The sequence below is a fragment of the Streptomyces sp. NPDC015345 genome (genome assembly GCF_043078805.1).
In the GTDB taxonomy this organism is placed as follows: domain Bacteria; phylum Actinomycetota; class Actinomycetes; order Streptomycetales; family Streptomycetaceae; genus Streptomyces.
On record NZ_JBIBTX010000005.1, the window covers coordinates 454,170 to 511,840 of the forward strand.

General features: G+C 70.0%; 48 protein-coding genes and 2 tRNA genes (2 of these 50 cut by a window edge). 27 read left to right on the plus strand and 23 right to left on the minus strand.

Going from position 1 to position 57,671, the window contains the following annotated elements; all coding sequences use genetic code 11:
* The 13 genes from ACF062_RS23280 to ACF062_RS23340 form a co-directional block, all read left to right on the plus strand.
* Positions 1-4,307: the 3' portion of an amino acid adenylation domain-containing protein gene (locus tag ACF062_RS23280; RefSeq protein ID WP_392140856.1), read on the plus strand. The gene continues 3,139 nt to the left of window position 1, outside the view; the window shows 4,307 of its 7,446 coding nt (coding positions 3,140-7,446); the start codon falls outside the window, past its left edge; the stop codon is at positions 4,305-4,307.
* Between the two features lie 74 nt (positions 4,308-4,381).
* The gene (locus ACF062_RS23285) at positions 4,382-4,588 is read left to right on the plus strand and encodes an MbtH family protein (RefSeq protein WP_223775699.1); all 207 of its coding nucleotides are present in this window, start codon (positions 4,382-4,384) and stop codon (positions 4,586-4,588) included.
* A 1-nt stretch (position 4,589) separates the two neighbouring features.
* The gene (locus tag ACF062_RS23290; RefSeq protein ID WP_223775698.1) at positions 4,590-5,561 is read left to right on the plus strand and encodes an ATP-binding cassette domain-containing protein; all 972 of its coding nucleotides are present in this window, start codon (positions 4,590-4,592) and stop codon (positions 5,559-5,561) included.
* Positions 5,558-6,499 (plus strand): ABC transporter permease, encoded by a 942-nt coding sequence (locus ACF062_RS23295; RefSeq protein WP_392140859.1) that lies wholly within the window; start codon positions 5,558-5,560, stop codon positions 6,497-6,499. The genes ACF062_RS23290 and ACF062_RS23295 overlap by 4 nt, the downstream gene beginning before the upstream one ends.
* 108 nt (positions 6,500-6,607) lie before the next feature.
* Positions 6,608-6,859, plus strand: coding sequence for an acyl carrier protein (locus ACF062_RS23300; protein ID WP_392140861.1), 252 nt, complete (start codon positions 6,608-6,610; stop codon positions 6,857-6,859).
* A 54-nt stretch (positions 6,860-6,913) separates the two neighbouring features.
* Entirely contained in the window at positions 6,914-8,188 is a 1,275-nt protein-coding gene (locus ACF062_RS23305; RefSeq protein WP_392140863.1) for a beta-ketoacyl-[acyl-carrier-protein] synthase family protein, read from the plus strand.
* Positions 8,185-9,309: a beta-ketoacyl synthase N-terminal-like domain-containing protein gene (locus ACF062_RS23310; RefSeq protein WP_392140865.1), complete on the plus strand. Its 1,125-nt coding sequence runs from the start codon at positions 8,185-8,187 to the stop codon at positions 9,307-9,309. Before ACF062_RS23305 ends, ACF062_RS23310 begins: the two co-directional genes overlap by 4 nt.
* On the plus strand, positions 9,306-10,034 hold the full coding sequence (fabG, locus tag ACF062_RS23315) for a 3-oxoacyl-[acyl-carrier-protein] reductase (protein ID WP_356576631.1): 729 nt from the start codon (positions 9,306-9,308) through the stop codon (positions 10,032-10,034). Before ACF062_RS23310 ends, fabG begins: the two co-directional genes overlap by 4 nt.
* 11 nt (positions 10,035-10,045) lie before the next feature.
* The gene (locus ACF062_RS23320) at positions 10,046-11,737 is read left to right on the plus strand and encodes a phytoene desaturase family protein (protein WP_392140867.1); all 1,692 of its coding nucleotides are present in this window, start codon (positions 10,046-10,048) and stop codon (positions 11,735-11,737) included.
* Positions 11,738-11,815: 78 nt separating this feature from the next.
* A complete protein-coding gene (sbnB, locus tag ACF062_RS23325; RefSeq protein ID WP_320590466.1) occupies positions 11,816-12,847 on the plus strand; it encodes a 2,3-diaminopropionate biosynthesis protein SbnB in 1,032 nt (343 codons plus the stop codon).
* A gap of 87 nt (positions 12,848-12,934) precedes the next feature.
* Positions 12,935-13,417, plus strand: a complete 483-nt coding sequence (locus ACF062_RS23330) for a MaoC family dehydratase (RefSeq protein ID WP_392140869.1) — start codon at positions 12,935-12,937, stop codon at positions 13,415-13,417.
* 103 nt (positions 13,418-13,520) lie between these two features.
* Entirely contained in the window at positions 13,521-14,843 is a 1,323-nt protein-coding gene (locus tag ACF062_RS23335; protein ID WP_392140870.1) for a sensor histidine kinase, read from the plus strand.
* Positions 14,807-15,451, plus strand: a complete 645-nt coding sequence (locus ACF062_RS23340; protein ID WP_223775688.1) for a response regulator transcription factor — start codon at positions 14,807-14,809, stop codon at positions 15,449-15,451. The genes ACF062_RS23335 and ACF062_RS23340 overlap by 37 nt, the downstream gene beginning before the upstream one ends.
* Positions 15,452-15,542: 91 nt before the next feature.
* Here the strand turns inward: ACF062_RS23340 and ACF062_RS23345 are convergent.
* A tRNA-Ala gene (locus ACF062_RS23345) sits at positions 15,543-15,615 on the minus strand.
* A 182-nt stretch (positions 15,616-15,797) separates the two neighbouring features.
* On the opposite strand from ACF062_RS23345, the gene ACF062_RS23350 reads away from it, so the two are divergent.
* Together ACF062_RS23350 and ACF062_RS23355 are read left to right on the plus strand one after the other, a co-directional pair.
* A complete protein-coding gene (locus tag ACF062_RS23350) occupies positions 15,798-16,346 on the plus strand; it encodes a DNA-binding protein (protein ID WP_359639155.1) in 549 nt (182 codons plus the stop codon).
* Positions 16,347-16,395: 49 nt separating this feature from the next.
* Positions 16,396-17,844, plus strand: a complete 1,449-nt coding sequence (locus ACF062_RS23355) for a protein kinase (RefSeq protein WP_392140872.1) — start codon at positions 16,396-16,398, stop codon at positions 17,842-17,844.
* Positions 17,845-17,895: 51 nt separating this feature from the next.
* Here ACF062_RS23355 and ACF062_RS23360 read toward each other — a convergent pair whose 3' ends face one another.
* Together ACF062_RS23360 and ACF062_RS23365 are read right to left on the minus strand one after the other, a co-directional pair.
* The gene (locus ACF062_RS23360; RefSeq protein ID WP_392140874.1) at positions 17,896-19,386 is read right to left on the minus strand and encodes a hypothetical protein; all 1,491 of its coding nucleotides are present in this window, start codon (positions 19,384-19,386) and stop codon (positions 17,896-17,898) included.
* Between the two features lie 352 nt (positions 19,387-19,738).
* Positions 19,739-19,867, minus strand: coding sequence for a DLW-39 family protein (locus ACF062_RS23365; protein ID WP_003999697.1), 129 nt, complete (start codon positions 19,865-19,867; stop codon positions 19,739-19,741).
* Between the two features lie 314 nt (positions 19,868-20,181).
* On the opposite strand from ACF062_RS23365, the gene ACF062_RS23370 reads away from it, so the two are divergent.
* A complete protein-coding gene (locus ACF062_RS23370; RefSeq protein ID WP_223775685.1) occupies positions 20,182-20,517 on the plus strand; it encodes a DUF6344 domain-containing protein in 336 nt (111 codons plus the stop codon).
* Positions 20,518-20,673: 156 nt separating this feature from the next.
* On the opposite strand, the gene ACF062_RS23375 is transcribed toward ACF062_RS23370, so the two are convergent.
* The 9 genes from ACF062_RS23375 to dnaA all read right to left on the minus strand — a co-directional run bounded on the left by ACF062_RS23375 (position 20,674) and on the right by dnaA (position 33,414).
* Positions 20,674-20,747, minus strand: a tRNA-Ile gene (locus ACF062_RS23375).
* 250 nt (positions 20,748-20,997) lie between these two features.
* Positions 20,998-21,657 (minus strand): DUF3566 domain-containing protein, encoded by a 660-nt coding sequence (locus tag ACF062_RS23380; RefSeq protein WP_392140876.1) that lies wholly within the window; start codon positions 21,655-21,657, stop codon positions 20,998-21,000.
* A 15-nt stretch (positions 21,658-21,672) separates the two neighbouring features.
* Positions 21,673-24,276 (minus strand): DNA gyrase subunit A, encoded by a 2,604-nt coding sequence (gene gyrA, locus ACF062_RS23385; RefSeq protein ID WP_223775668.1) that lies wholly within the window; start codon positions 24,274-24,276, stop codon positions 21,673-21,675.
* Positions 24,277-24,319: 43 nt separating this feature from the next.
* Positions 24,320-26,389, minus strand: a complete 2,070-nt coding sequence (gene gyrB, locus ACF062_RS23390) for a DNA topoisomerase (ATP-hydrolyzing) subunit B (RefSeq protein ID WP_276573899.1) — start codon at positions 26,387-26,389, stop codon at positions 24,320-24,322.
* A gap of 265 nt (positions 26,390-26,654) precedes the next feature.
* Positions 26,655-27,206, minus strand: coding sequence for a DUF721 domain-containing protein (locus tag ACF062_RS23395; protein ID WP_223775667.1), 552 nt, complete (start codon positions 27,204-27,206; stop codon positions 26,655-26,657).
* A complete protein-coding gene (gene recF, locus ACF062_RS23400; RefSeq protein ID WP_392140879.1) occupies positions 27,203-28,324 on the minus strand; it encodes a DNA replication/repair protein RecF in 1,122 nt (373 codons plus the stop codon). Before recF ends, ACF062_RS23395 begins: the two co-directional genes overlap by 4 nt.
* Positions 28,325-28,404: 80 nt before the next feature.
* Positions 28,405-29,289: a phosphogluconate dehydrogenase (NAD(+)-dependent, decarboxylating) gene (gene gnd, locus ACF062_RS23405; protein ID WP_223775665.1), complete on the minus strand. Its 885-nt coding sequence runs from the start codon at positions 29,287-29,289 to the stop codon at positions 28,405-28,407.
* 89 nt (positions 29,290-29,378) lie between these two features.
* Complete coding sequence (gene dnaN, locus ACF062_RS23410) at positions 29,379-30,509, minus strand: DNA polymerase III subunit beta (protein ID WP_223775664.1); 1,131 nt, start codon at positions 30,507-30,509, stop codon at positions 29,379-29,381.
* 988 nt (positions 30,510-31,497) lie between these two features.
* A complete protein-coding gene (gene dnaA / locus ACF062_RS23415; RefSeq protein ID WP_392140882.1) occupies positions 31,498-33,414 on the minus strand; it encodes a chromosomal replication initiator protein DnaA in 1,917 nt (638 codons plus the stop codon).
* 367 nt (positions 33,415-33,781) lie between these two features.
* Here dnaA and rpmH point away from each other — a divergent pair, with 367 nt between their 5' ends.
* The 9 genes from rpmH to ACF062_RS23460 all read left to right on the plus strand — a co-directional run bounded on the left by rpmH (position 33,782) and on the right by ACF062_RS23460 (position 40,681).
* Entirely contained in the window at positions 33,782-33,919 is a 138-nt protein-coding gene (rpmH, locus tag ACF062_RS23420; RefSeq protein WP_006381191.1) for a 50S ribosomal protein L34, read from the plus strand.
* 21 nt (positions 33,920-33,940) lie between these two features.
* Entirely contained in the window at positions 33,941-34,312 is a 372-nt protein-coding gene (gene rnpA / locus ACF062_RS23425; RefSeq protein ID WP_223775662.1) for a ribonuclease P protein component, read from the plus strand.
* Positions 34,309-34,665: a membrane protein insertion efficiency factor YidD gene (gene yidD, locus ACF062_RS23430; RefSeq protein WP_223775661.1), complete on the plus strand. Its 357-nt coding sequence runs from the start codon at positions 34,309-34,311 to the stop codon at positions 34,663-34,665. The genes rnpA and yidD overlap by 4 nt, the downstream gene beginning before the upstream one ends.
* 3 nt (positions 34,666-34,668) lie before the next feature.
* Positions 34,669-35,970: a membrane protein insertase YidC gene (gene yidC / locus ACF062_RS23435; protein ID WP_392140885.1), complete on the plus strand. Its 1,302-nt coding sequence runs from the start codon at positions 34,669-34,671 to the stop codon at positions 35,968-35,970.
* A 14-nt stretch (positions 35,971-35,984) separates the two neighbouring features.
* Positions 35,985-36,500, plus strand: coding sequence for a protein jag (locus ACF062_RS23440; RefSeq protein ID WP_392140887.1), 516 nt, complete (start codon positions 35,985-35,987; stop codon positions 36,498-36,500).
* Positions 36,501-36,600: 100 nt separating this feature from the next.
* On the plus strand, positions 36,601-37,320 hold the full coding sequence (gene rsmG, locus ACF062_RS23445; RefSeq protein WP_223775658.1) for a 16S rRNA (guanine(527)-N(7))-methyltransferase RsmG: 720 nt from the start codon (positions 36,601-36,603) through the stop codon (positions 37,318-37,320).
* A 256-nt stretch (positions 37,321-37,576) separates the two neighbouring features.
* Entirely contained in the window at positions 37,577-38,653 is a 1,077-nt protein-coding gene (locus tag ACF062_RS23450) for a ParA family protein (protein WP_276573898.1), read from the plus strand.
* Positions 38,650-39,759 carry a ParB/RepB/Spo0J family partition protein gene (locus ACF062_RS23455; protein ID WP_392140889.1) on the plus strand — a complete coding sequence of 370 codons (1,110 nt, stop codon included), beginning with the start codon at positions 38,650-38,652 and terminating at the stop codon, positions 39,757-39,759. The genes ACF062_RS23450 and ACF062_RS23455 overlap by 4 nt, the downstream gene beginning before the upstream one ends.
* 304 nt (positions 39,760-40,063) lie before the next feature.
* Positions 40,064-40,681 (plus strand): GNAT family N-acetyltransferase, encoded by a 618-nt coding sequence (locus ACF062_RS23460; RefSeq protein WP_392140891.1) that lies wholly within the window; start codon positions 40,064-40,066, stop codon positions 40,679-40,681.
* Between the two features lie 70 nt (positions 40,682-40,751).
* On the opposite strand, the gene trxA is transcribed toward ACF062_RS23460, so the two are convergent.
* The 7 genes from trxA to ACF062_RS23495 all read right to left on the minus strand — a co-directional run bounded on the left by trxA (position 40,752) and on the right by ACF062_RS23495 (position 50,635).
* Positions 40,752-41,084 carry a thioredoxin gene (gene trxA, locus ACF062_RS23465; protein WP_356576664.1) on the minus strand — a complete coding sequence of 111 codons (333 nt, stop codon included), beginning with the start codon at positions 41,082-41,084 and terminating at the stop codon, positions 40,752-40,754.
* A 41-nt stretch (positions 41,085-41,125) separates the two neighbouring features.
* Positions 41,126-42,088, minus strand: a complete 963-nt coding sequence (gene trxB / locus ACF062_RS23470) for a thioredoxin-disulfide reductase (RefSeq protein ID WP_392140893.1) — start codon at positions 42,086-42,088, stop codon at positions 41,126-41,128.
* 128 nt (positions 42,089-42,216) lie between these two features.
* Positions 42,217-43,179, minus strand: coding sequence for a hypothetical protein (locus tag ACF062_RS23475; protein ID WP_392140895.1), 963 nt, complete (start codon positions 43,177-43,179; stop codon positions 42,217-42,219).
* Entirely contained in the window at positions 43,176-43,925 is a 750-nt protein-coding gene (gene sigM / locus ACF062_RS23480; protein ID WP_392140897.1) for an RNA polymerase sigma factor SigM, read from the minus strand. The genes ACF062_RS23475 and sigM overlap by 4 nt, the downstream gene beginning before the upstream one ends.
* Positions 43,926-43,966: 41 nt before the next feature.
* Positions 43,967-45,679 (minus strand): protein kinase family protein, encoded by a 1,713-nt coding sequence (locus ACF062_RS23485; RefSeq protein ID WP_392140899.1) that lies wholly within the window; start codon positions 45,677-45,679, stop codon positions 43,967-43,969.
* A 118-nt stretch (positions 45,680-45,797) separates the two neighbouring features.
* A complete protein-coding gene (gene murJ, locus ACF062_RS23490) occupies positions 45,798-48,236 on the minus strand; it encodes a murein biosynthesis integral membrane protein MurJ (protein WP_392140901.1) in 2,439 nt (812 codons plus the stop codon).
* Between the two features lie 47 nt (positions 48,237-48,283).
* Positions 48,284-50,635, minus strand: a complete 2,352-nt coding sequence (locus ACF062_RS23495) for a DUF6049 family protein (RefSeq protein ID WP_392140903.1) — start codon at positions 50,633-50,635, stop codon at positions 48,284-48,286.
* 201 nt (positions 50,636-50,836) lie between these two features.
* On the opposite strand from ACF062_RS23495, the gene ACF062_RS23500 reads away from it, so the two are divergent.
* Positions 50,837-52,279, plus strand: a complete 1,443-nt coding sequence (locus tag ACF062_RS23500) for a CCA tRNA nucleotidyltransferase (protein ID WP_392140905.1) — start codon at positions 50,837-50,839, stop codon at positions 52,277-52,279.
* 104 nt (positions 52,280-52,383) lie between these two features.
* Here ACF062_RS23500 and ACF062_RS23505 read toward each other — a convergent pair whose 3' ends face one another.
* The 4 genes from ACF062_RS23505 to ACF062_RS23520 form a co-directional block, all read right to left on the minus strand.
* Positions 52,384-52,728 carry a hypothetical protein gene (locus ACF062_RS23505; RefSeq protein WP_392140907.1) on the minus strand — a complete coding sequence of 115 codons (345 nt, stop codon included), beginning with the start codon at positions 52,726-52,728 and terminating at the stop codon, positions 52,384-52,386.
* Positions 52,729-52,995: 267 nt separating this feature from the next.
* On the minus strand, positions 52,996-54,252 hold the full coding sequence (locus tag ACF062_RS23510) for an MFS transporter (RefSeq protein WP_392140909.1): 1,257 nt from the start codon (positions 54,250-54,252) through the stop codon (positions 52,996-52,998).
* Between the two features lie 79 nt (positions 54,253-54,331).
* A complete protein-coding gene (locus ACF062_RS23515) occupies positions 54,332-55,414 on the minus strand; it encodes an inositol-3-phosphate synthase (protein WP_392140911.1) in 1,083 nt (360 codons plus the stop codon).
* 59 nt (positions 55,415-55,473) lie between these two features.
* Complete coding sequence (locus ACF062_RS23520) at positions 55,474-56,160, minus strand: PadR family transcriptional regulator (RefSeq protein WP_392140913.1); 687 nt, start codon at positions 56,158-56,160, stop codon at positions 55,474-55,476.
* A gap of 373 nt (positions 56,161-56,533) precedes the next feature.
* On the opposite strand from ACF062_RS23520, the gene ACF062_RS23525 reads away from it, so the two are divergent.
* Positions 56,534-57,671, plus strand: partial view of a transglycosylase domain-containing protein gene (locus ACF062_RS23525; protein WP_392140915.1) — the start only. It continues 1,625 nt past the right edge of the window; 1,138 of the gene's 2,763 nt are visible here — the first part of the coding sequence; the start codon lies at positions 56,534-56,536; the stop codon falls past the right edge of the window.

The following is a 57,671-nucleotide window of genomic DNA, read 5'->3' on the forward strand; positions in this document are numbered from 1 at the left end:
AGCTGGCCGTCGAACTCCAGGTGCGGGACCTGTTCGAGGCCCCGTCCGTGGCACGGCTCGCCACCCGGCTGCCCGGCGCGGAGCGGGGCAGGGCCCCGCTCGTCGCGGGACCGCGTCCGGAACGGCTGCCGCTGTCGTACGCGCAGCAGCGCCTCTGGTTCATCGAACACCTCGGCGCGCCCGGCGGGCTCTACAACATCCCCCTGGCGGTGCGGCTCTCCGGAGACCTGGACGTGGTGGCCCTGGAGGCGGCACTGCACGATGTCGTCGCGCGCCACGAGGCGCTGCGCACCGTCTTCCCGCCGCTGCCCGGGACCGCCGCCCCGCACGGCCCCAAGACCATCGGCGCCGGGTCCTCCCCCGGTCCCGGCGCCGATTCCCCGGGCGGCGTCGGCCCGGCCGAGCAGCGCGTGCTCGAGCCGGACGACGCCCCCATACCCCTGCCGGTGAGCGTCACGACCGAGCCGGTCCTGCCCTCCCGGCTCGCCGCCGAGGCCGCCCGCGGCTTCGACCTGGCGACGGAGATCCCGGTGCGGGCCCGCCTCTTCGCGCTCGGTCCCGACGAGCACGTCCTGCTCCTCGTCCTGCACCACATCGCGGGCGACCGGTGGTCCCTCGCGCCGCTCACCCGCGACCTGACCGAGTCCTACGAGGCGCGCCGCGCCGGCCGCGCGCCCGCACTGCCGCCGCTGCCCGTGCAGTACGCCGACTACGCCCTGTGGCAACGGCGGGTGCTCGGCGACGAGAGCGACCCGGACAGCGAGCTGGCCCACCAACTCGCCTACTGGACCAAGGCGCTGGAGGGCCTGCCGGAGGAGCTGGCGCTGCCCTTCGACTTCCCGCGCGGAGCACGGACCAGCCACCGCGGCGGTACCGTGCGGGCGGCCGTCCCCGACGCGCTCGCCCGTGACCTGCGCGAGCTGGCGGCGCGGTGGGGTGTGAGCGTGTTCATGGTGCTCCAGGCCTCGCTCGCGGCGCTGCTCACCCGGCTCGGCGCGGGCACCGACATCCCGCTCGGCAGCCCCGTGGCGGGTCGCACGGACGAGCGCCTCGACGACGTCGTCGGCATGTTCGTGAACACGCTGGTGCTGCGCACCGACACCTCTGGCGACCCGGGCCTGCGGGCACTGGTGGAACGGGTCAAGGAGTACGACCTGGCGGCCTACCGGCACCAGGACGTGCCCTTCGAGAAGCTCGTGGAGGCGGTCAATCCCGAGCGGTCCATGTCCCGGCACCCCCTGTTCCAGGTGATGCTCGGCCATCAGGAGGCGCCGGACGCACCGAACGCGGCGGCCACGGCGGACACCGCCCACACAGCCCGCACGGACGCGGACGCCGCGCTCCTGGTACGGCAGGAGCCGATGCCCGGCGGCACGGCCAAATGGGACCTCTTCCTCCAGTTCACCGAGGAGAGTGAGCCGGGCCGCGAGCACGGCCGGGGCCTCACGCTCACCGTCGAGTACAGCTCCGACCTCTTCGAGCCCACCACGGCCCGCCGTATCACCGACGCCTACCTGCGGCTGCTGGCCGCCGCGCTCGCCGAGCCCGACCGGCCGCTGTCCCGCCTGGACATCCTCGACCCCGAGGAGCACACGGAACTCCTGGCCCTCGGCACCCACCACCTCGGCACCCCCCGCACCACGGTCACCGACCTGGTGGCCCGGCAGGTCGCCGCCGCACCGGACGCGGTCGCGCTGATCCACGCGGAGCCCGGCGACCCCGGCCGGCTCGTACGGACCACGTACGCCGAACTGGACGCCGAGGCCAACCGCCTGGCGCACCTCCTGATCGACCGGGGCGCCCGGCGCGGCGACCTCGTGGCCCTGTGCCTGGAACGCGGCCCCGCCGTGGTGACAGCCGTCCTGGCCATCGCCAAGGCGGGCGCGGCCTACCTGCCCATCGACCCGTCCCACCCGGACGAGCGGGTGCGCGGCCTGATCACGGACAGCGGGGCCCGCCTCCTGCTGACCCAGGAGTCACTGGCGGACCGCCTCGCGGACGCGGCCGCCGCCGGAGCCGGGGTGCCGGAAGCCGGCGGTCTCCCCCCGGAGACCGTGGTCCTCGACGCGCCCGCCACCCGCGATGTCCTCGCCGGGCTGCCCGGCACTCCCGCGCCCGCCGTACGCCTCGACCCCGACGACCTGCTCTACGTCATCTACACCTCGGGCTCCACCGGCAGGCCCAAGGGCGTCGCCGTCTCCCACCGGGCCGCCGCACGGCTGGTGTGCGGGCTGCCCCAGCTGCGCGTCACCCGCGAGGACACCTTCCTGTACTTCGCGCCGGTCGCCTTCGACGCGTCCACCTTCGAGCTCTGGGGACCGCTCACCCACGGCGCGCGCCTCGCGGTCTGCCCGCCGGGGCCCGCGGACCCCGAGACCCTTCAGGCGTTCCTCGGCCGGGCCGGGGTGACGATCGCCTTCCTCACCACCCAGTTCGTCAACACCCTCGCCGACACGCGGCCGCGCGCCCTCGCCCCCCTGCGGGCGCTGCTCACCGGCGGCGAGGCGCTCTCCAAGGAGCACATCGAACGGCTGCGGGCCGCACTGCCGGACACGGACGTCCACAACGTGTACGGGCCGACGGAGACCACCACCTTCGCCACCATCCAGGACACGGCCCTGGCCACCGGCGGCGCCAGCGTCCCGATCGGACTGCCCATCGGGGCCACCTGCGCGTACGTCCTGGACGAGGCGCTGCGCACGGTGCCGCGCGGGGTGGTCGGTGAGCTGTACCTGGCGGGCGATGGGCTCGCCCGCGGATACCTCGACCGGCCAGGCCTGACCGCCGAGCGCTTCGTGGCCTGCCCTTACGGGGCGCCGGGCGCCCGGATGTACCGCACGGGCGACCTGGTCCGCTGGGACGGCCAGGGGCGCATCGACTACGTGGCCCGCGCGGACCAGCAGGTGAAGATCCGGGGCTTCCGCATCGAACTCGGCGAGATCGAGCAGCTGCTGGCCGCCCACCCGGCGGTGGCGCGGGCCGCCGTCCTGGCCCCCGCCGGGCGCGACGGCCGGCGGCACCTGGTCGCCTATGTCGTACCCGCCCCTGACCACGGGCACCCCGAACCCGCGGAGCTGCAGCAGTACCTGGCGCTGCGGCTGCCCGGCTACATGGTGCCCGGCAGCTGGGTCGCGCTGTCCGAACTGCCGCTGACCAGCAACGGCAAGCTCGACGTCAGGTCCCTGCCGGCCGCGCCGGCCCGTCCCGCCACGGCAACCGGCGAGCACCCTCCGCGCGGGCCCCGCACCGAGCGGGAACGGCTGCTGTGCCTGGCCGTCCAGGACGTGCTGGACATCGGCCCGATCGGCCCCGACGACGCCTTCTTCGCCCTCGGCGGCGACAGCCTCAAGGCGATCAGGCTGGTCAACAGCGCTGCCCGCGCGGGGCTGCGGATCAGCCTCGCCGCCGTCTTCGAGCACCGCACCGTCGCCGCCCTGGCCGCGAGCGCGGACACCACCGGCGGTGAACTCGACCTGCTCGGGCCGGTCCTGCCGATCCGCGCAACCGGCAGCAGGCCTCCGCTCTTCTGCGTGCACGGCGGCCTCGGCTTCGGCATCCCGTTCACGGCGCTCGCCGGGCACCTGGACCCGGAGCAGCCCGTCCACGCCCTCCAGGCGCGCGGCATCGCCGAGTCCGAACCCCTGCCCAAGGACCTCCGGGACGTCGCCGACGACTACCTGGACCGGATCACGAGCATCCAGCCGACGGGCCCGTACCACCTGCTCGGCTGGTCCTACGGCGGCGTCGTCGCCCATGAGATGGCCGTTCGGCTGCGCGAGCGGGGCGAGGAAGTGGCGTACCTGGCGAACCTGGACGCGTACCCCGACGACGCGCGGGGCGTCCGCCCGACCGACGAGGAGTTCCTCGCCGACTTCCTTGCGGAGGCCGGCGCCGAAGCGGCGGGGCCCGGCCGGCTCACCCCGCGGGGCGTCGCCGCACACCTCGCGCGCGGCGGCGGCCCGCTCGCCGGGCTCGGCCAGGACACCCTGGAGCGCCTGCTGAGAGTCATGCGCAACAACCTGGAGCTGTTCCAGCGGTTCACCCCCGGCCGGTTCGACGGCTGCCCGATGACGCTCTTCGTGGCGGCCGGCGGGGACAGCGGCGACCACCGCGGGCCGACCGCCGAGGAGCGAGCCCTCAAGGTCAAGAGCTGGGGTCCGCACCTCGGCCGGGGCATCGACGCGTACGACGTGGACTGCGGCCACCAGCAGATGCTGCGGCCCGCCCCGGCGGCGGCCATCGGACGCACGGTCGAGCGCCATCTGGCCGCCCTGGCGGCAGCGCGGTCCGCGGCCCCGCCCACCTGACGCTTCAGCACCACCAAGACACCAAGCCTTCACGGCATCACGGCATCACGGCATCAAGAGATCTGGAGAAAGTCATGGCCAACCCCTTTGACAGCGAAGACGGCACGTTCCTCGTCCTCGTCAACGAGGAGGGTCAGTACTCACTGTGGCCTTCCTTCGCCGCGGTGCCCGACGGCTGGCGGGTGGAGCTGCCGGCGAGCGACCGCGCCACGGCCGTCGCCCACGTGGAAAGCAACTGGACGGACATGCGTCCGCTCAGCCTCCAGCGTCAGGCGGGCTGAGGTGGCCTCCACCGACATCGCCATCCACGCCGAGGGGCTGCGCAAGCAGTACCGCACGCACACCGCGCTGCACGGCATCGACCTCTCGGTGCCGGCCGGCAGCGTACTCGGCGTGCTCGGCCCCAACGGCGCGGGCAAGACCACCACGGTCCGGATCCTGGCCACCCTCGTCGAACCGTCCGGGGGCCGGGCCACCGTGGCCGGACACGACGTGGTCGGCCAGAGCAAGGAAGTACGGCGGCGCATCGGCCTCGCCGGGCAGTACGCGGCCGTCGACGAACTCCTCACCGGACGCGAGAACATGGTGCTGCTGGGCAAGCTGCTCCGGTTCGGCCGGCGGGGCGCGGCACGGCGGGCCGTCGAACTGCTCGACCGGTTCGAGCTCACGGAGGCCGCCGACCGTCCCGTGAGCACCTACTCCGGTGGCATGCGCCGCCGTCTCGACCTGGCCACCTGCGTCATCGGCGAGCCGGAGGTCCTCTTCCTCGACGAGCCCACCACCGGCCTCGACCCCACCAGCAGGACCGTCCTGTGGGACGTGGTGCGCGACCTGGTGGCCGGCGGGGTGACCATCCTGCTCACCACCCAGTACCTGGAGGAGGCGGACGAGCTCGCCGACCGGATCGCCGTGATCGACGCCGGCCGGGTCATCGCCGAAGGGACCCCCGAATCCCTCAAGCGCCAGGTCGGCAGCGACCGCCTGGAGGTGACCGTGGCCCGCCCGGAGAGCCTTGACGACGCGGTCGCCGCGCTCGCCGGCCTCGGCGGCGCTCACCCCCCGGTCGCCGACGCGGCCACATCGCGGGTGTCGGTGCAGCTCGGCGAGGGCGTCCTCGACGACGTGGCCCGCGCCGCCACGGCACTGCGCGACAAGGGCGTGCACACCGTCGACTTCGAACTGCGCAGACCCACCCTCGACGACGTGTTCTTCGACCTCACCGGCGCGGGAGAGCGCAAGGAGGCCCGGCGATGACGCCGACCACGACCACCACGACCACCACGACCTCCACCGACGGCACCGCGGACCCGGACACCGGACCCGCCGACACGGCCCGGTCCGCCGCCGGGCGGACGCCCGGCGGTGCGCCCGTGCGGCCCGCGGAGTCCCGGGGCGCGCTGCTCGGCTATCTCGGTGACTCGTTCGCCTTGGCCGGACGGCACCTGACGCACCTGCGCCGGTCCCCCGGCCGGCTCGTGCTCGTCACGATGAACCCGCTGGTGATGCTGATCGCCGTCGGCTACATCTTCCGCAACTCCATGAACGTCCCCGGCGGCATCGCGTACGAGGACTTCATCATGGCGGGCATCGCCATCCAGGTCGGTCTGACCAGCGTGGGCCCCACGGCCATCGGCGTCGCGCTCGACCTCCGGCACGGCCTGGTGGACCGGTTCCGCTCGCTGCCGATCGCGCCGAGCTCGGTGCTCATCGGCCGCACCCTGTCGGACCTGGTGGTCGGCGCGTTCAGCCTGACGGTGGTCTCGCTGGTCGGCCTGGCCGTCGGCTGGCGGCCGCACGAGGGCTTCTTGCGCACCGCCGCCGGATTCGGCGTCCTGCTCGCCTTCATCTACACGATGTTGTGGGTCGGAATTCTGCTCGGAACCACGCAGAAGAACGTCGAGGCCATTGACGGGACAGGCGCGCTCGTCCTTGTCGTCTTCAGCTTCCTTTCCAATGCGTACGTCGGTGTGAGCGGCCTGCCGGGATGGCTGCGCCCGGTCGCCGAATGGAACCCCGTCACCTCGGTCATCACCACGTGCCGCAGGCTGTGGGGCAATGATCCGGCGGGCGCGACCGGCAACGGATTCCCGGCCGACCACCCCGGCCTCGTCACCGCCATCACCCTGTCCGTCCTGCTGCTCATCGCGGTCACCGGCAGCGTCCGGGGCTTCCGCAAGGCCGTCGGCAACTGACCCGCAAAGACCGTCAGTGAACGGTCACTTGGACGTCATCGACGCTGTCTAATTTTCATCGCGAAGCGATTAAGAAACACTCTGAAACTCAAAAACGGAGGAACGAACGTGACGACAGTTGCGCCGGAGAGACTTTCGCGAATCCGGGAAATCATCGCCGAGAACATCGAAGTGGATGTCGACCGCATCTCGGACACGGCCCTTTTCGTCGATGAGCTCGGCGCCGACTCGCTGAAGCTCATCGACGTGCTCAGTGCCCTGGAGATGGAGTACTCCATCGACATCGACATGAACGAGCTTCCCAAGATGGTGAACGTGGAGGCCACGTACCAGGTGACCGCCGAGGCCGCCGGCTGGTGAGCGGGACGGGGCCTTGGCCCCGTCCCACAGGCATCCCACTGCTTAAGGAGTTCCATGTCCACCGCACAGTCACCGGCTGCGTCCAAGGCCCCCGCGCCGACGGACCGCCGAAGGGTCGTCCTCACCGGCATGGGGGCGATCTCCAGCATCGGCACGGGCCTTGATGAGTACGCGGAGGGGCTGCGGACCGGCCGCTCCGGCGCACGGCCGATCACCCGCTTCGACACCGAGGGATTCGGCCAGAACGTCGCCTGCGAGGTCCCCGACTTCGCACCGGAGCGCTGGATCCGCAACGTACCGCTCGACGACATGGGCCGCGCCGGGCAGTTCGCGGTCGCCGCCGCGCGGATGGCCGTGGAGGACGCCGGGCTCACCGAGGCCGACCTGGGCGAACGGCAGGCGGTCATCAGCGTCGGCACGACCGACGGCGAGTCGCACGACATCGCCGTACTCCTGGAGCAGGAGCTCGCCGCCGGCGACCCCGAGGCGATGGACCCGGTCCTGTCCCGCCGCATCAACGCGGGCCGCCTGACCACCGTGATCGCCCGCGAGCTGCGCATGCCGAACGTGGAGCCCACGACGATCACCACGGCCTGCGCGGCGGGCAACTACTCCATCGGCTACGGACTGGACTCCATCCGCTCCGGCGAGGTCGACATCGCGCTGTGCGGCGGCGCCGACGCCGTGTGCCGCAAGGCGTTCGCCCTCTTCAAGAGGTTCGGCGCGCTCACCCCGGACGTGGTGCGGCCCTTCGACAAGGACCGGCAGGGCATCCTCACCGGTGAGGGCGCGGGCATCCTCGTCCTGGAGAGCCTGGAGTCGGCGCTCGCACGGGGCGCGCACATCTACGCCGAGGTCCTCGGGTACGGCCTCAGCTGCGACGCCAATCACCCCACCGCGCCGGACCGCGACGGCATCGCGCGCGGCATCCGCCTCGCCCTCGACGACGCCGGGGTCAAGCAGGAGGAGATCGACTTCATCTCCGCGCACGGTACCGGCACCAAGGCCAACGACCGCACGGAGTCGGCCGCCATCCTCGACGTGTACGGCGACGCACCGCCGCGCACCGTCGCCGTGAAGTCGATGCTCGGGCACTCCATGGGGGCGGCCAGCGCACTCGGCGCGATCGCCTGCGGCCTCGCCATCGAGCACGGGTTCATCCCGCCCACCATCAACCACCGGGAAACCGACCCGGAGTGCCCGCTCGACGTCGTACCCAACGCGGCCGTCGAGGCGGACGTACGGATCGTGCAGAACAACTCCAGCGCCTTCGCCGGCAACAACGCCATCCTGATTCTCGGCACGTACGGGGAGCGAGTCCGCCCATGAGTACCGCAGCAGCCACCCCGGCGGCACCGTTGCCGCCCCAGACACCCGTCATCACCGGATGGTCGGCCGTCTCGCCGTACGGCCTCGGCCGCGAGGAGTTCGCCGCGGGTCTGCGCGGCGGCGCGAAGACCGCCGTGCGGGCGGACCCGGAGCTGGGCCCGCTCCCGTCGCCCGACGCGTGCATGGTGCCGGGCTTCGACATCCAGGGCCTGCTCGGCAAGAAGGGCACGGCCAAGATGGACCGGCTCACCGCCCTGGCCCTGGTCGCCTCCGACGGGCTGCTCCTGGACGACGAGGGCAACAGGACGGTGCGGACCGACGACAGCACCGGAGTCGTCCTCGGCATCACCATGGGCAGCCTGGAGAACGTCACGAACTTCCTGCGCCAGTCCTACACCCAGGCACGCCCCTTCCACGTGGACGCGGGCCGCATCCCCTTCGGCAGCCTCAACCACGCCGCCGGCGCCACCGCGATCCGGCACGGCCTCAAGGGCCCCAACACCACGGTCGCGGGCGGCCGCGCCAGTGGACTGCTCGCCCTCAACTACGCGCGGCGCCTGATGAGCCAGGGCCGCGCGACGAAGTACCTGGTGGGCTCCGCCGAGGAGTTCTCCGCCGCCCACGCCTGGTACGAGCACACCGCCGCGCCGGGCGAGCCCGCGCCGCTGCTCGGCGAGGGCTGCGGCCTCCTCCTCGTCGAGCACGCGGGCACCGCCGAGCGCCCGCCGCTGGCCGCGGTGCTGAGCGTCGAGACCCGCGTCGACATCGACGACGACCCGTACGCGGCCGTCACCGCGTGCGCCCGCCGAGCCCTGGAGCGCGCCGGAGTCGGCGCCGACGAGGTGTGGGCCGCCGTTCCGTGCGCGGCGCCCTCCGCCGCCGGACGGGCCGAGCACGAGGCGCTGACCGCGCTGCTGCCGGCCGCCGCGTTGTCCCGCGTGCCGTCCATGGAGCTGCTCGGTGACACCGGCGCCGCGTCGGCGTCCCTCCAGATCGGGGCGGTGCTCGCCGCCGCCGGGTCCGACCACGACGCCCAGGGGCGCATCGCCCTGGTGTCCGCGGTCGACCAGGACGGTGCCGTGGCCTGTGCCGTACTGCGACTGATGGGGGAGAACGCGTGATCGCGCTGGTCAGCGGCGGGTCCCGGGGCATCGGCAAGGCGATCGTGCTGCGCCTGGCCCAGGACGGGTACGACGTCGCCTTCTGCTACCGCTCCAACGAGGACGCCGCCGAGCAGCTCACCAAGGAGGCGGCCGAGTACGGCACCCGCGTCACGGCGACGCGCTGCGATGTCTCGGACGCCGCCGACGTACGCGACTGGTACACGCGGACCGAGCGCGAGCTCGGCCCCGTCGACGCCGTCGTCACCTCGGCGGGCATCACCAAGGACCGGCCCGTCCTCCTCATGCCCGAGGACGACTGGAACCAGGTCCTGCGCACCAACCTGGACGGCGTCTACCACGTGTGCCGCGCCGCCGCGTTCTCGATGAGCAAGCGCAAGGCGGGCACCATCGTCAACCTGTCGTCCGTGTCCGGTATCCACGGCAACACGGGCCAGGCCAACTACGCCGCGTCCAAGGCGGGGATCATCGGCTTCACCAAGTCCCTCGCCAAGGAGTGCGGGCCGCGCGGTGTGCGCGCCAACGTGGTCGCGCCGGGCCTCATCGACACCGACATGGTCCGCGACATGACGGAGGCGGCGGTGGCCCGGCAGCTGAAGAACGTGGCCCTCGGCCGCTTCGGCCGCCCCGAGGAGGTGGCCGACCTGGTGTCCTTCCTGGTCTCCGACCGCGCCACGTACATCACGGGGTCGGTCTTCGAGATCCACGGCGGCGGCACCTTCTGATGGGAGCGGCAATGCAGGGGGACCAGAGCCGGTACGACGCCATCGTCGTCGGCAGCGGCATCGGGGGCCTGGTCGGCGGGGGCTACCTGGCCGCCGACGGCCGCCGCGTCCTCGTACTCGAACAGCACGACGTGGCGGGCGGCAACGCGCACGTCTTCCGCAGGCGCCGCAAGTACGAGTTCGACGTCGGTACGCACTACCTCGGTGACTGCGGGCCCGACGGGCTCATCCCCGCCATCCTGTCCGGCCTCGGCGTCCGTGACCGGGTGCGCTTCAGGCCCATGGACAACGAGGGCGGCTTCGACCGGATCATGACGCCCACGGCCACCGTGGACGTCCCCGCGGGCTGGGAACCCTACCGTCACCGCCTCAAGCAGGCCGTGCCCGAAGAGGCCGACCGGATCGACCGGTTCATCGACCTCGCCGTGGCCGTGGCCACCGCGAGCCGGGCCGGTCTGCTGGGCGAGCCCATGGTGGAGCTGTTCCGCAAGTCCCCGCAGACGATGCGCTGGAGCCGCCGCACCCTGGGACAGGCCCTCGACCACTGCGGCCTGTCCGCCAAGGGCCGCACCCTGGTGGCGGCGCAGGCTGGCAACTACGGCGCCATGCCGGACGGCATCGGTTTCGCCGAGCACGTCAACATCATGGACCACTACCTGCGCGGCGCGTACTACCCCGAGGGCGGCGGCCAGGCCTTGGTGGCCGCCCTGGTCGAGGCACTGGAAGCCTACGGCGGCGAACTGCGCACCCGGTGCGCGGTACGCCGCATCCTCATCGACGGCGGTCGTGCCACCGGAGTGGAACTCGCCGACGGGCAGCGGATATCGGCGCCCCTGGTCATCTCCAACGCCGACTACCGCCGCACCGTCCTCGACCTGTGCGGCGGTGAGGCCGCCTTCCCCGCCGACCTGGTCGCGCGGACCCGTGACGCGGTCATGCGCAGCGCCGTCGTCGCGGTGTACGTCGCACTCGACACCGAACTGCCCGGCCTGCCCAACGCCAACATCTGGTGGCACGACAGCGACGACATGGAGGGCGCGCACGCGGCGGTGCAGGAGCGCTACGAGCGTGACGGCACCATGGAGTCGGTGCCGCAGCTGGCGTTCTCCTTCGCCTCCATCAAGGACGCGGGCGCCCCCGCCGTCTGCCCGCCCGGCCACAGCAACTTCCAGATCATGACGGGCTGCCCGCCCGGCTACGCGTTCTGGGGCCTCGAGGGCGGTCCGGTCGACGGCGAGCCCTACCGCCGCAACCCCGCCTACCTGGCGCGCAAGCGGCAGCTGACCGAGACGATCCTGGACACCGCCGAGAAGGTCCTCGGCCCGTTCCGGGACCGCATCACGCATGTGGAGACGGCCACCCCGCTCACCAACGAGCGGTACATCCGCGCCAGTGGCGGCACCCCGTACGGCATGGCCACGTGGGGCGGCGCCGGCCAGCGGCCCGACGTGCGCACCGGAATCGAAGGGCTGTACGTGGTCGGGCAGAACGTCCGCTACGGCAGCGGCGTGGGCGGCGTCGCGACGGGCGGGGTCGCCGCCGCGTCGCAGATCCTCGGCCGCCCCCTGCTCGCCGAGGTATACGCGGGCACGGTGCTGGGCGACGCGTCCCGGCTGCCCGAACGGGCCCCGGACTGGGACCCGTTGGCGGTGTCGCGCGGGCAGGCGCGGCAGCGCGCGAAGGGCCTGGCCCGCATCGGCTGACGGACGCCTGACGCATCGGCCGACGGGCCCGGCCGTGCACCTTTCCCTCTCTTCTTCCCGACCAGGAGCAGTCTTTCCATGAATCAGGTACCTCCCTTCGCCGTGGTCTCCGGCGCCCAGGTGCACCAAGCCCTCGACGGACGTGAGAACGAGGTCGTCGCGGCGGTCGAGGCCGCCTACCGGCTGCACGGCGAAGGACAGACGGTCAACCCCGACTCGTACTTCCTGCGCTTTCCCGACCGCCCGTCGTCCCGGATCATCGCGCTGCCCGCGTCGGTCAAGGGCGACGTGGGGGTGCACGGCATCAAGTGGATCTCCAGCTTCCCCGAGAACGTGGCCGCCGGAGTGCCGCGGGCCTCGGCCGTCCTCATCCTCAACGACGCCGAGACCGGCTATCCGTTCGCGTGCCTGGAGAGCTCCATCATCAGCGCGGCGCGCACCGCGGCCTCCGCGGCCCTCGCCGCCGCCAGGCTCAGCGAGGCGCGCGGCGGCCGTCCCACCCGGGTGGGCTTCTTCGGCGTCGGCCTGATCGCCCGCTACCTCCACATGTACCTCGCGGCCACCGGCTTCGACTTCGACTCGATCGGCGTGCACGACCTGTCCGCCGAGCACGCCGACGGCTTCAAGGGCTATCTGCGGCGCGCCGAGGGCGAGGACTGCGAGATCACCGTCCACGACAAGGCCGAGGACCTGATCCGCTCCAGCGACCTGGTGGTCTTCGCCACCGTCGCGGGCGAGCCGCACGTGAGCGACCCGCAGTGGTTCACGCACAACCCGCTGGTGCTCCACGTCTCCCTGCGCGATCTGTCGCCCGAGATCATCCTCCAGTCGTGGAACGCCGTCGACGACATCGACCACTGCATGAAGGCCAACACCTCGCCCCACCTGGCGGAGCAGCGGGTCGGCCACCGCGACTTCGTCGCCGGCACCCTCCACGACGTCCTCACCGGCCGGATCACTCCGCCGTCCGACCGGCCGGTGGTCTTCTCACCGTTCGGCCTCGGCGTCCTCGACATGGCCGTGGCGAAGTACGTCTACGACCGCGTCGCGGAGGCGGACCAGCTGCACACCGTCCCCGGCTTCTTCCACGAGCTCAAGCGGTACGGCTGACGGGCAACTGACGTCGCGCTGACCGAACGGCCCCGAAGGCCGGGGACGCCTTGTCCCCGGCCTTCGGGGCCGCACACAATCGGGGCCATGAGATCTTTCGCCGACCTGGCCGAATTCGTCGACGCCACGGGTGAGCACCTCGGTTACAGCGAGTGGCTCGAAGTCACCCAGGAGAAGGTGGACCAGTTCGCCGGAGCCACCGGTGACCTCCAGTGGATCCATGTGGACCCGGAACGGGCGGCGACCGGCCCGTTCGGCGGGACCATCGTCCACGGCTATATGACGCTCGCGCTGCTGCCCGCGATGATGCGGCAGATATTCGAGATAGACAACGTCGAATTGGGCGTCAATTTCGGCCTCGGCAAGGTGCGTTTTCCCCGTCCCGTCCCGGTGGGCTCCCGGGTCCGCGGCGGTGCCGAGCTGACCAGTGTGCGCGAGGGGCCTTCGGGCCACCTGACGGCCGTGCGGATGACGGTGGAGATCGAGGGCGAGGCGCGGGCGGCCTGTGTGGCGGACACCCTGTCGCTCTTCGTCGGGGGGAAGAACCTCCCCATCCCGGCCGCGCGATAGGGGAGTTAGTACCACCGCTTTCCGTGCCCGCCCGCCGCCACAATGAGGGCACGGCCACTTCGGCCCAGCGATGCGCGTGGCACTGGAGAGAGGAACGAGTCCGATGGAGCACAGCACTATGCAGCTGGCGGAGACCCGCCCGCCGGAAGAGATCAAGGGATTCTCCGTCTCGGCCGGGATAGTGGGCCTGCGGCATGCGCTCGCCCTGTGCTGGACGGCGTTCGCGGCCCTCGGCCGTTCCCTCGCCGTCTCCTCGGCGATCAGCCTCGTCGGTCCGGGCCTCGGCATGGTGCCGCGCGCCATGGAAGGCGTACGCAGCCTGGGCGCACGCCGTCGTGAACTGGCCGCGCGCTGGTCCGGCGTGCACATCCCGCCCCCGCCGGGGCCGTTGCCGCCCGTGCCCGCGGGAGCCTCCGGTGCCGTCGCCCGCTACCGCTGGATCATGAGCGACCCCCAGACCCGGCGGGAGTTCGTCTGGGTCCTCGCCGACCCCATCGCCGGCGCCTTCCTCGCCTTCTTCCCCATCGCGCTGGTCCTCAGCGGCGTCTGGGGCATCGGCCTCGCGTTCTTCGGTGTCCCCCTCTCCATGGAGTGGGACGGCCTCTGGTACCAGTTCATCCCGATCGAGGGCCCGGTCACCGCGGTGCTCGCGGGGGTGCTCGGCGCGCTGCAACTGCCGCTGGCCCTGTGGGCGGCGCCGCGAGCCGTCCGTAAGCACGCCCTCTACACCCGCTCGATGCTCGCCCCGAGCGAGAACGAACTGATGGCCAGCCGTATCGAGCACCTCGCCACGACCCGGTCGGACGCGGTGGACACCCAGATGACCGAGATCCGCCGCATCGAGCGCGATCTGCACGACGGTGCCCAGGCCCGTCTGGTGGCGATGGGCATGACCCTGGACGCCGCCGAGCACCTCCTGGACGCCAACCCCGAGGCCGTGCGCGCCCTGCTGATCGAGGCCCGCCAGTCCTCCTCCAAGGCGCTGGAGGAGCTGCGCAACCTGGTGCGCGGCATCCACCCGCCGGTGCTCGCCGACCGCGGTCTCGCCGACGCCGTACGGGCCTTGGCCATGGTCTGCCCGGTCACCACCGAGGTGACGGTCGATCTCCCGGGCCGCCCCGAGATGCCGGTCGAGTCCGCCGCGTACTTCGCGGTCTCGGAGATCCTCACCAACGTCGCCAAGCACGCGCAGGCCGGCCGGGCCTGGATCGACATCCGTTACGATCACGGCATGCTGCGCCTCACCGTCACCGACGACGGGCAAGGTGGCGCGGATGCCAGCCGTGGTACCGGCCTGCGCGGCATCGAGCGACGGCTCGCCACATTCGACGGTGTGCTGGCCGTGAACAGCCCCGTCAACGGCCCGACGATGGTGACGATGGAGCTTCCGTGCGTATTGTCCTCGCCGAAGACCACTTCCTTCTGAGGGACGGCCTGGTCCGCCTCCTGGAGGCCTACGGCCACGAGATCGTGGCCGCGGTGGACAACGGCGCGGACCTCCTGAGATCGCTCACCAAGGAGCAGCCCGACGTCGCCGTCGTGGACGTGAGGCTGCCGCCGAACTTCACCGACGAGGGTCTGCGGGCCGTCCTGGCGGCCCGCCGTGAGATGCCCGACCTCCCCGTCCTGCTCCTCTCGCAGTACGTCGAGCCGCTCTACGCCCGCGAGTTGCTGGGCAGCGGCGGCCGCGGGGTCGGTTACATGCTGAAGGACCGGGTGACCAACGGGTCCCAGTTCCTCGACGCCATCCGTCGCGTGGCCGAGGGAGGCACCGCGATGGACCCCGAGGTGATCACCCAGCTCCTGATGCGCAAGGAGCGCGACGAGAACGTCGCCAGCCTCACCGGACGCGAGCGCGAGGTCCTGGAGTGGCTGGCCCAGGGGCGGTCCAACGCCGGCATCGCTCAGGGCCTCTTCATCTCGGAGAAGGCCGTCGCCAAGCACATCAGCAGCATCTTCACCAAGCTGGGCCTGCTCCCGGCCGACGGCGACAACCGCCGCGTACTGGCCGTCCTCGCGTACCTGGAGCAGTGACCCCGGCGGCGTTGCCCCCCATGCCTTCGCCTGGATGACGCACAAAGAGCCCCCTGACCCGCGTTTCCGCAGGTCAAGGGGCTCCTGGATGTGGAGCCTAGGGGAGTCGAACCCCTGACATCTGCCATGCAAAGACAGCGCTCTACCAACTGAGCTAAGGCCCCGGAAGCGATGCGCCGGACCGGAAGAATCACCTCCCGGCGTGCATCGCACACCAGACTACCGGGTCTTCCCCCCGATCTCGCAAAAGGATCGGGGCTCCCGGTCGACGACCACGCTCCGTAAGATGCACGACGTGGTTCGCGGCAGCGAACCGCGGTCTTAGGGGAAGCGATGGGGAGACGCAATGGACGCCGCACAGCAGGACACCACCGCGAGAGCACGAGAGCTCCAGCGGAACTGGTACGGGGAGCCGCTGGGGGCGCTCTTCCGTCGCCTCATCGATGATCTGGGCCTGAATCAGGCCCGTCTGGCCGGGGTCCTCGGGCTGTCGGCACCCATGCTGTCCCAGCTGATGAGCGGCCAGCGCGCCAAGATCGGCAACCCCGCGGTCGTCCAGCGCGTCCAGCTGCTCCAGGAACTCGCGGGCCAGGTCGCGGACGGCAGCGTGAGCGCCGCCGAGGCGACCGACCGCATGGACGAGATCAAGAAGTCCCAGGGCGGCTCGGTGCTGACCAACACCGCGCAGTCCACGACCGGTTCGGGCGCTCCCACGGTCAAGCGCGTGGTGCGCGAGATCCAGTCACTGCTGCGCTCCGTCGCGGCGGCCGGCGACATCATCGACGCCGCCGACTCCCTCGCCCCGACCCACCCGGAGCTGGCAGAGTTCCTCCGGGTGTACGGCGCCGGGCGCACCGCGGACGCGGTCGCCCACTATGAGGCGCACCAGAGCTGAGCCGTCGACCGGGCCGCCGCGCGGCCCGGAAGGGGAGCGGAACGCGACCATGGGTGAGGTCTTCGCCGGTCGGTACGAACTGGTCGACCCGATCGGACGCGGGGGAGTCGGAGCGGTCTGGCGCGCCTGGGACCACCGGCGGCGCCGGTATGTGGCCGCCAAGGTCCTGCAACAGAGCGACGCGCACGCCCTGTTGCGGTTCGTGCGGGAGCAGGCTCTGCGGATCGACCACCCCCATGTGCTCGCGCCCGCCAGCTGGGCCGCCGACGACGACAAGGTCCTGTTCACCATGGACCTGGTCGCCGGTGGCTCGCTGGCCCATGTCATCGGGGACTACGGCCCGCTTCCGCCCCGCTTCGTCTGCACGCTCCTCGACCAGCTCCTCTCGGGCCTCGCGGCCGTCCACGCCGAAGGCGTCGTGCACCGCGACATCAAACCGGCCAACATCCTGCTCGAAGCCACCGGCGCCACGCGCCCGCACCTGCGGCTGTCCGACTTCGGCATCTCGATGCGCAAGGGCGAGCCCCGGCTGACCGAGACCGACCATGTGGTGGGCACACCGGGTTACTTCGCTCCGGAGCAGATGCTGGGCGCCGAGCCGGATTTCACCGCCGATCTCTTCGCCGTCGGCCTGGTCGCCCTGTACCTCCTGGAGGGCGCGAAGCCGGACGCCAAGGCGCTGATCGAACGCTTCGCCGAGCACGGCACCCCGGGCCCGCCCCAGGGCATACCGGAGCCGCTCTGGCAGGTCATCGCCACGCTGCTCCAGCCCGACCCCCAGGCGCGCTTCCGCACCGCCACCGGCGCGCGCAAGGCGCTGTCCTCCGCCGCGGAGATGCTGCCCGGGCCGGGCCCCGACGACGAGCTCGTCGAAGTCTTCGACCAACTGGCCCCGCTGCCCGCGGGCTTCGGCCCCGACGGCCCCCTGACCCCGCCGCCACGGCCGGGCACCGCACCCGCCCACGTACCCCCTTATCCACATCCGGGCGGCCCGGCTTCCGGCTCCGTCTCCGCACCTGCCGGCCAGCCACAGGCACAGCCCCAACCCCAACCGCAGCCACAGCCCCCCACGCCTCCCCCATGGCAGCCCCCGGCCACCAGCCCCGGCGCGGAGACCGACGGCTTCCACCTGCCCCCGCCACCACCCGAGCGACCACCCCATCCGTCCACTCCCCCTACACCCATGCCCCTGCGCGCCCCCGCGCCCGAACCCACGCACGTGACCTCCCCCCGACCCATCACGGCCCCCACCCCCGCAGTCCACGAACCCGCCCAGGCCGTGACGTCCGGGGCCCAGCGCCCCCACGCTCCTACTTATCCATACACCGCTCACGCCGCTCAGGTTCCACCTCAGAACCCGGCAGTTCCTCAGCCCCGCGGCCAGGCCTCTCCCGCCCCGCGGCGGCGGCCTGGGCCGCCCGCGAAGGTGGCGGTCCCGATCCTGTTCGTCGCGCTTGCCTGCCTCACGATCGGCCTCTGGGCGCTGACGCGACTCTGACAACCACGGGCAAAGCAACCACTGGCCGAAGCGCCCGCAGCGCCACTCCGCTCACCAATGCCGAGGCGGCCCGAATCCGTGCTGAGCAGGAGTGGGTGCGGCAGCGGACCCAGGCGAAGCACCACTCCCAGGCTCAGCGGAAGCCGCCACCGCAGCCGCCCTCCGCCGAGCGATCAGCGTCCACCCACCAAGGACCCCCAGCAGCATCACGCCCACGCCGATACCCCCGACCGCGAGGACCACCATCACCCGGTCGTCCCCGCTACCCGCACCGCTTCCGGCAGTCGCCGCCGTCTCCCCCCGCCGCGCGGCCTCCGCGTCCCGCTCCGTGACACCGAACTCCTCGGCGGGCACGTGCGGACCCACATACTCCGGACCCGGCCGCGCCGCCCCGCCGATGTCCACGCGGAGAGTCAGGGCCAGAGGGCCGCCGCCGAACTTCTCCGCGACATCCGCGCTGAGGTGGACCGCCAGGTAGTACCAGCCGGCGAACCGCATCGCGGCCACCTCGTCCGCCGGGGCGTAACGGTTCTCGTACGCGACCGGTGGCAGCGGGTCCAGCGCCGTCGTCTTCTGCTTGCCGTCGTACGCCGTGTCCGCGTCGTCGACCTCTACACGCGCCGGATTTGCCAGAGCCATGACCAGCGCGGAGGAGACGAAACCAGTGTCACGCGTCGCCGACCCGCGCCCTGCCCCGCCGTCCGACCCACCCCTCTCACCCGTGCTGCCCAGCTCAGCGCTGACGGAGAGCTGCCGGCCCCAGTCGACGGGCACCCGGTAGAAGAGCGTCTCCCCGGGCTCGACGTCGGCGCCCCAGACGCCTTTCCCCAGCGCACGGGCGTCGTTGAAACTCGTGCCGCCCTCACGCCGCTTCCGCTCGCCGGTCGGCGGCGCGGGTGTCGCGGAGTTCCAGGACCGCGGGGGCTCCGTCGCCGTCGCCCCCGCCGACCGCAGCGAGGGCTCGGAAGCGACCCGCAGCTCCAGATCCCAATCCCCCCGGGAGGACTCCGGAGCGCTGCTCCGCTCGACGAGCACGTAGTAGGTACCGGCACCCTCACAGGTCTTCTCGTCGGGGCCGGCCCTGCGCGCCGCCGTGGCCGTGATGGGGCGCGGGCTCTCCGAAGCCCCGAACCGCGCCTCCTGCGCCTCTACGGGACTGCAGTTGTTGCCGTCGGCGTCCTGTACGGACACCTCGACACCATCGGCGTAGGAGACCCTGCTGCCGAACTCCGGCACCGCCGTGACCGCGACGTACGCGCTCTCCTCGGCCTTGAGGTCCAAGCGGTAGAAACGCTGTCCCGCGCGCGGGAGGGCACTTTTATACGTCTTGCCGGAGCGGAGCCGGGGCCCTTCGATGTTGCTCGCCGCGCCGTCGACCGTCTCGGCGCCCTCGGCGAAACCGTATGGAGCCGGCGTCCCCATGGCCCCGGCCTGCATCCCGGCGGCGGCACTCGCCTGCGTCCCCACGGCGTCGGCCCGCCCCGGCGACACCACCACCGCACACGTCCCCGCACCCAGCGTCGCGCAGAGCGCCACGGCCATGAACCCCACCGGCCGGAGCCCGCCTGAGCCCCGCCCTGCCGAGCTCCAGCTCCTGCCAAACCGCCGCCTCATCCCGCGCCACCCCTCGTCGCGAACTCAGCCGTCCCAACGGTCCTGCCCGCCCCGACCGTCCTGCCCGCCCGACGCCAAGCGGACACCACCACGGGACCGCCATGAACGCAACCGCGCCACCCGTCTCCCGCCCTCCCCGACCCCCGCCCCCGACCACACCAAAATTCGCTTAAGCAATCAAACAATTCACGTAAGCGAACCGATTCGATACTGGGGCGGACAGCACAAAGCCCCGGTCGCAGAAGCGACCGGGGCTTGTGAAGTGACTGGTGTCGATGACTCACGAACCCGTGGGCACGGAGTCAGTCGCCTCCGTCCACAGATCCTGCTCGGCGCGATCCGCCTGGATCTGGCGGTACACGAGGAGCCCGCCGATGGCGGCCAGTGCGACCAGGAGAAGCTTCTTCACCGCGCGACCTCGTCTTTCCTTGACGTAGGGGACTTCTGGCGCCCGACTATACACACCGATCGATATCGATCGGTGACCTGGATCCGCCTCCAACTCCCGCCCCGCGGACAGTGATCGAAACGGACCACGGCGGTCCGCCCACCGCCGTCCCGCTGTGATTTTCGCCGCCCTTGCCCCCTTCTCGGACCTCTTGGGGCCATCCGGGTGGTGTTGATCTGAACATAGGCGCCGCGCGAGCGTCGGTGCTTCGTTCTTGGCCCCACATACACATCATGAGGAAAGTACGCAAATCGCCCAACCCGAATTGAGGGGTCATGACCGGCAACAAGCCCATGAAGCTGTGGACCACGATCGTCACCGCCTTCCTCGCGCTCTTCGCCGCGCTTGGATTCACCACGACGGCCACCGCGGCCACGGCGGTACAGGAGACCACGAACGCTCGCAACGCCACGGAGTGCGCGTCGCCGACGGCGCCGTTCATGGCCCTGTGGACGGCCGCGTACGAACGGTCCCTGCCCCCGACGATGAAGCAGCGCATCCGCGCCGAGGCCCACGGATCCTCACCCAGCTGCCGGCACCTGCCCCCCACGGACACGGAAGCCGAGGCCGAGGCCCCCACCCATGAGCCACGGCTCGCCGCGGAACCGTAATCCGGCCCGCATCCGGGCCCAGCCCCCAGAAACCTCCGAAGGCCCCCAGCCACCCGGCTGGGGGCCTTCGTGCGGCCAGCGACCGCCGACCCGGACAGTGCAACACGAAGAGGGCGCCTCCCCTGCGGGAAGCGCCCTCTTCGTTTACTGCTGCTGTGGGGCTAACAGGATTTGAACCTGTGGCCTCATCCTTATCAGGGATGCGCTCTAACCAACTGAGCTATAGCCCCGCCGCGCTTCGGTGTGTCCCGCGCGCTGACCCCTGAAGATTAGCGCACCTGCTGGCCAGTCCCAAAATCGATACCCGCGCGGTCGGCGGATCAGCTCCCGCCGCGACCCCGGCCACAGTCACCACCACCCAAAAAAACCGCCGGCCGAGCCCCGGAAGAACCGAGACACAGCCGACGGCCGAAGACCGGTGAGGACGTGAGGGCGGAGGACTCCGCGGCGGGACCCGCCGCTATACGCCCTCAGCCGCCGCTACTCATCCTCCGCGAGGGTCACCTCGACGCCGCCCACGAAGCCCGCGGAGAGGTTGTAGATGAACGCGCCGAGCGTCGCCAGCGCGGTCGCCAGGACGACGTCGATGACCGCGATGATCGACGTGAACGTCAGGACACGCGGCAGCGAGAGGAAGGACTGGAGGTCGAAGCCGTTGGACTCGTTCGAGCCCGTCGCCTCGGAGATCGTGCCGCCCACCGTCGAGAAGACACCCATCGCGTCCATGACCATCCACAGGACGGCGGCCGCGACGATCGTGCAGATGCCGAGCGCGATGGAGAGCAGGAAGCTGACCTTCATCACCGACCACGGGTCGACCTTGGCGACCCGCAGCCGCGCCTTGCGCGTACGCGGGATCGTGCGGGCCCCCGTCCGGGGCTTGCGCGCCGCGGCCGCCCCCGCCTTGGTGCCCTGCTCGTACGCCTGGGGCGGGTGGTACGGCTGCGACGCCTTGGCCTCGGGCTTCCGCTCCCCGGGCAGCGCCCCGCCCGCCGTGCCGGCGTCTCGGGTGTCCGTCACAGTCCCCCCCTGGGATCCATGAGACTCATCGGAGTCGTGTGCATCGGTGGCGGAGCCACGGGCACCGTCCGTACCGGTAGTGCCGGTTCTCTTCGTCCCGGCGCCCGTGGCTTTACTCACGACTCACTCCTCGCGCTACTCGGCCGAGGAGTCCGTGCCCTCGTCCGTACCGGCGGCCGGCTCAGCACCGTCCGAGTCGTCGACGACGATGTCCCCGTCGACTTCCTCGGCCTCGCGCCCGGCCTCGGCGTTACGAGCGATGCCGACCACGGCATCGCGCTTGCCCAGGTTGATCAGTTGGACGCCCATGGTGTCACGGCCCGTCTCCCTGACCTCGTTGACTCGCGTACGAATCACACCGCCGCCCAGCGTGATGGCGAGGATCTCGTCGGTTTCCTCGACCACCAGGGCGCCCACGAGTTCGCCGCGGTCCTCCACGATCTTGGCGGCCTTGATACCGAGGCCACCGCGACCCTGGACGCGGTATTCGTCGACGTTGGTCCGCTTCGCGTACCCACCGTCGGTGGCGGTGAACACGAACGTACCCGGCCGCACGACATTCATCGAGAGCAGCTCGTCGCCGTCGCGGAAACTCATGCCCTTCACACCCGACGTGGCGCGGCCCATCGGGCGCAACGCGTCGTCCGTTGCGGTGAACCGGATCGACTGGGCCTTCTTGCTGATGAGCAGCAGGTCGTCCTCGGCCGAGACCAGCTCGGCGCCGATCAGCTCGTCGTCCGAACCGTCCTCCGTCTCACGGAGGTTGATGGCGATGACGCCACCCGAGCGGGGCGAGTCGTAGTCCTTCAGGGAGGTCTTCTTGACCAGACCGCCCTTGGTGGCGAGCACGAGGTAGGGCGCCGCGTCGTAGTCGCGGATGGCCAGGATCTCGGCGATCTGCTCGTCCGGCTGGAAGGCGAGGAGGTTCGCCACGTGCTGGCCGCGGGCGTCGCGTCCGGCGTCGGGGAGCTCGTACGCCTTGGCGCGGTAGACACGGCCCTTGTTGGTGAAGAACAGCAGCCAGTGGTGCGTCGTCGACACGAAGAAGTGGTCGACGATGTCGTCTTCCTTGAGCTTCGTGCCGCGTACGCCCTTGCCGCCGCGCTTCTGCGAGCGGTAGTCGTCCGTCTTGGTGCGCTTGACGTAGCCGCCGCGGGTGATCGTGACGACGATGTCCTCTTCGGCGATCAGGTCCTCCATGGACATGTCGCCGTCGAAGGGCACCAGGGCCGAGCGACGGTCCTCGCCGAACTTGTCGACGATCGCCGCCAGTTCCTGGCTGATGATCTGGCGCTGCCTCTCGGGGGAGGCCAGGATCGCGTTGTACTCGTTGATCTTCGCCTGGAGCTCGTCGTGCTCGGCGACGATCTTCTGGCGCTCCAGGGCGGCGAGCCGGCGCAGCTGCATCTCGAGGATGGCGTTGGCCTGGATCTCGTCGATCGAGAGGAGGCCCATGAGGCCCTCGCGCGCGATGTCGACGGTCTGGCTGCCCCGGATGAGCGCGATGACCTCGTCGATGGCGTCCAGGGCCTTGAGGAGGCCGCGCAGGATGTGCGCCCGCTCCTCGGCCTTGCGCAGCCGGAACTTCGTACGGCGGACGATGACCTCGATCTGGTGTGTCACCCAGTGGCGGATGAACGCGTCCAGCGAGAGGGTGCGCGGCACGCCGTCGACCAGGGCCAGCATGTTGGCGCTGAAGTTCGACTGGAGGTCGGTGTGCTTGTAGAGGTTGTTCAGGACGACCTTGGCGACCGCGTCCCGCTTCAGGACGATGACCAGGCGCTGGCCGGTCCGCGACGAGGACTCGTCGCGGACGTCGGCGATGCCGCCGACCTTGCCGTCCTTGACCAGGTCGGCGATCTTCTGCGCGAGGTTGTCCGGGTTGGTCTGGTAGGGAAGCTCGGTGACCACCAGGCACTGGCGGTTCTGGATCTCCTCGACCGCGACGACCGCGCGCATCGTGATGGAGCCGCGGCCCGTGCGGTAGGCCTCCTCGATGCCCTTGCGGCCCACCACCAGGGCGCCGGTCGGGAAGTCGGGGCCCTTGATGCGCTCGATGAGGGCGTCGAGCAGCTCCTCGTGCGTGGCCTCGGGGTGCTCCAGGGCCCACTGCGCGCCCGCCGCGACCTCGCGGAGGTTGTGCGGCGGGATGTTGGTGGCCATGCCGACCGCGATGCCCGCCGAGCCGTTGATCAGCAGGTTCGGGAAGCGGGCCGGCAGGACCGTCGGCTCCTGGTTGCGGCCGTCGTAGTTGTCCGTGAAGTCGACGGTCTCCTCGTCGATGTCACGGACCATCTCCATGGCCAGCGGCGCCATCTTGCACTCGGTGTACCGCATGGCGGCCGCCGGGTCGTTGCCCGGGGAGCCGAAGTTGCCGTTGGAGTCCACCAGCGGCATGCGCATCGACCAGTGCTGGGCGAGGCGCACCAGGGCGTCGTAGATGGAGGAGTCGCCGTGCGGGTGGTACGTACCCATGACGTCGCCGACGACGCGGGCGCACTTGTAGAAGCCCTTCTCGGGGCGGTAGCCGCCGTCGTACATCGCGTACAGGACGCGACGGTGGACGGGCTTCAGGCCATCGCGTACGTCGGGCAGCGCGCGCGAGACGATGACGGACATCGCGTAGTCGAGGTAGGAGCGCTGCATCTCCGTCTCGAGCCCGACGGGCTCGACACGCATGCCCACACCAGGAACGGCGGGTTCCTCTTCGGGCATCACAGGGGTGTTCTCGTCGGCCATTGCTGGTCAAAGTCCTTTCGAGGTGCGGCTTGTACGGGCCGACTCAGATGTCGAGGAAGCGAACGTCCTTGGCATTGCGCTGAATGAACGAGCGCCGTGCCTCGACGTCCTCTCCCATCAGCACCGAGAAGAGGTCGTCGGCCTGTGCCGCGTCGTCCAGGGTGACCTGGCCGAGCACGCGGTGTTCCTGGTCCATCGTCGTGATGCGCAGCTCCTCGGCGTTCATCTCGCCGAGGCCCTTGAAGCGCTGGACCGAGTCGTCCCTGATGCGCTTGCCGGCCTGCCGGCCGAGCTCGATCAGGGCGTCGCGCTCGCGGTCGGAGTACGCGTACTGGAAGTCGTCCCGCGACCACTTGATCTTGAACAGCGGCGGGCGCGACAGGTAGATGTGCCCGTGCTCGACCAGCGGCCGCATGAAGCGGAAGAGGAACGTCAGGAGCAGCGTGTTGATGTGCTGGCCGTCGACGTCGGCGTCCGCCATCAGGATGATCTTGTGATAGCGGAGCTTCTCGATGTCGAAGTCCTCGTGCACACCGGTGCCGAAGGCCGAGATGAGGGCCTGGACCTCCTGGTTGTGCAGGATCTTGTCGACGCGCGCCTTCTCGACGTTCAGGATCTTGCCTCGGATGGGCAGGATGGCCTGGTACATCGGGTCGCGCCCGGACTTCGCCGAACCACCGGCGGAGTCACCCTCGACGATGAAGATCTCGCACTTCGTCGGGTCGTTCGACTGGCAGTCGCTCAGCTTGCCCGGCAGGGACGCCGTCTCCAGGAGGCCCTTGCGGCGGGTCAGGTCGCGCGCCTTGCGGGCGGCGACGCGGGCCGTGGCGGCCTGGATGCCCTTGCGGATGATGTCCGCGGCCTCGTTCGGATTGCGGTCGAACCAGTCCGTGAGGTGCTCGTGGACGACCTTCTGGACGAAGGTCTTCGCCTCGGTGTTGCCCAGCTTGGTCTTCGTCTGGCCCTCGAACTGGGGCTCGCCCAGCTTCACCGAGATGATCGCGGTCAGACCCTCGCGGACGTCCTCACCCGTGAGGTTGTCGTCCTTCTCGCGCAGCAGCTTCTTCTCGCGCGCGTAACGGTTCACCAGACCCGTCAGCGCGGCCCTGAAGCCCTCTTCGTGCGTGCCGCCCTCGTGCGTGTGGATCGTGTTCGCGAAGGAGTACACACCCTCCGTGTACTGCGAGTTCCACTGCATCGCGATCTCGACCGAGAGCAGGCGCTCCTTGTCCTCGGCCTCGACGTCGATGACGGTCGGGTGGATCACCTCACCCTTGCGGGAGTTGAGGTACTTCACGAAGTCGACGATGCCGCCTTCGTAGTGGTACGTGACCGTACGGGCCTCGGGGGCCTCGTCATCGGTCGCCTCGGGGGAGTCCGCACCCACCGTGGCCTTCGCCGACTCGCGCTCATCAGTGAGTTTGATGGTCAAACCCTTGTTGAGGAACGCCATCTCCTGGAAACGCCGCGCGAGCGTCTCGAAGGAGTACACGGTGGTCTCGAAGATCTCGGGGTCGGCCCAGAACGTCACCGTGGTGCCGGTCTCGCTGGTGGCCTCGTGCCGCTCGAGCGGTGCGGTGGGGGCGCCGCTCTTGTAGTCCTGCGTCCAGCGGTAGCCGTCCGTCTTGATCTCGACGGCGAGCTTGGTGGACAGCGCGTTCACCACGGAGACACCGACGCCGTGCAGACCACCGGAGACGGCGTAACCGCCGCCGCCGAACTTGCCGCCCGCGTGCAGCACGGTGAGCACGACCTCCACGGCCGGCTTCTTCTCGACGGGGTGGATGCCCACCGGGATGCCACGGCCGTTGTCGATCACGCGCACGCCGCCGTCGGCGAGGATCGTGACGTCGATCGTGTCCGCGTGGCCGGCGAGGGCCTCGTCCACGGAGTTGTCCACGACTTCCTGCACCAAGTGGTGCAGGCCACGCTCACCGGTCGAGCCGATGTACATGCCGGGTCGCTTGCGGACCGCGTCCAGACCCTCGAGGACGGTGATCGCGCTGGCGTCGTACGAGGGCGGTGCCTCGACGTTCTCGCCGGCGGCGGTGGACTGGATGTTCTCGTTGGGGTTGCCGGAATCGGCCACGAAGCGCCCTTTCTGGCACAGCACAAGCCAAGCTCCCGGCGGTGGCCGGAGCGGCTGCGTCGTTCAGCGATAGTCAGCGTTGCTCGGTGCGTCCCACAGGTGGGGCGGGATTAGCTTCCAGTCTACCGGTAGCACTGACATTGATGGGGGCTTGCCGGTACCTGAGTCCTCATGTGCCGCCCTGAACCGGACTCGGCCGACTCCCCATATACGGAACGGGGCTCCAGAGGGCTCACAGCGGCACTCAGCGCTTCGAGCCGTCAACCCCCAGCAACCGTCGCCGACGGTCTCATCCGTAGGTGTCGCCGGGGCCCGTGCTGCCCGGCGCGCGCAAGGGTCCGAAGCGGCGCGGGGGGCCTCCGGGGCCGAGCACCTTGATGAGGCGCACGGTGCCGTGGCCCAGGTCTTCGTTCAGGCGTGCGACCAGCTGCGGGGCCATCAGGCGCAGCTGCGTCGCCCAGGCCGTCGAGTCGCACTGCACGGTCAGGATGCGCTCGTCCTCGTCGTACTTCTGCGGGACGCAGTGCTTGGCCAGGTCGTCGCCGACGATCTGCGGCCAGCGGCCCATGACCCCGCCGACCGCGGCGGGCGTCTCCCAGCCCCGCTCGGTGATCAGCCGGTTGATGGCGGAGCCGAGCGGCAGGGGATCACGGCCGTCGGCGCGCGCGCCGGACCGCAGGCCGCCACGGCGGGCCTGCTTCTTCTGCTGAGCGGCGTCCCCACGCGCGCGTGCCTGTTCCTTGGCGGCGCGCAGGGCGACCCGGGCCAGGTCGACGCCGGAGGGCTCGGGCGTCTTCTGCGGCCCCTTGGCATCGCCCTTGGCGGGCTCCTCGGCGCTCATACGCGCTCCACGGCGCCGTCCGCCACCGCGTACCGCGCGCCGGAGAGCACGCCCGGGACGTCGTCGTCGACCGCGGCCGTGACCAGCACCTGCTCGCCGGGCGCCACCAGCTCCGCGAGCCGCTCCCGGCGGCGCGCGTCGAGCTCCGCGAAGACGTCGTCCAGCACCAGCACCGGTTCGTTGCCCTCGGCTCTGAGCAGGTCGTACGAGGCCAGGCGCAGCGCCAGGGCGTACGACCAGGACTCGCCGTGGCTCGCGTACCCCTTCGCGGGGAGCTGGCCGAGCTTGAGCAGCAGGTCGTCACGGTGCGGGCCGACCAGGGTCACGCCCCGCTCGATCTCCTGCTTGCGCGCCTCTTCGAGAGCGGCTCTCAGCTGCTCGTACAGCGCCTCGCGCGTGTGGCCTTCGCCGGGCGCGGACGGCTTGTACTCCAGGGAGACCGGGCCGCCGCCGGGGGCCAGCTGTTCGTACGCCTTGTCGGCCAGCGGCTGGAGCGCCGAGATCAGGTCGAGCCGCTGCGCCAGCAGCTCGGCGCCCGCGCGCGCGAGGTGCTGGTCCCAGACGTCGAGCGTGGACAGGTCCATGGAGCGCCCGCCGTGGCGCCGGGCGAGGGCGGCCGATTTCAGGAGGGTGTTGCGCTGTTTGAGGACGCGGTCGTAGTCGGACCGGACGCCGGCCATGCGCGGGGAGCGCGCGGTGATCAGCTCGTCCAGGAAGCGCCGCCGCTCTCCGGGATCGCCCTTGATCAGCGCGAGATCCTCGGGCGCGAACAGCACCGTACGGACGATCCCGAGCACGTCCCGCGGCCTGACCTGCGAGGAACGGTTGATGCGGGCGCGGTTCGCCTTGCCCGGATTGAGTTCGAGCTCGATCAGCTGCTGGCGCTCGCCCTGGCGGACATTGGCCCGGATGACGGCCCGCTCCGCGCCCATGCGCACCAGGGGGGCGTCGGAGGAGACCCGGTGGCTGCCGAGTGTGGCGAGATAGCCGACGGCCTCGACGAGGTTGGTCTTGCCCTGGCCGTTGGGTCCCACGAAAGCGGTGACGCCCGGGTCGAGCGGGACCTCGACCCGGGCGTACGAGCGGAAGTCGGCCAGCGACAGATGCGTGACGTGCATGGTGTGCGCCGACCTCCCCCGGCCTACTTCACTTGCTTGAGGCCTGTGCACAACCGCCGGGGTCGTGCACAGGCTGTGGATCAGTGCTCGCTCTTGGACTCGACCGCGTGGCCGCCGAACTGGTTGCGCAGCGCGGCGATCATCTTCATCTGCGGGGAGTCGTCCTGGCGCGAGGCGAACCGCGCGAAGAGCGAGGCCGTGATCGCGGGCAGCGGCACGGCGTTGTCGATGGCCGCCTCGACGGTCCAGCGGCCCTCTCCGGAGTCCTGCGCGAAGCCGCGCAGCTTCTCCAGGTGCTCGTCGTCGTCCAGGGCGTTGACCGCGAGGTCGAGCAGCCAGGAACGGATGACCGTGCCCTCCTGCCAGGAGCGGAAGACCTCACGGACGTCCGTGACCGAGTCGACCTTCTCCAGGAGCTCCCAGCCCTCGGCGTAGGCCTGCATCATCGCGTACTCGATGCCGTTGTGGACCATCTTCGCGAAGTGGCCGGCGCCGACCTTGCCCGCGTGCACGGAGCCGAAGTCGCCCTCGGGCTTGAGGGCGTCGAAGATCGGCTGCACCTTGGCGACGTCGTCCTTGTCGCCGCCGTACATCAGGGCGTAGCCGTTCTTCAGGCCCCAGACTCCGCCGGAGACGCCGCAGTCGACGAAGCCGATGCCCTTGGCCTTCAGCTCCTCGGCGTGCTTCTCGTCGTCCGTCCAGCGAGAGTTGCCGCCGTCCACGACGACGTCGCCGGGCTGCAACAGTTCGGACAGCTCGTCGATGGTGGACTGGGTCGCGGCCCCGGCCGGGACCATCACCCACACCACGCGCGGGCCCTTCAGTTTGCCCACAAGCTCTTCGAGGCTGGGGACATCCGCGAGGTCCGGGTTGCGGTCGTATCCGATGACGGTGTGACCTGCGCGGCGGATGCGCTCGCGCATGTTGCCGCCCATCTTGCCGAGGCCGACGAGACCGAGCTCCATCAGAGGTTCCTTCACTAGCGAGGTGGCGTTACGGCACTTTCGTACCTGCGTCCGAGCCTACGCCCGGACGCACGCACACACCTGTGGGCTCAGCCGCTCAGACGTACCGGCATGATCAGGTACTTGTAGGCCTCGTCCGCCTCGGCGTCCACCGCCGGCCTGCCGCTCAGCAGCGCGGGCTTCGTGGAGGTCGTGAACGACAGCTGGGCGACCGGCGAGTCGATCGCGCTGAGGCCGTCCAGCAGGAACGTCGGGTTGAAGGCGATGGAGATGTCGTCGCCGTCGAGCTGGGCGTCGACCCTTTCCACAGCCTGTGCGTCGTCACTGGAGCCCGCCTCCAGGATGAGCACGCCCTGCTCGAAGCTGAGCCGCACCGGGGTGTTCCGCTCGGCGACCAGGGCGACACGCTTGACGGCCTCCACGAAGGGGGCGGTCTCGATCACGGCGACGGAGTTGAACTCGGTCGGGAACAGCGTGCGGTACTTCGGCAGGTCGCCCTCAAGGAGACGCGTGGTCGTCCGCCGACCGGCGCCCTCGAAACCGATGAGGCCCTCGCCAGCGCCCGAGCCGGACAGGGCCAGGGTGACCGTGTCGCCGCTCGTGAGCGCCTTGGCGGTGTCCAGGAGCGTCTTGGCGGGCACCAGGGCGACCGCGGACGCGTCCGGGTTCTCCGGCTTCCACAGGAACTCGCGGACCGCGAAGCGGTAGCGGTCGGTGGAGGCCAGGGTGACCGTGTCGCCCTCGATCTCGATGCGTACGCCGGTCAGCACGGGCAGCGTGTCGTCGCGGCCCGCGGCGATGGCCACCTGAGCGGCGGCCGAAGCGAAGACCTCGCCGGGGACGGTGCCCGTCGCGGTCGGCATCTGCGGCAGCGCGGGGTACTCCTCCACAGGAAGCGTGTGGAGTGTGAAGCGCGAGGAGCCGCAGACCACCGTCGCCCGTACACCGTCTGTGGAGATCTCCACCGGGCGGTTGGGGAGCGCGCGGCAGATGTCCGCGAGCAGTCGGCCGGACACGAGGACCGTGCCCTCTTCGTCCACCTCCGCGTCCACCGAGACGCGCGCCGAGACCTCGTAGTCGAAGCTCGACAGGCTCAGTGCGCCTTCCTCGGCCTTCAGCAGCAGGCCTGCGAGGACGGGCGCAGGCGGCCGGGCCGGGAGGCTGCGCGCCGCCCAGGCCACCGCCTCCGCGAGTACGTCGCGTTCAACCCGGATCTTCACCGTAAGCCGCCCTCCTGCTGTTGCTGGCTGCTCTCGCCCGCTGGGCCTGTGGCCCTCGTCGTCTGACTCGGTGTCTCTCAGCCATGCCGTGGGAAGGACACCGGGGTCCAGTCTGACGCACCGCACTGACAGTCGGTGCCCGTCGGGGTCAAGTCGCGGCGAGCGGCGTCGGAGCTCCGGAGAGCGAGTTGTGCACAGGCCCCACTTCCAAACGAATTCCCCGGACTCTCTAGTTGGGAGTAGTAGTAGGGGCTGTGGAAACCGTGGATAACCGTGAAAGCGCTGGTCAGCACCGGTTTTTTATCCACTGCGCCTGTGGGCGGCACCCGTGGACAACCGGGGGTTTCTGTGGACGGGGGAAAGTTCTGCACACCCGATGCACAGGCAAGGGTCACTTCTCCCCAGCGCTGTCCCCAGCTTTACCCACCTTCCCCACAGGCCAACCACGCACCTTGGTGTGACGCCTTTCACTCGACCCGGTGAGGGGGCGCGTCACGTTGCCGAACGGTGGACGGCCGTGTGGAGAAGCCACGGAAAGCTGGGGACAACAACCCTGAGCCTGTGGGCCGACGGTGGACAACGTCATGCACACCCTGTGGACGAAAGATTCATCCACAGCCTGTGGAGAGTCTTCGTCCACGAATCCACAACCAGCTGACCTGGCCTGATGATCCCTCAGCAGCGTCCCCTGTGGACAGCGTCTGGACAACTTTCCAGTCCCCAGGGTGTGGAAGCGAAAAAGTTCGAACATCTGTGGAGAACCCCCGCCTGAACAGGGGAAATCGAACACCGGGGGCCTGTCGTACGAGGATCCCGTGCGGTTGCGAGGGCCTCCACGCGCGCCCCCAGGGCCGAAAACCGGGCTCCCGAGCCTGCCCGAGACCGCCCTCACGGCGGGAAAACCGGCTCCACGCGCGCGTGGGCGACGAAAAGGGCGCCCCGGGAGTTCGTGTCCCGGGGCGCCCTCAGCGATGTGTCTGGGCGGCTGTCAGCCGTTCTTGATGCGGTTGGTGAGCTCCGTGACCTGGTTGTAGATGGAGCGCCGCTCGGCCATCAGTGCGCGGATCTTGCGGTCCGCGTGCATGACGGTCGTATGGTCGCGGCCGCCGAACTGCGCCCCGATCTTGGGCAGGGACAGGTCGGTCAGCTCGCGGCAGAGGTACATGGCGATCTGGCGGGCGGTCACCAGGACCCGGCTGCGCGAGGATCCGCACAGGTCGTCCACCGTGAGCCCGAAGTAGTCGGCGGTCGCGGCCATGATGGCCGGCGCCGTGATCTCCGGGGCCGCGTCCTCACCGCCCGGGATCAGGTCCTTGAGGACGATCTCCGTCAGCCCCAGGTCCACGGGCTGCCGGTTCAGGGACGCGAAGGCCGTGACGCGGATCAGCGCGCCCTCCAGCTCACGGATGTTCCGCGAGATCCGCGACGCGATGAACTCGAGCACTTCCGGCGGGGCGTTGAGCTGCTCCTGCACCGCCTTCTTACGGAGGATCGCGATACGCGTCTCCAGCTCGGGCGGCTGGACGTCGGTGATCAGCCCCCACTCGAAGCGGTTGCGCAGCCGGTCCTCCAGGGTGACCAGCTGCTTGGGCGGCCGGTCACTGGAGAGCACGATCTGCTTGTTCGCGTTGTGGAGCGTATTGAAGGTGTGGAAGAACTCCTCCTGCGTCGACTCCTTGTCCGCGAGGAACTGGATGTCGTCGACCAGCAGGATGTCCATCTCGCGGTAGCGCTTGCGGAAGCTGTCGCCCTTGCCGTCGCGGATGGAGTTGATGAACTCGTTGGTGAACTCCTCGGAGCTCACGTACCGCACGCGCGTGCCGGGGTACAGACTGCGGGCGTAGTGCCCGATCGCGTGCAGCAGATGCGTTTTGCCGAGACCCGACTCCCCATAGATGAAGAGGGGGTTGTACGCCTTCGCCGGCGCCTCGGCGACAGCGACCGCGGCCGCGTGCGCGAAGCGGTTGGACGCGCCGATGACGAAAGTGTCGAAGAGGTACTTGGGGTTCAGCCGCGCGGTGGGTTCGCCGGGACCCGTCGCGGGGGCCGGCTGCGCGGCCAGCGGGCCGGGAGCGCCGCTCGACGAGGTGGGGCCGACGGGCCCGCCCCGGTGCACGCCGTGTCCGCCGTGACCGGCATTGCCGCGGTGATCACGGGTGTCGCGGGGGTCACGGTGATCACGAGGATCGCGGTGGTCGCGATGGTCACCGGACGAGTCCTGCATGTCATGGCGCTCGCGCCGGTCCTGCGGATCGGAGCGCTGCTGGTCGTACGGCGAGCGGTCCTGCGGCGGCTGCGAGCGGTAGTCGTGCTGCGGCTGCTGCACAGGGCCGGTGTACGGATCACGCTCGGGGAAGCCGAGCCGCGGCTGCTGCCAGCCGTAGTCGTCCTGGTGCTGCGGCCAGGCGCCGGGGGCCGGGCGCTGGTAGTCCGGGTAGGCGGGGCGTGCGGACGGCATCTGGTCGGACCGGGAGCCCGACTGGTGCTCGTCCGAGGGGCGGCGCCCGTAGTTCTCGTACGCCTCGCGGCCCTGACCGGAGGCCGACGGCAGCTCCTGCTCTTCGTAGCGCTGCTGGTGAGACTGCTGCTGGTGCTGGATCGGCGGTGCCGGCGGGCCCGCGGGCTCACCGACGGAATCGTCGACCGTGATCGCGATGCGGATGGGACGGCCGCACTCGCGGCTCAGGGTCTCGCTGACCACGGGCGCCAGGCGGCCTTCGAGTACGCCCTTGGCGAATTCGTTCGGAACGGCGAGCAGCGCGGTGTCGGCGACGAGCGCCAAGGGCTGGCAGCTCCGGAGCCACCGCTCGTCCTTCGCCTCGACGCCCTGGCCCCGCCCCTCACCCAGCAGATGCTCCAGAACATGTGGCCACACTGCGGCAAGATCGGCAGGTACGTCAGCCACAGGGCACGCTCTCTCACGGGGTCCCACGAAGGTGTGGTTCTTGGGACGGAAATCGGGATGGGGAGGGGGAAGGGAACGAATCGGAGTTCAGCCAAGGTAGTCAGGGCGACGGCTGCGGTTCAAGTTGTTGTCCACAGGCTGTGCACAGTGTCCCCTTCCGACGGTCGGTTTGACCGGATGGCGTAGCCCCGCGTACCGTGACCAGGTCGAGTTGTCGATGGCTGCTGCCGCCTGCCTCCGATGGGCAAAGATCACGATCTGTGATTGTGAAGCGGTGCACTCGGTGCGTATTCGCGAGCTTCTCGTGGGCGCACGGTGACAGCCAGGCGATGTCCCGCCACCACACGATCATTTCTGGAGCCCCCGAGTGAGCAAGCGCACCTTCCAGCCGAACAACCGCCGTCGTGCCAAGACCCACGGCTTCCGCCTGCGGATGCGCACCCGCGCCGGCCGCGCGATTCTCGCGAACCGTCGTGGCAAGGGTCGCGCCAGCCTGTCCGCCTGATCTCAGTCAGGTCATGACGTCGTGCTGCCTACCGAGCATCGGCTGAGGCGGCGCGAAGACTTCGCGACCGCGGTACGCCGAGGACGCCGGGCCGGACGCCCGCTCCTCGTCGTCCATCTTCGTAGCGGTGCAACGGACCCGCACGTGCCCGGGGAGACCCTTCCCCCGACACGTGCGGGTTTCGTCGTCAGCAAGGCCGTGGGCGGAGCCGTCGTACGCAACACGGTGAAGCGCAGGCTTCGCCACCTCATGCGCGACCGGCTGGCCTCCGTGCCCCCCGGTAGCCTGGTAGTCGTACGAGCGCTGCCCGGAGCGGGCGACGCCGACCATGCACAGCTGGCCCGAGACCTGGATGCCGCCTTGCAGCGGTTGCTGGGAGGGGGCGCGCGATGAAGTACCCGCTGTTGGCCCTGATCAAGCTGTATCAGTGGACGATCAGTCCACTTCTGGGCCCTGTGTGCAAGTACTACCCGTCGTGTTCCCGCTACGGCTACCTGGCCATCGACCGACACGGTGCGATCAAGGGGACGGCGCTCACTGCCTGGCGCATCCTGCGGTGCAATCCGTGGTCGCTCGGTGGTGTCGACCATGTTCCGCCGCGCAAGCGTCCGCGGTGGCACGAGATGCTGCGCGCCGCCTGGCGCGAACGCAAGGGCGGGCCCTCCGCCGCAGGCGGGCCGACCGGGGCTCTCCCCCTGAGCACGGCCGCCGAGACCGAGACCCCGTCCCATGCTCAAGGAGCCTGATTAGTGGACACGATTGCCAGTCTCTTCAGCTTTATCACGACACCAGTTTCGTGGGTCATCGTCCAGTTCCACTCGGTGTACGGGAAGCTCTTCGGCCCCGACACGGGCTGGGCCTGGGGCCTGTCCATCGTGTCCCTGGTGATCCTGATCCGTATCTGTCTGATCCCGCTCTTCGTGAAGCAGATCAAGGCCACTCGGGCCATGCAGACGCTGCAGCCCGAGATGAAGAAGATCCAGGAGCGCTACAAGAGCGACAAGCAGCGCCAGTCCGAAGAGATGATGAAGCTGTACAAGGAGTCGGGTACCAACCCGCTCTCCTCGTGCCTTCCCATCCTGGCGCAGTCGCCGTTCTTCTTCGCCCTGTACCACGTGCTCAACAGCATCGCCACGGGCAAGACGATCGGCGTCATCGACGAGGGGCTCCTGGAGAGCGCGCGTAAGGCGCACATCTTCGGTGCCCCGCTGGCGGCGAAGTTCACCGACAGCGCCGACAAGGTCGCCTCGCTCAGCGCCACGCTGACCGACGTGCGTGTCATCACCGCCGTCATGATCATTCTGATGTCGGCCTCGCAGTTCTTCACGCAGCGCCAGCTGATGACGAAGAACGTGGACACGACGGTCAAGACGCCGTTCATGCAGCAGCAGAAGATGCTGATGTACGTCTTCCCGATCATGTTCGCCGTCTTCGGCATCAACTTCCCCGTCGGTGTCCTCGTCTACTGGCTGACCACCAACGTGTGGACCATGGGCCAGCAGATGTTCGTGATCCGCAGGAACCCGACGCCGGGCTCCAAGGCCCAGGCCGCCTTCCTGGAGCGTCTGCAGAAGCAGGTCACGCACCACAAGAAGGTGCGGGGCCGTGGCAACGTGAACGTCATCAAGGCGATCGTCGCCAAGGGCCGCGACCGCAACGAGTTCGAGCGCAAGTTCATCAACGGCCTGACCAAGGCGGGCCTCGCGGCCCAGGCCGACGGCACCGTGGTGGAGAGCGAGTCCGCCGTCGCCACGGAGACCGAGGACGGGGCCACGGCCGCCGGGGCCCCCAGGCGCCAGCAGCCCAAGCGCCAGAGCAAGGCCAAGCGCCAGGCCGCCACCGCGCAGGGCGCCGTCAAGCCGGACGGCGAAGAGGTCACCAAGACGTCGCTGGAGAAGGCTCAGGACCAGCCTGAGGACGCCGCCCCCGCCAAGCCGGCGGGCGGCAGCACGACGGGCAACAAGCCCGGCTCCGGTGCCCGCAGCAAAGCCAAGTCGGGACAGCAGCGCAAGGGCCAGCAGCGGCCCAAGCACCCGTCCTCCAAGAAGTAGAAGGAGTCCATCCCGTGACGGAAGGCACCACCACCTCCGCCGCAGCTGAGGCCGGCGACACCCTCACCCGCCTCGAGCAGGAGGGTGAGATCGCGGCGGACTACCTCGAGGGTCTGCTGGACATCGCCGATCTCGACGGCGACATCGACATGGACGTCGAGGCCGACCGCGCCGCTGTCTCGATCATCAGCGACACCGCAAGCCGTGACCTCCAGAAGCTGGTCGGCCGCGACGGCGAGGTCCTGGAGGCGCTCCAGGAACTCACGCGTCTCGCCGTGCACCGCGAGACCGGCGACCGCAGCCGCCTGATGCTGGACATCGCGGGCTACCGCGCCAAGAAGCGCGAGGAGCTCTCGGAGCTGGGCGCCAAGGCCGCGGCCGATGTCAAGAGCTCCGGTGAGCCGACCAAGCTCCAGCCGATGACGCCGTTCGAGCGCAAGGTCGTGCATGATGCGGTCAAGGCCGCCGGTCTGCGCAGTGAGTCGGAGGGCGAGGAGCCGCAGCGCTTCGTCGTCGTACTGCCCGCCTGAGCGGTACCGCGTGTGCCCGGCCCCGTCTGTTCACAGGCGGGGCCGGTCTTTGTCAGCCTGATAGTCAGCCACCCCAGTGCGGTACGGAAGGACGGTCCCCGTGACGGAGGCAGCGGAGCTTCCCCCGGCGCCTGAAGAGGCCCGGACGGTATTCGGCGATCGCTTCGCGGACGCGGTCCGGTACGCGGAGCTGCTCGCCGATGCGGGAGTGCAGCGAGGCCTGATCGGTCCCCGGGAGGTGCCGAGGCTCTGGGAGCGGCACCTGCTGAACTGCGCGGTGCTGTCCGAGGTCGTGCCCGAGGGCGTCACCGTGTGCGATGTCGGCTCCGGCGCCGGGCTGCCCGGCATCCCGCTGGCCCTCGTCCGCCCGGACCTGAAGATCACCCTCCTTGAGCCTCTGCTGCGGCGCACGAACTTCCTCACCGAAGTCGTCGAGCTGCTCGGCCTCGACCATGTGACGGTCGTGCGGGGGCGCGCCGAGGAGGTCCTCGGCAAGTTGCCGCCGGTCCATGTGGTGACCGCGCGAGCCGTGGCGCCCCTGGACCGCCTGGCGGCCTGGGGGGTCCCTCTGCTGCGTCCCTACGGCGAGATGCTCCTCCTCAAGGGGGACACCGCCGAGGAGGAGGTCAAGGCCGCGGGATCCGCTCTGAGCAAGCTCGGCGCGGTCGGCACCTCGGTCCTGCACGTCGGCGAGGGCGTGGTGGATCCGCAGTCCACGGTCGTCCGGGTCGAGGTCGGGGAGAGCCCGGGTGGCGTGCGCTTCGCGGCGAAGCGGGCCAAGGCCGCGCGCACCGGACGGGCACGGCGCCGTCGTGGCTGATTGACGGCAGGCTGTACTCCACAAAAGCTGCCAAACGTACGCATACCGGGGTGTCGCACCAGCGGCACCCCGGTTGCCGTGCATCGTGTTTCACGTGAAACGTCGCTCACTGCTGCATGGCATCATCAATCGCGGCCGCGCTGCGGAACCTCGCGACCGTCGGCCCCTCGGTTCCCTCGATAAGGGCACGGAGTTGTCCACAGAGGTGGATTCGTCCACAGAAGACCGGGCCTCGCTGGTTCATGACCCTCAAAGCATGGGAGGCTCTGTTCATTGCGAGCCTGATGTCGAGGAGAGTGAATCCTTGCGGTCCGACGCCAACATCGCGGGACCGATGACCGATCCGGTCCCCGGTCCCCGTACCGAGTCGGCGGGGGAGGATGTTTCACGTGAAACACCGACCCCGATGGACGACACACCCATCGGTCGTGCTGCCCAACTGGCGGTGGAAGCACTCGGTCGCGCCGGCGAAGGCCTGCCGCGCCCCGAGCGGACCCGCGTCATGGTGGTCGCCAACCAGAAGGGTGGGGTGGGCAAGACGACGACGACCGTCAACCTCGCCGCCTCACTCGCTCTGCACGGCGCCCGAGTCCTGGTGATCGACCTCGACCCGCAGGGCAACGCCTCCACCGCCCTCGGCATCGACCACCACGCCGAAGTGCCGTCCATCTACGACGTGCTGGTCGAGAGCAAGCCGCTCTCCGATGTCGTCCAGCCGGTGCCGGACGTCGAAGGTCTCTTCTGTGCCCCGGCCACCATCGATCTCGCCGGTGCGGAGATCGAGCTGGTCTCGCTGGTGGCGCGGGAGAGCCGGCTGCAGCGGGCCATCCAGGCGTACGAGCAGCCGCTGGACTACATCCTCATCGACTGCCCGCCGTCGCTCGGCCTACTGACGGTCAACGCCATGGTGGCCGGCGCGGAAGTGCTGATCCCCATCCAGTGCGAGTACTACGCGCTGGAAGGACTCGGCCAACTCCTGCGCAACGTGGACCTCGTGCGGGGCCACCTCAACCCGAACCTGCACGTCTCGACGATCCTGCTCACCATGTACGACGGCAGGACCCGGCTCGCCTCCCAGGTGGCCGACGAGGTGCGCAGCCACTTCGGCAACGAGGTCCTACGGACGAGCATCCCGCGGTCGGTCCGCATCTCGGAGGCGCCGAGCTACGGCCAGACGGTGTTGACCTACGATCCGGGATCGAGTGGCGCACTCTCCTACTTCGAAGCGGCACGCGAGATCGCGCTGCGTGGAGTCGGAGTGCGGTACGACGTCCAACATGCCCACACGGGCGCTCAGAACAACCAGCACAGCATGACGGAGGGGACGCAGTGAGCGAGCGACGGAGAGGACTGGGTCGAGGCCTCGGCGCCTTGATCCCCGCGGCCCCCACAGAGAAGCAGGTGCCACAGAGCGCGGGTGCCTCGGCCTCCGCGGCCGGGCAGGTGCTCACCGCCGAGCGAGGAGTGGCTGCCGCGAAGGTCACCGCGCTTCCGCAGAGCCCTGTTTCACATGAAACGGTGGAGCCGCCCCAGCAGGCCACGGCGACGCCGGAGAACGCCCCCGTGGCCGGTGCGTACTTCGCCGAGCTGCCGCTGGACTTCATCTCGCCCAACCCACGGCAGCCGCGCGAGGTCTTCGACGAGGACGCCCTCGCGGAGCTGGTGACCTCCATCAAGGAGGTCGGGCTTCTCCAGCCGGTCGTCGTACGTCAGTTGGGCGCCGCGCGCTACGAGCTGATCATGGGCGAGCGGCGCTGGCGGGCCTGCCGTGAGGCCGGCCTGGAGCGCATCCCGGCGATCGTGCGTGCCACGGAGGACGAGAAGCTCCTCCTGGACGCGCTGCTGGAGAACCTGCACCGTGCGCAGCTGAACCCGCTGGAAGAGGCCGCCGCCTACGACCAGCTGCTCAAGGACTTCAACTGCACGCACGACCAGCTGGCGGACCGCATCGGCCGGTCCCGTCCGCAGGTCTCCAACACGCTGCGCCTGCTGAAGCTCTCGCCGGCCGTGCAGCGGCGGGTGGCCGCAGGAGTGCTCTCCGCGGGGCACGCCCGGGCGCTGCTCTCCGTGGACGACTCGGAGGAGCAGGACCGGCTCGCGCACCGGATCGTGGCCGAGGGCCTCTCGGTGCGGGCCGTCGAGGAGATCGTGACCCTCATGGGGTCCCGGCCCCAGAGCACTCCCAAGCCCAAGGGACCGCGTGCCGGTGCCCGGCTCTCGCCGGCTCTGACCAGCCTCGCCACTCGGCTCTCCGACCGGTTCGAAACCCGGGTGCGTGTGGATCTGGGCCAGAAGAAGGGCAAGATCGTCGTCGACTTCGCCTCCCTGGAGGACCTGGAGCGCATCCTCAGCACGCTGGCTCCGGGCGAGGGCCCTGTCCTCCAGAACGGCCAGACCACGGACGCTGACGAAGACGCCTCCGAGGACGAGAAGGGCTGAGCCATAACGGCTGACCCGCCAGAGCGGGCCGTGTTCGGTCTATGCCGGATACGGCCCGCTTTTTGCTTTCTTGCGCTATCGAGGGAATCACTTCGTGGATACGATGCGATCAGGTAGGCGCATCCACCTGACGGCACCTCATTGGGGAGGCGAGGGCCATGCGGACGATGAGCCGCACCGGACTGATGACCGCGGGTCTGGGGCTGGGAGCGGTCGGCGGCTTCGTCGGCAGCCTGCTCCGGGAACGCAGCGCTCTGACAGCCGCCCGCAGCGCGGCGGGCGAGGAAAGGGAGGGATCGCCTTCATGGGGCGTCGGCTCGTACCGCTCACGCTGGACAACCTCCCGGACCTTCCCAAGCGCTGCCGGTCCTGCGTCTTCTGGGAGCTGGACCCGGTCAGCGGCCAGGCCGCGGTAAAGGCCGGGACGCCGGAGCTGGAGAAGGAGGCGTGGATCTCCGCGGTCCTGCTGGAATGGGGATCCTGCGGCCGGGTCGTGTACGTCGACGACGTACCGGTCGGCTTCGTGCTCTACGCACCCCCCGCCTACGTTCCGCGCTCCACCGCGTTCCCCACGAGCCCCGTGTCCCCCGACGCCGTCCAGCTGATGACGGCGTGGATCATGCCCGGCTATCAGGGGCAGGGGCTCGGCAGAGTGATCGTCCAGACGGTCGCCAAGGACCTGCTGCGCCGAGGCTTCAAGGCGATCGAGGCCTTCGGGGACGCGCGCTGGGAGAAGCCGGCGTGTCTGCTGCCCGCGGATCACCTTCTGGCGGTGGGCTTCAAGACCGTCCGCCCGCACCCCGCTTACCCGCGGCTGAGGCTGGAGCTGCGGACGACGCTCTCCTGGAAGGAAGACGTGGAGATGGCGCTCGACCGGCTGCTGGGAGCGGTGCAGAAGGAACCGGCGCTTCGACCGCTCTGACGGACAGCACAATGGCCCGGTCCCTCGCGGGACCGGGCCATTGGTGTTTCACGTGAAACAACGTCGCTGACTACTCGGCGATGAAGTCCGCGAGGTCCCGCTCGATCGCGGCCTTCGGCTTGGCGCCGACGATGGTCTTGGCCACCTCACCGCCCCGGTACACGTTCAGGGTCGGGATGGACATGACGCCGTACTTGGCGGCCGTGCCGGGGTTCTCGTCGATGTTCAGCTTGACGACCTCGATCTTGTCGCCGTGCTCGGCCGCGATCGCCTCGAGGGACGGGGCGATCTGGCGGCACGGGCCGCACCAGGCGGCCCAGAAGTCCACCAGCACGGGCTTGTCGCTCTTGAGGACGTCCTCTTCGAAGGAGGCGTCGGTCACGTTCTTGAGGGTGCCGGCCACGGCAGTCTCCTTAGCTTGGTGCGGTGAGGGAAGTCGGGGGGTCAGACGGTGGCAGTCGCAGCGTTCTCGCTGTCGGCGAGGGCGGCGAGGAAACGCTCGGCGTCGAGGGCGGCGGAGCAGCCGGTGCCGGCCGCTGTGATCGCCTGGCGGTACGTGTGGTCGACGACGTCGCCGGCGCCGAAGACACCGGTCAGGTTCGTCCGGGTCGAGGGCGCCTCAACCTTCAGGTAGCCCTCGTCGTCCAGCTCCAGCTGCCCCTTGAAGAGCTCCGTGCGGGGGTCGTGGCCGATCGCGATGAACAGGCCGGTGACCGGCAGCTCGGACGTCTCGCCCGTCTTGAGGTTGCGCAGCGTCAGACCGGAGAGCTTCTGGTCGCCGTTGATCTCGGCGACCTCGCTGTCCCAGACGAACTTGATCTTCGGGTCGGCGAAGGCGCGCTCCTGCATCGCCTTGGAGGCGCGCAGGCTGTCGCGGCGGTGCACGATCGTCACGGACTTGGCGAAGCGCGAGAGGAAGGTGGCCTCCTCCATCGCGGTGTCGCCGCCGCCGATCACGGCGATGTCCTGGTCCTTGAAGAAGAAGCCGTCGCAGGTGGCGCACCAGGAGACACCGCGTCCGGAGAGCGCGTCCTCGTTCGGCAGGCCGAGCTTGCGGTGCTGCGAGCCGGTCGTGACGATGACGGCCTTCGCGCGGTGCACGGTGCCCGCCGTGTCCGTAACGGTCTTGATCTCACCGCTGAGGTCGACGGCGACAACATCGTCGGGCACGAGCTCGGCGCCGAAGCGCTCGGCCTGGGCGCGCATGTTGTCCATGAGCTCGGGGCCCATGACGCCGTCCTGGAAGCCGGGGAAGTTCTCCACCTCGGTGGTGTTCATCAGCGCACCGCCGGCGGTGACGGCGCCCTCGAACACCAGCGGCTTCAGCGACGCGCGCGCGGTGTAGAGCGCCGCCGTGTAGCCGGCGGGCCCGGAGCCGATGATGATCACGTTACGGACGTCGGTCACGGCTTGATTCCTCGTCTCTGGGGACTGCTGCGTACTGCTGGTGGGGTGCCCTGTCTCAGGTACTCATCCCACCCAACGGATCCTACGGGGCATGCATTCCCCGCCGTGCCCGCGTGTACGGAAGCGTGTCAGCCCTGAGGGTAGGAATGCGTCAGCAGCACCTTGCCCGAGCGCGGTGAGGACTTGCCCACACAGGCGGCGTCGACGATGTAGGCGGACACCTGGCCAGCGTCGGAGTCATGGGGCACCACGACGAGGTACGCGCGCTTTCCCTCGTACGACCCCTCCTCGGCCGCGAGGGGCACCCGAGGACCGATGCCGCGCTGGATGCACTCCGGTATCTGGACCGATGCCTCGCGTAGCGGGGCTTCCGCCGTCGGGGACTCGGGGGTGGAGCGTGTGTCGAAGGTCGGCTTGGCCCCTTCCTGCTTACCGCCGCGCGACTCCTTGACGGGATTCTTGGCAAGGAGGTCGGCCACCTGTCCCTTGAGCTTCTCCTCGGAGAAGGAGTCCGCGCTATCCCGGTGACCCGCGGGAGGGTTCTCCGGGTCCCCGCCCAGGGTCTGCATCAGCAGAGTGCCGAGGCCAATGGCGGCAGCGGTGAAGACGGCGCCGAGCACGGCGGCACGGCGCCGTGTGCGCCGCGCGCGGCCACCGCGCCCCGGCCCGGTGGCCGCGCGCGGTCGCCCGGCGGGACGATCACCGGCCGCGCCCGAGACGGCGGCAGGGGCGGAAGGAGGCGATGTTTCACGTGAAACATGCGGCGCCGGGGTGCGTGCTGGCGCCGCGGAGGCGGGCTCGGGCACCGCGTCCGTCGAGGGGCCGTCGGGGGCGGTGGCGTCCAGCAGCGCTTCGGCGGCCAGCGCCGCGTCGATGCGTCCAGCGACGTCGACGGGCATCCTCGGCGGGCCGGGCAGCGTGCCGAGCATGCCGCGGATCTCCTCCAGCGAGGCATAGACGTCGGCGCAGAGCGCACAGCCGTCCAGATGCCGTCGCACGTCGCTCGTGCGCGACGGGGAGAGCAGACCCTCGGTCAGGTCGGAGATCTCGGCGACCTCCGGATGCCCGGCCGAGTCGGTCGTGGCGCTCACGCTCGCCCACCTCCGCCCTTCACAGCAGCTGAATCGCTTGGTCCTGCATCCCGTGGTTCTGCATCCCGTGGTCCTGCTGCCGGTGGGACGGATGTCCCCTGCGTCCGGTTCCTTCCCGGGCCGGGGCTCTTGCCTCCGCCGTCCTCGCCGCCGTCCCCGTCCCGCGCGGGTGACTCCGTACGGAGATGAGTGAGCAGCGGCAGCAGTCTGGCTCTCCCTCGGGAGCAGCGGCTCTTGACCGTGCCGGCGGGGACGTCGAGGACGCGGGCGGCCTCAGCGACGGGATAGCCCTGCATGTCGACGAGGACGAGGGCGGCCCGCTGGTCCTGCGGGAGCGTGCCCAGCGCCTCCAGGAGCTCACGGTGCAGATCGTTCCGCTCGACGGGGGCGGCAGCCGACTCCTCAGGCTCCAGGAGCTGCTCGAGGCGCTCGGTGTCGTCGATGGGGGAGGTCTTGCGGGAAGCCGCCTTGCGGGCCCGGTCGAGGCAGGCGTTCACGGTGATCCGGTGCAGCCAGGTCGTCACGGCGGACTGCCCGCGGAAGGTGTGCGCCGCGCGGTAGGCGGAGACGAGGGCGTCCTGCACCGCGTCGGCCGCTTCCTCGCGGTCCCCGAGGGTGCGCAGCGCCACGGCCCACAGCCGGTCCCGGTGGCGGCAGACGAGTTCACCGAAGGCGTCCTTGTCCCCCGCGACATGGCTGGCGAGGAGGTCCTGGTCGCTCATGTCAGCAAGTGCGGTGCCGTCCACCGTCGGCCCCCTCCCCCCAGTGCGCTGCGCCGAGCCGGTCCTCAGCCCTTGAACTTCACGTCCGTGATGGCTTGCTTGAACCCTGCCCTGTAGTACCCGTCGGGGCCGGACTTCGGCACCGCGGTCACCCACAGGAGCACGTACTGCGACTTCACGGGCTTCTTGGCCTCGATCTTCGCGGTGTTGCCCGAAGTGGTGGTGCCACCGATCTTCTTCATGGAGCTGATCGGTGTCGACGGCGAGAGCGAATCCACGGCGTACAGCGTGACCGTGGTGTGGGGTCCGCCGTACTGAAGGGCTATCGACGCCGCCGAGACGTCCTGCTCCGAGCCGAGGTCATAGACGATACCGACACCGGGCTTGTACGGGGCCAGCGCGGGACCGTCATTGAACGTCTTGGTGCGCCAGAGCGAGGCCCGGTCCTTGTCGTAGGTGTTGCCGACGCTCTCCGGGTCCTGGGGGGATCCCTTCAGGACGTACTCCTGCGCGCCCTCGATGCTGATCGGCTTCTTGGGCTTCGGCTGGTCCTTGTCGTCGCCCTGGGTCGTCTGCGTGTCGTTGGCGTCCCCGGAGTTCTCGCGGTCCATGAGCGCGTCCGCGAGCTGCCAGCTGCCCAGGCCGAGCGCGGCGATGAGCAGCGCGGACACGGCCCACTTGAGGGCCCTTCCGGTGCGGCTCTGCAACGGGGGCGGCGGGGTGAGCACGGGCTGGGTGGCGCCGAGGTGGGGCACGGGGCGGCCGTAGCTGCCCTGCTGGTACGTGGTGCGCTGGTACTCGGGGGGCGCGGTGAAGGCCGGCTCCGGCGGGCGGATGCGGGGCATCTCACCGATGGCCTTGACCAGCTCCTCCGGCGTCGTGCACGGCGGGTCCTGGCGGGAGGCGGTCGCGCCGTCATTGACGAGCGCCCGCATGGCCAGCTCGGAGAGGCCGCGGTGGACGCCCGCGCGCACCTGGTCGGGGGCGATGAGGCCGATGTCCTTGGGCAGCCCGGAGAGGCCGTAGGCGTCGTCTTCGTAGGGCCAGCGCTGGGTCAGCGAGGCGTACAGGAGAGCGCCGATCGCCTCCGTGTCCGTGCGCTGCGGGGTGTCGGAGCTGATGCCGCGCAGGGCCGCGTTCACGGCGAGGCCGCGGATGCGGTACTGGCCGGAGGAGGTGCGCAGCACGGCGCTCGGGGTCAGGCGCAGATGGGCCAGCCCCTCGCGGTGGGCGGCCGCCATGGCCTGGGAGATCTGGCTGACGAGCTGGTACGCGTCGTGTGCCTCCAGCGGGCCCGCCGCGAGGACCGCGGTGAGCTCCGTGGCGTCAGGGAGCCACTCGTGGACGACGTAGACGAGGTCGTTCTCCTCGACAGCGTCCAGGACCTGTACGAACCGCGGGTCGCCGAGGAGGGCCGAGGAACGGGCCGCCGCGAGGACCGAGCGTGCCCGCGGGTGGTCCGCGGGCAGCAGGTGGACGCCGACGGCACGGCGGAGCTTCTCGTCCACCGCGCGCCAGCTGCTGAATCCGTCCAGACGGGTGACGCACTCTTCGAGCCGATAGCGCCTGGCGAGCTTGTGGCCACTGTGCAGTTCGGGAGGTGAGGAGGCCCCACGGCTCATGGGCTTCTCTGTATCCGCCGCGTCATCGTCTGCTGCCGTGTCCCGCTCCCGGGTCCGGGCCACCCCGTCGGCCGTGGGCTGCTCCGCCTTGGCGGTCAGCGGCTCGTCACCGCTGTTGTCTGCCACGTCGACGGCAGCCGTGCTCCGTTCCGCCACCGTCGCTCCTGCCTCCCCATCCGTTGCGCTACGTCAGACGCCAAAGCCAATTGTGCCCACAGTCCGGTGCTATGCACGACACGCGGTGGCCGGCGATGGTTGTGCGGTACTCCTCGTCTCAGCGTCCGAGACGGCCTCGGACCATGCCGACCATGGAGTTGAGCTCCTCGATGCGCATGCGTTTCGCGGCGACGAAGAAGACTCCCAGTAGTACGGCACCGCCCGCGACCAGGGCCGCCAGCGATCCGAGGACACCCTGTCCAAGGCTCTTGGTGATCGCGTACGCGGCGCCGCCCGCGAGGATCGCCGCGGGTAGCGCGGCGATACCGAGCCTGGCATACGTACGCAGTACGCGGGAACCGTCCAGGTCGCCGCCGAGCCGCTTGCGCAGCCGCTGCCACGCGACGCCCACGCCGATGGCGTACGAGAGACCGTACGCGGCGGCCATGCCGGTGACCGCCCAGCGGGTGGGCAGCGCGAAGTAGCAGGCCGCCGAGGCGGCGGCATTCATCGCGGCCACGATGACCGTGTTGTAGAAGGGGGTGCGCGTGTCCTCGTAGGCGTAGAAGGCCCGCAGCACGACGTACTGCACGGAGTAGGGGATCAGGCCGAGGCCGAAGGCCATCAGCATGTAGCCCATGTTCGTGGCTTGGGCGCTGCCCGAGGAACCGAAGATCAGCGTGCACATCGGGATGCCGAGCGCGACGAACCCGAAGGCGATGGGCACGATCGCGACCGCTGTCGTGCGCAGGCCCTGGGAGATGTCGTCACGGACGGATCCGGAGTCGCCGTCCTGGGCCGAGCGGGAGAGCCGGGGCAGCAGGGCCGCCATCAGGGACACCGTGATGATCGCCTGCGGGAGGCCCCAGATGAGCTGGGCGTTGGCGTAGGCGGAGAAGCCGATGCCGCTCGTGGAGGGCAGGTCGGTGGTGGCTGCGGTGGCCAGCTGGGTGACGACGAGGGCGCCCGCGTGGTTGGCCAGCACGAACAGGATCGTCCACTTGGCGAGCTTGGCGGCCTTGCCCAGGCCGTGGCCCTTCCAGTCGAAGCGCGGACGCAGCTTGAACCCGGTCTCGCGCAGGTACGGGATCATCGCCAGGGCCTGCACGACGAGACCGAGCAGGACACCGAAACCGAGGAGGCGCTCGGCCTCCGGCGGGATGCTTTGGACGTTCATGCCGGACGACGCCGAGGTCCCGTACACCCCGATGAACATGCCGAGCGTGGCGATGATGACGATGTTGTTGAGGACCGGGGTCCACATCATCGCGCCGAACTTTCCGCGCGCGTTGAGGATCTGGCCCATCACCACGTGGACGCCCATGAAGAAGATCGAGGGCAGGAAGTAGCGCAGCAGCGTGGTCCCGACATCGGTCGCCGCCGGGTCGTTGGCGACCGGGACGGACATCACGCGCACCAGCTGGGGGGCGAGGACGATGCCCAGGGCGGTGAACAGACCGAGCGCCACCATGACGAGGGTCAGCAGGCGGTTGGCGTACGCTTCGCCGCCGTCCTCGTCCTCCTTCATGGAGCGCACCAGCTGGGGCACGAAGACGGAGTTGAGCCCGCCGCCGACGGTGAGGATGTAGATCATCGTCGGGATCTGGTAGACGACCTGGAAGGTGTCGCCGAGCAGACCGACGCCGAGCGCGGAGACGATCAGTGCGGAGCGGATGAAGCCGGTGAGGCGCGAGACGAGCGTGCCTGCCGCCATGACGGCGCTGGACTTCAGCAGGCTCGCCGCGCGGCCCCCCGACTTGGGGGCCGGGGCCGGGGCCGGTGCTGGTGCCTGTGCGGGCGTGGGTGCCGGGGCCGGCGCGGGGGCGGGGACGATCGGCTGGTCGACGGGCGTGTAGCCGCCGTTGACCGGCTGCTGGTAGCCGCCGCTCTGGGGGTATCCGGAGCTCTGGGGATAGCCACCGTTTTGGGGATGGCCACCGGTCTGGGGGTAGCCGTTCTCCTGGAGGTAGCCGCCGTTGCCCTGGGGATAGCCGTTGTCCTGGGGATAGCCGTTGTCCTGGGGATAGCCGTTGTCCTGCGGATAACCGCCCTGCTGGTAGCCGACCTGCTGGTCGCGGTAGCCGCCGGGCTGCTGGTCGCGGTAGAGGTGGGCGAAGGCGTCCGGCTCGTGGCGCTCCTCGCCCGCCTGGGTGACCAGGTCGTCGACGCCCACGAACTGCGTCGTACGGGCGTCGTCGCCGTAGGGGAGGTGCCGGGTCGGGCCCTCCGGCTCGGGGGCCGGCGTCTGGGCCCACACGCGGGGGTCAGGGGCGTGCTCGGGGGCGGCAGGCCGGCCGTAGAGCGGCTGCTGCGGGTAGGTGCCGGGCGGCGGCGGGGGGTGCGCCGCGCGGTCGTAGAGCGCCTCGGCCACCGGATCCTGGGCGGAGAGGTCCTGCGCCCGGTAGGGATCCTCCTCGTAGGCGTCCTGGAGGTACGCGTCGGGCGCAGGCTGCGGTGGAACCTGCTGCCCGTAGTCGGCTGAGTCCTGCGGCGGGCCCCCGGGCGAGGCAGGGCCGCCCGAGCCCTGGCCACGGTCACCGTCGTACGGCGCGTTCATGGTTTACCCCACCTCATCGTCCCCGGGCCCACCGGCCACGACATCGCTCAACGGTCCACTCTCTCACCCGTGTCCGACGGGTCGGTGCTTTCCGGGGCGGTGTCCGGTGTCGGGTCACTCGGCTGCTCGGGGTCGCCTTCCCCGGACGTGGGGCCGGATTCCCCGCCGGGACCCTCGTCGGGGCCTTCCTGCACGGCAGGCTTCCGCGCCGCGCGCTTGCGCTGCGTGTACATCCGGAAACCGGCGAGTACGAGCAGGAGGAGGCCGCCGGCGATGACGAGCATCACCGCGGGAGTGACCTCGGTGACATTGACCTCGAAGGCCACTGCCTCCCCGTAGGGCTCGCCGTCCTCCGTGTAGAGCTGGGCGTAGACCGGGACCGGGCCGTTGGCGTTGGCCGTGGTGGTGAACTTCACCGACTGGGAGTGACCGCCCGCGACCTCGATGGGGATCTCTTCGTACTGACCGTCGCCGATCTTCAGGCGGGTGGGGTTCTCCGAGAACAGCCGCAGGTTCAGGTGGCCGACGCCCTGCACCAGGTTGTTCTGCACCGACACCGGGATGGTCGCGCTGCGCCCGGAGAGCTTCGCGTCGGACCTCTCGATCAGAGCCACCTGCTCGGTGAGCTCCCGCAGGTAGTTCTTGACGCCGGCCTGGTAGGTGGTCGCCTCCGACGGGCGGCCGCGCCAGGACGTCGACATCTCGCGGTCTATGGCCCTTCCGAAGGGCGTGACCACGCGGTCCTTCTCGGTGAGGATCACCTGGAAGCGCTCGAGCATGCCCTGGGTCTCGTGGATCGACTCGAACGCCGACCGGGGCAGCTCCTGCTTGCGCAGCGCGGCCGGGTAGGACCCGGTCGACGGAACCCGCGTCGTGGCCCTCGGGTCCGGCTTCGCCTTCGCCGCCGTGGTCAGGTCGTCGAACTCCGACCACTGCCCGTCCTGGAGCGTGGTCAGCGCCTTCGCCATCGTCTGGGCCTGGCTGGCCGTGGGCATGCGCTGCGGCGCGACGACGATGCTGCGCTGCCTGCCGGGGTCCTGGAGGTTGATCATCAGGCTCTGGGCGACGAACTCCTGGACGGCCAGCGTGGAGTTCTCGGCTTCCGTCATGTCGCCCTGGAAGGCCGTGGAGAGGCGTGCGTCGGCCACCACCGCGGTCGTACCGCCGCCGATGGGCCGGGCCGCGGTCGGCGAGTACGTCAGGCCGTCGGTCTCGCGGAGGCTGTCGCTGCGAGCGATCACCGTATGGGCGCCCGCGGAGGTCGAGACGTCGACGATGGACGGGTCGATCGCCCCGTCGGCGGGCCACGCGAAGTCCGTGCTCGGCTTCACGTGGAGGATCGTGTCCACCGCGCTGGCCCCCGCGTCGGTGGCCTCCTTGAGGTGGCTGAGAGACCCGGTCACGGCCCTGCCGTTGTGCGCGAGGGATGCGAGGTCGGGGTCGGCGAACGGCAGCGCGACGACCTTCTTGCCCTTGACCGCGGCTTCCAGGTCATTGAGCCAGGCGGTGGCCACCGCCTGGTGCTTGCCCGCCCTGGTCGTCCGTCCGTCAGGGTTCTGGATCCGGTAGCCCTTCGTCATCGCCTCGACGGAGGCGAGCAGGTCCGGATCGATGACCCAGGTGACGTCGAGGTCGCTGCCGAGGGCCAGGAGCTGCTGGAGACGGCCGCCCGGCGCGAGGTCGTCGGCCAGTTCGTCGTTCCTGAAAACAGGCGTCTGCTGCTCGTCGGACTCGGTCTTCGCCGTGAGGTGCGTGTCGGCGATGAGCGGCCACAGGTAGGTCGTCTTCGTCTTCGTGTCGACGGCCTCGGTCTGCCACGGCAGGAAGGTGCGCTCGATGCCGAGCACCTGCGGGTAAGGCTGTGCGGCGCTCTGGCCGGTGAGGGCGACGCTCAGCTGGTAGACGCCGTCGGCGCCGAGGTGCAGGGCCTTGACGGGTACGGAGACGCTGAAGTCCTGCCGGACGCCGGGCACGAGCTTGGCGAACTTGTCGACGTACTTGCCGCCGACCTCCGTGCCGTCGAGCCCCGGCTGGAAGCCGGTGCGCTTCGCGGCGCCGTCGATCTCACTCCGGCCGCCGAGGGGCGCCGATCCCACCCGCAGCCCGACCTGGGCCCCGGTCACCGTCTGCTTGCCCTGGTTGGTGACCGTGCCGGAGACGGTGATCTTGTCGTCTTCGTCGGGAGCGGTCGGGGTCAGGGCGTCCAGCGATACGTCGACGGTGCCGGAACCGGTGGCGTCGGCCGGCGCGCTCGGCACGGCGGCGTGCGCCACGGGGCCGACCGGGGCCTGTAGGAGGCCGGCCAGCAAAGGGGTACCCACCAGCAGTGCTGCGGTGCGCCGCAGCCACCGGCGGGCAGGTGAGGGGCTCGTCCCCGGGAAGTCTGCCGCCTCGGCCACGCGTTCGCCCGTCCCTCGTCGTCAGTGGTCGTCGGTTGTGCGTCCACGCATGGTAACGATGCGCGCTGTGACGAAGTGCCGCGGTCTGCTCCACATGATCGCAAGACCTGGCCGGGACGCGGCGCGAGCCCTGGACGGCGCGGACGGCCCGGCGGTAATCGGGTCGGCCCCGGGCGCCCGGGGCACGTACCCTTTTCTGTTGTGCCGAACGCCAACGAAGACAATCCCAGCGCACTGAGCCAGGTGCAGCGCCGCGCGGTCAGCGAATTGCTGCGTGTATCCCCTGTCGCGGACGATCTCGCCCGCCGTTTCCAGGAGGCCGGGTTCTCTCTCGCCCTGGTCGGTGGCTCGGTCAGGGACGCGCTCCTGGGCCGGCTCGGCAACGACCTGGACTTCACGACCGACGCCCGCCCCGAGGACGTACTGAAGATCGTCCGACCGTGGGCGGACGCGGTGTGGGAGGTCGGAATCGCCTTCGGCACGGTCGGCTGCCAGAAAGAGGGCTACCAGATCGAGGTCACGACGTACCGGTCCGAGGCGTACGACAGGACGTCGCGCAAGCCCGAGGTGTCCTACGGCGACTCCATCGAGGAAGATCTCGTCCGCCGTGACTTCACCGTGAACGCGATGGCCGTGGCGCTCCCCGAGAAGGAGTTCGTCGACCCGCACGGAGGCCTTGAGGACCTGTCCGAGCGTGTCCTGCGCACGCCGGGGACCCCCGAGGAGTCCTTCTCGGACGATCCACTGCGGATGATGCGGGCCGCGCGGTTCGCCGCGCAGCTGGACTTCGAGGTGGCGCCCGAGGTCATCGCCGCGATGAAGGCCATGGCCGAGCGCATCGACATCGTGTCCGCGGAGCGGGTACGGGACGAGCTGAACAAGCTGCTCCTCTCCGCGTACCCGCGCAAGGGCCTCGCCCTCCTCGTCGACACGGGGCTCGCCGCGCGGGTCCTGCCGGAGCTGCCCGCGCTGCGCCTGGAGCGGGACGAGCACCACCGTCACAAGGACGTCTACGACCACTCGCTGATCGTCCTGGAGCAGGCGATGGCGCTGGAGACGGACGGACCGGACCTCACGCTGCGGCTGGCCGCGCTGCTGCACGACATCGGCAAGCCGAAGACCCGTCGCTTCGAGAGCGACGGGCGGGTCTCCTTCCACCACCACGAGGTGGTCGGGGCCAAGATGGTCAAGAAGCGCATGACGGCGCTCAAGTACTCCAACGAGCTGGTGAAGGACGTCTCGCGCCTCGTCGAGCTCCACCTGCGCTTCCACGGCTACGGCACGGGTGAGTGGACGGACTCGGCCGTACGCCGCTATGTACGCGACGCCGGGCCGCTCCTGGAGCGCCTGCACAAGCTGACCCGCTCCGACTGCACGACGCGCAACAAGCGCAAGGCGAACGCGCTGTCGCGTGCGTACGACGGCCTGGAGGAACGCATCGCCCGCCTCCAGGAACAGGAGGAGCTGGACTCGATCCGCCCCGACCTGGACGGCAACGACATCATGCAGGTCCTGGACGTGGGCCCTGGACCGGTGATCGGCAAGGCCTACAAGTTCCTGCTGGAGCTGCGGCTGGAGAACGGGCCGATGGAGCGGGACGCGGCGGTGGCGGTGCTCAAGGAGTGGTGGGCGGCGCAGGACTGAGGCTGAAGGTGGGTGGATGTTTCACGTGAAACACTCACCCGCCCCAAACGTGCCGAGGGGCGCTGTTTCACGTGAAACCGTGAAACAGCGCCCCTCTTCGTCGCCTACTTAACCTTCTTGAGGCAGAGCACCACGTTGTGGCCCTCGCCCTCCTGGTAGTAGGCGATTTCCGACGTCTTGACGGCCTCGCACTTGTCGCCGTCGCTGGTGTTGTCGAACTTCTCGACGACCTTGAACTCGGCGTCGCTCGACGAGCAGTCGACGTCACGCAGGTCAGGCGTGCTCAATGTGCCCTTGTTCTGCATGCAGCTGCCCACGGAGGTGGTCTCGGCGTCACTGGAGCCGAAGTACCACTTGCCGATGGCTATGAGGATGGCGACGAGGGCGAACCCGCCGATGCGCAGAAGGAGCTTCTTGCCGCCCCGGCGAGGAGCAGCCGGCGGGGGCACGGGCCCACCCTGGTGGGGCGGGTACGGCGCGCCCTGCTGCGGAGGGTAGGGAGCCCCCTGCTGCTGATACGGCGCGCCCGGGGCCTGCTGTCCGTACGGGTTCTGGCCCTGAGGCGGGTACGGAGCTTGGCCCTGGGGCGGCGGAGTGGTCACTTTTGGGGGTCCCCTCGAACGAGAGCGCGATGGCGCGAATAAGACGCCCGTAAGTTATCGGGGCGCAGCCGTATCTCTGAAGCCCAGAGAGGCTCTGTGGCACTGATGTGACACTTACTGCACGTCAAAGCGGGTCATAGTCGCCGCAATCGCTGCGTACAACAGAGCCACCATGACGACAAGCGGAACCGACCGGCCGTCAGCCGGCAGGAGCAGCGCCGCCACTGCCGCCGCGCCCACGAACGCGACGTTGAAGAGGACGTCGTAGAGGGAGAAGATCCGGCCGCGGAAACCGTCGTCCACCGAGGACTGCACCACCGTGTCCGTGGCGATCTTCGCGCCCTGCGTCGTCAGGCCGAGGACGAAGGCGGCGATGAGCAGAGGCACGGGGGCGAAGGTGAGGCCGAGGGCCGGTTCCAGGACCGTCGCCGTGGCCGCGCACGCGGCGATCCAGCCGCCCGGTCCCAGTCGGCCCGCCGCGGAGGGGGTCACCAGCGCCGCCACGAAGAAGCCCGCCCCGGAGACGCCGACCGCGAGGCCGAGCAGCGCCAGCCCCTCGGACTCCGTGGATGTCCACGCGTACCGGCACAGCATCAGGACCATGACCGTGAGCGCGCCGTAGCAGAACCGCAGCACCGTCATCGCGCCCAGCGCGCGGGCGGCCGCCGGGCGCTGGGCCAGGTGTCGTAGCCCCGCCGCCAGGCCGCGGGCCGTGCCGACCAGCGCCTCCCCGAGGCGGGGCCGCACCAGGTCGGGGTCGGGGCCGAGCAGGTCACGCGCCATGCGGAGCGAGGCGAGCGCCGCGCAGAGGTACAGGGCCGCCCCGAGCAGGACCACCACCGCGTCCGAATCCGAGCCCGACAGCCGGACGGCGAAGGCGAGGCCGCCGCCCACGGTCGCGGCGAGTGTGCCCGCGGTCGGCGAGAGCGAGTTGGCGATGACCAGGCGATCGGCGTCGACCACCCGCGGCAGCGCGGCGGAGAGCCCCGCGAGCACGAAGCGGTTGACGGCGGTGACACACAGCGCGGAGGCGTAGAAGAGCCAGTCGGGGACGCCGCTGAGCATCAGCAGAGCGGTAAGGGCCGCCAGTGCCGCCCGCAGGAGGTTGCCGTGGAGGAAGACCTGCCGACGCTGCCAGCGGTCCAGGAGGACGCCCGCGAAGGGGCCGACCAGCGAATACGGGAGGAGCAGCACGGCCATCGCGGAGGCGATCGCTCCGGCCGAGGCCTGCTTCTCCGGTGAGAAGACCACGTAGGTCGCGAGGGCGACCTGGTAGACGCCGTCCGCGCTCTGCGAGATCAGCCGTACGGCGAGCAGGCGCCGGAAGTCCCGCAGACGCAGCAGGACACGCAGGTCACCGACGACAGCCATGGGGCACACCCTCACATACGAGGAGGGTCCCCGGGTGGAATGCCCGGGGACCCTCGACGAGTGACAAGGAGCGAGCTGTTTAGCGCTCGACCTCGCCCTTGATGAACTTCTCGACGTTCTCGTAGGCCTCGTCGTCGAAGTACTGGACCGGCGGGGACTTCATGAAGTACGAGGACGCGGAGAGGATCGGGCCGCCGATGCCGCGGTCCTTGGCGATCTTCGCCGCGCGCAGGGCGTCGATGATGACACCCGCGGAGTTCGGGGAGTCCCAGACCTCGAGCTTGTACTCCAGGTTCAGCGGGACGTCACCGAAGGCACGGCCCTCGAGGCGGACGTACGCCCACTTGCGGTCGTCGAGCCACGCGACGTAGTCCGACGGGCCGATGTGGACGTTCTTCTCGCCCAGCTCGCGGTCGGGGATCTGCGAGGTGACGGCCTGCGTCTTCGAGATCTTCTTCGACTCCAGGCGGTCGCGCTCCAGCATGTTCTTGAAGTCCATGTTGCCGCCGACGTTGAGCTGCATCGTGCGCTCAAGGCGGACACCACGGTCCTCGAACAGCTTCGCCATCACGCGGTGCGTGATGGTGGCGCCGACCTGCGACTTGATGTCGTCACCGACGATCGGCACGCCGGCCTCGGTGAACTTGTCCGCCCACTCCTTGGTACCGGCGATGAAGACCGGCAGCGCGTTGACGAACGCGACCTTGGCGTCGATGGCGCACTGCGCGTAGAACTTCGCGGCGTCCTCGGAACCGACGGGCAGGTAGCAGACGAGGACGTCGACCTCACGGTCCTTGAGGACCTGGACGACGTCGACGGGCGCCTCGGCGGACTCCTCGATGGTCTGCCGGTAGTACAGGCCCAGGCCGTCGAGGGTGTGGCCACGCTGGACCTGCACGCCGGTGTTCGGCACGTCGCAGATCTTGATGGTGTTGTTCTCGCTGGCACCGATGGCGTCCGCGAGGTCGAGGCCGACCTTCTTCGCGTCGACGTCGAAGGCGGCGACGAACTCGACGTCACCGACGTGGTACTCGCCGAACTGGACGTGCATCAGGCCCGGGACCTTGGCGTCCGGGTCGGCGTCCTTGTAATACTCGACGCCCTGGACCAGCGAGGCGGCGCAGTTGCCCACGCCGACGATGGCTACGCGAACCGAACCCATTCCGGTTGCTCCCTGTGTGATCTCGGTATTCCGGATGAGACCCGGCGGAACGCTGGGTCTCACTTGGCGGGGTCATCGGACGGATCCGGCGGCGGGTCGTTCTCCCGCCGCCGGGGCAGGCCCGCCGACTCCCCAGATGTGCTGTCCTGCTGAGCGGAGCTTTCGCGGGAGGGCCGTTGCTGGTTCCGTCCCGCTCGCTCGCTCTCGATGAGCTCGTTCAGCCAGCGCACTTCGCGCTCCACGGACTCCATGCCGTGCCGCTGCAGCTCAAGCGTGTAGTCGTCCAGGCGCTCCCGGGTACGGGCCAGGGAGGCGCGCATCTTCTCCAGGCGCTCTTCGAGTCGGCTGCGGCGGCCCTCGAGCACCCGCATGCGTACGTCCCGCGAGGTCTGCCCGAAGAAGGCGAAGCGGGCGGCGAAGTGCTCGTCCTCGTACGCGTCGGGGCCGGTCTGCGAGAGCAGATCCTCGAAGTGCTCCTTACCTTCCGCCGTCAACCGATAGACGATCTTGGCGCGGCGCCCGGTGAGTGGAGCCGCGAGCGCGTCTTCGGAGGCGCTGCCCGCCTCCTCGATCAGCCAGCCGTTGGCGACCAGCGTCTTGAGGCAGGGGTAGAGGGTCCCGTAGCTGAAGGCGCGGAAGACTCCCAGCGACGTATTGAGACGTTTCCGCAGCTCATAGCCGTGCATCGGGGACTCACGGAGGAGGCCGAGGACGGCGAATTCCAGGATGCCGGAGCGCCTGCTCATCTTCGCCTCCCGTCTGCCGCAGTCCCTCAGTACGGCCTTTATGCCGAGCTGATGTATCGACTCGATACATCGAGACGATAGAACGGTGACCCGCATGAGACAAGAGGGGGCACGGTGAACGGCGTCACATCACCGATTCGTAGGAAGTAACTTGCCTGATTTGGGGTGAACTTCGGCTCTACGAGGGTTTTGACGGTGCGTAGTCTGTGCGCCATGTATGCCGCCGGGAACCAAGTGACGCCAGGGAGCGTCGTCGTCCCCGGTGTGGTGCGGGTGAGCGCCGGAACGGGCGCATCCGTACGTCGGGGGGACCGGAAACCAGCCGCCGTTTCCAGGCGCGGACAGCTGCGCCTGCCCGAGGAGTAATCGTTCGATGAGCGAGCACCGTCGCAAACCGCCGCAGCCGCAGGGCGGCGGACGCGCCGCGGCCAGGCGTGGCGCCCCAGGAGCGCCGTCGGGCCGCCGTGCGGCGCCGAGAGATGCCACTGGACCGTCCTCTTCCTCCTATGGGGCACCTGGAGCCGGGGCCCCGGACGAGGGGGACCAGGCCTACGGAGGCCGGGCCCAGGCCCGGCGAGCCGCGCAACGCAGTGGTTCGGTCGGGGCGGGAGGCGGTCGCCGCAGGGCGGCCGAGGCCTCCGGCGGCGGACGTGCCGGTGGTGGAGGACGCCGTGGCGGGGGTGGACCCGGCGGTTCCGGCGGATCCGGCCCCGGGCGCGGCAGGGGCCGTGGACCCCAGCAGCCCGGCAAGAAGAGGTTCATCGACTACCCGCGCGCGGGCAAGCGGGGCGCGCGACGCTGGGTGCCGTCGTGGCGCCTGGTCACGGGCCTGTTTCTGAGCTTCGTCGGCGGTCTGATGGCCGTCGCGGGCATCTCGTACGCCCTGGTGGAGGTCCCCGAGGTCGACAAGGCGGCCACGGCCCAGAACAACGTCTACTACTGGGCCGACGGCAAGCAGATGGTCGCGACCGGTGGTGAGCGCAACCGCCAGATCATCGACTACGACGACATCCCCAAGGAGATGCGCTTCGCCGTCATGTCGGCGGAGAACAAGACGTTCGAGGACGACAAGGGCGTCGACCCCATGGGCATCGCGCGTGCCGTGGTCAACATGGCCAAGGGCGGGCAGACCCAGGGTGGCTCCACGATCACCCAGCAGTACGTCAAGAACGCACGCCTCGGTGATCAGTCGCAGACGTTCAGCCGCAAGTTCAAAGAGCTCTTCATCTCCATAAAGGTCGGCCGGACCGAATCCAAGGAAGACATCATGGCCGGCTACCTCAACACCGCTTACTACGGTCGTGGGGCCTACGGCATCCAGGCGGCCGCCCGGGCCTACTTCGACAAGGAAGCGACGGACCTGGACCCGAGCCAGTGCGCGCTCCTCGCGACGGTGCTGAAGGGTGCCACGTACTACGACCCGGCCGGCTACCCCGAGATCGACCCCGCGGCCAACCAGAAGGACAACACCGCGCGCGCCAAGAAGCGGTGGAAGTGGATCCTCGACGAGG

Excerpts from the sequence above, each read along its gene's own strand:
- ACF062_RS23520 (WP_392140913.1), bottom strand. The coding sequence starts at position 56,160 with ATGAGCAGGCGCTCCGGCATCCTGGAATTCGCCGTCCTCGGCCTCCTC.
- yidD (WP_223775661.1), top strand. The coding sequence starts at position 34,309 with ATGAAGTACCCGCTGTTGGCCCTGATCAAGCTGTATCAGTGGACGATC.
- ACF062_RS23310 (WP_392140865.1), top strand. The coding sequence starts at position 8,185 with ATGAGTACCGCAGCAGCCACCCCGGCGGCACCGTTGCCGCCCCAGACA.
- ACF062_RS23370 (WP_223775685.1), top strand. The coding sequence starts at position 20,182 with ATGACCGGCAACAAGCCCATGAAGCTGTGGACCACGATCGTCACCGCC.
- sbnB (WP_320590466.1), top strand. The coding sequence starts at position 11,816 with ATGAATCAGGTACCTCCCTTCGCCGTGGTCTCCGGCGCCCAGGTGCAC.
- ACF062_RS23335 (WP_392140870.1), top strand. The coding sequence starts at position 13,521 with ATGGAGCACAGCACTATGCAGCTGGCGGAGACCCGCCCGCCGGAAGAG.
- ACF062_RS23350 (WP_359639155.1), top strand. The coding sequence starts at position 15,798 with ATGGACGCCGCACAGCAGGACACCACCGCGAGAGCACGAGAGCTCCAG.
- ACF062_RS23295 (WP_392140859.1), top strand. The coding sequence starts at position 5,558 with ATGACGCCGACCACGACCACCACGACCACCACGACCTCCACCGACGGC.
- gnd (WP_223775665.1), bottom strand. The coding sequence starts at position 29,289 with ATGGAGCTCGGTCTCGTCGGCCTCGGCAAGATGGGCGGCAACATGCGC.
- ACF062_RS23360 (WP_392140874.1), bottom strand. The coding sequence starts at position 19,386 with ATGGCCGTGGCGCTCTGCGCGACGCTGGGTGCGGGGACGTGTGCGGTG.
- ACF062_RS23330 (WP_392140869.1), top strand. The coding sequence starts at position 12,935 with ATGAGATCTTTCGCCGACCTGGCCGAATTCGTCGACGCCACGGGTGAG.
- ACF062_RS23355 (WP_392140872.1), top strand. The coding sequence starts at position 16,396 with ATGGGTGAGGTCTTCGCCGGTCGGTACGAACTGGTCGACCCGATCGGA.
- ACF062_RS23515 (WP_392140911.1), bottom strand. The coding sequence starts at position 55,414 with ATGGGTTCGGTTCGCGTAGCCATCGTCGGCGTGGGCAACTGCGCCGCC.
- ACF062_RS23460 (WP_392140891.1), top strand. The coding sequence starts at position 40,064 with ATGGGGCGTCGGCTCGTACCGCTCACGCTGGACAACCTCCCGGACCTT.
- murJ (WP_392140901.1), bottom strand. The coding sequence starts at position 48,236 with ATGAACGCGCCGTACGACGGTGACCGTGGCCAGGGCTCGGGCGGCCCT.
- recF (WP_392140879.1), bottom strand. The coding sequence starts at position 28,324 with ATGCACGTCACGCATCTGTCGCTGGCCGACTTCCGCTCGTACGCCCGG.
- ACF062_RS23320 (WP_392140867.1), top strand. The coding sequence starts at position 10,046 with ATGCAGGGGGACCAGAGCCGGTACGACGCCATCGTCGTCGGCAGCGGC.
- ACF062_RS23510 (WP_392140909.1), bottom strand. The coding sequence starts at position 54,252 with ATGGCTGTCGTCGGTGACCTGCGTGTCCTGCTGCGTCTGCGGGACTTC.
- ACF062_RS23285 (WP_223775699.1), top strand. The coding sequence starts at position 4,382 with ATGGCCAACCCCTTTGACAGCGAAGACGGCACGTTCCTCGTCCTCGTC.
- ACF062_RS23395 (WP_223775667.1), bottom strand. The coding sequence starts at position 27,206 with ATGAGCGCCGAGGAGCCCGCCAAGGGCGATGCCAAGGGGCCGCAGAAG.
- ACF062_RS23450 (WP_276573898.1), top strand. The coding sequence starts at position 37,577 with ATGGGAGGCTCTGTTCATTGCGAGCCTGATGTCGAGGAGAGTGAATCC.
- ACF062_RS23305 (WP_392140863.1), top strand. The coding sequence starts at position 6,914 with ATGTCCACCGCACAGTCACCGGCTGCGTCCAAGGCCCCCGCGCCGACG.
- gyrA (WP_223775668.1), bottom strand. The coding sequence starts at position 24,276 with ATGGCCGACGAGAACACCCCTGTGATGCCCGAAGAGGAACCCGCCGTT.